Origin of the sequence: Eubacterium sp. An3, from assembly GCF_002159465.1 — a bacterium.
Lineage (GTDB): Bacteria > Bacillota > Clostridia > Lachnospirales > Lachnospiraceae > Anaerobutyricum > Anaerobutyricum stercoris.
The window spans coordinates 1-57,671 of sequence record NZ_NFIR01000011.1 but is presented as its reverse complement, the minus strand read 5'-3'; the positions used below and the strand labels follow the sequence as shown (position 1 = coordinate 57,671).

At 47.0% G+C, this 57,671-nt stretch carries 49 protein-coding genes and 1 pseudogene (1 of these 50 running past the window's edge); 7 read left to right on the top strand and 43 right to left on the bottom strand.

Annotated elements, in window-relative coordinates; translation table 11 throughout:
- The 5 genes from B5F87_RS10590 to B5F87_RS10570 all read right to left on the bottom strand — a co-directional run.
- A protein-coding gene (locus tag B5F87_RS10590) for an FAD-dependent oxidoreductase (protein ID WP_087280830.1) crosses the window boundary here: on the bottom strand, window positions 1-1,007 show its 5' portion. It extends 847 nt beyond the left edge of the window; the window shows 1,007 of its 1,854 coding nt (coding positions 1-1,007); the start codon lies at window positions 1,005-1,007; its stop codon lies off the left edge, out of view.
- Window positions 1,007-1,570 carry an alkyl hydroperoxide reductase subunit C gene (gene ahpC, locus B5F87_RS10585; RefSeq protein ID WP_087280828.1) on the bottom strand — a complete coding sequence of 188 codons (564 nt, stop codon included), beginning with the start codon at window positions 1,568-1,570 and terminating at the stop codon, window positions 1,007-1,009. The genes B5F87_RS10590 and ahpC overlap by 1 nt, the downstream gene beginning before the upstream one ends.
- An 82-nt stretch (window positions 1,571-1,652) precedes the next feature.
- Complete coding sequence (locus B5F87_RS10580) at window positions 1,653-2,321, bottom strand: TatD family nuclease-associated radical SAM protein (protein ID WP_087280826.1); 669 nt, start codon at window positions 2,319-2,321, stop codon at window positions 1,653-1,655.
- Window positions 2,322-2,369: 48 nt separating this feature from the next.
- Window positions 2,370-3,191 carry a pyridoxamine kinase gene (locus B5F87_RS10575; protein WP_087280927.1) on the bottom strand — a complete coding sequence of 274 codons (822 nt, stop codon included), beginning with the start codon at window positions 3,189-3,191 and terminating at the stop codon, window positions 2,370-2,372.
- Between the two features lie 115 nt (window positions 3,192-3,306).
- Complete coding sequence (locus B5F87_RS10570) at window positions 3,307-3,801, bottom strand: metallophosphoesterase (protein ID WP_087280823.1); 495 nt, start codon at window positions 3,799-3,801, stop codon at window positions 3,307-3,309.
- Between the two features lie 270 nt (window positions 3,802-4,071).
- Here B5F87_RS10570 and murI point away from each other — a divergent pair, with 270 nt between their 5' ends.
- Window positions 4,072-4,854: a glutamate racemase gene (murI, locus tag B5F87_RS10565; RefSeq protein WP_087280925.1), complete on the top strand. Its 783-nt coding sequence runs from the start codon at window positions 4,072-4,074 to the stop codon at window positions 4,852-4,854.
- On the opposite strand, the gene B5F87_RS10560 is transcribed toward murI, so the two are convergent.
- Window positions 4,851-5,735 carry an aldose 1-epimerase family protein gene (locus B5F87_RS10560; RefSeq protein WP_087280821.1) on the bottom strand — a complete coding sequence of 295 codons (885 nt, stop codon included), beginning with the start codon at window positions 5,733-5,735 and terminating at the stop codon, window positions 4,851-4,853. The two genes, murI and B5F87_RS10560, sit on opposite strands and share 4 nt — an antisense overlap.
- A gap of 262 nt (window positions 5,736-5,997) precedes the next feature.
- Between B5F87_RS10560 and B5F87_RS10555 the strand changes: the two genes are divergently transcribed.
- The gene (locus tag B5F87_RS10555; protein WP_087280819.1) at window positions 5,998-7,020 is read left to right on the top strand and encodes an ABC transporter substrate-binding protein; all 1,023 of its coding nucleotides are present in this window, start codon (window positions 5,998-6,000) and stop codon (window positions 7,018-7,020) included.
- Between the two features lie 79 nt (window positions 7,021-7,099).
- Here B5F87_RS10555 and B5F87_RS10550 read toward each other — a convergent pair whose 3' ends face one another.
- Both B5F87_RS10550 and B5F87_RS10545 read right to left on the bottom strand, forming a co-directional pair.
- Complete coding sequence (locus tag B5F87_RS10550; protein ID WP_087280817.1) at window positions 7,100-7,294, bottom strand: hypothetical protein; 195 nt, start codon at window positions 7,292-7,294, stop codon at window positions 7,100-7,102.
- Window positions 7,295-7,389: 95 nt separating this feature from the next.
- Complete coding sequence (locus B5F87_RS10545) at window positions 7,390-8,469, bottom strand: RluA family pseudouridine synthase (protein ID WP_158097024.1); 1,080 nt, start codon at window positions 8,467-8,469, stop codon at window positions 7,390-7,392.
- Between the two features lie 175 nt (window positions 8,470-8,644).
- Here B5F87_RS10545 and B5F87_RS10540 point away from each other — a divergent pair, with 175 nt between their 5' ends.
- Window positions 8,645-9,847, top strand: coding sequence for a cation:proton antiporter (locus B5F87_RS10540; protein WP_087280813.1), 1,203 nt, complete (start codon window positions 8,645-8,647; stop codon window positions 9,845-9,847).
- A gap of 145 nt (window positions 9,848-9,992) precedes the next feature.
- Here B5F87_RS10540 and B5F87_RS10535 read toward each other — a convergent pair whose 3' ends face one another.
- The 13 genes from B5F87_RS10535 to B5F87_RS10475 all read right to left on the bottom strand — a co-directional run bounded on the left by B5F87_RS10535 (window position 9,993) and on the right by B5F87_RS10475 (window position 21,915).
- Window positions 9,993-10,466 (bottom strand): MarR family transcriptional regulator, encoded by a 474-nt coding sequence (locus tag B5F87_RS10535; protein WP_087280923.1) that lies wholly within the window; start codon window positions 10,464-10,466, stop codon window positions 9,993-9,995.
- A gap of 184 nt (window positions 10,467-10,650) precedes the next feature.
- Window positions 10,651-11,718, bottom strand: coding sequence for a nitronate monooxygenase (locus B5F87_RS10530; protein ID WP_087280811.1), 1,068 nt, complete (start codon window positions 11,716-11,718; stop codon window positions 10,651-10,653).
- A 17-nt stretch (window positions 11,719-11,735) separates the two neighbouring features.
- On the bottom strand, window positions 11,736-13,475 hold the full coding sequence (locus B5F87_RS10525) for an acetyl-CoA carboxylase carboxyltransferase subunit alpha (RefSeq protein WP_087280809.1): 1,740 nt from the start codon (window positions 13,473-13,475) through the stop codon (window positions 11,736-11,738).
- Complete coding sequence (locus B5F87_RS10520; RefSeq protein WP_087280807.1) at window positions 13,466-14,833, bottom strand: acetyl-CoA carboxylase biotin carboxylase subunit; 1,368 nt, start codon at window positions 14,831-14,833, stop codon at window positions 13,466-13,468. Before B5F87_RS10520 ends, B5F87_RS10525 begins: the two co-directional genes overlap by 10 nt.
- Window positions 14,834-14,845: 12 nt before the next feature.
- Entirely contained in the window at window positions 14,846-15,271 is a 426-nt protein-coding gene (gene fabZ / locus B5F87_RS10515) for a 3-hydroxyacyl-ACP dehydratase FabZ (RefSeq protein ID WP_087280805.1), read from the bottom strand.
- 31 nt (window positions 15,272-15,302) lie between these two features.
- The gene (gene accB, locus B5F87_RS10510; RefSeq protein ID WP_087280803.1) at window positions 15,303-15,779 is read right to left on the bottom strand and encodes an acetyl-CoA carboxylase biotin carboxyl carrier protein; all 477 of its coding nucleotides are present in this window, start codon (window positions 15,777-15,779) and stop codon (window positions 15,303-15,305) included.
- A 5-nt stretch (window positions 15,780-15,784) separates the two neighbouring features.
- Entirely contained in the window at window positions 15,785-17,026 is a 1,242-nt protein-coding gene (fabF, locus tag B5F87_RS10505; protein ID WP_087280801.1) for a beta-ketoacyl-ACP synthase II, read from the bottom strand.
- Window positions 17,027-17,050: 24 nt separating this feature from the next.
- Window positions 17,051-17,791: a 3-oxoacyl-[acyl-carrier-protein] reductase gene (fabG, locus tag B5F87_RS10500; RefSeq protein WP_087280921.1), complete on the bottom strand. Its 741-nt coding sequence runs from the start codon at window positions 17,789-17,791 to the stop codon at window positions 17,051-17,053.
- The gene (fabD, locus tag B5F87_RS10495) at window positions 17,791-18,726 is read right to left on the bottom strand and encodes an ACP S-malonyltransferase (RefSeq protein WP_087280799.1); all 936 of its coding nucleotides are present in this window, start codon (window positions 18,724-18,726) and stop codon (window positions 17,791-17,793) included. Before fabD ends, fabG begins: the two co-directional genes overlap by 1 nt.
- A complete protein-coding gene (fabK, locus tag B5F87_RS10490; RefSeq protein ID WP_087280796.1) occupies window positions 18,719-19,657 on the bottom strand; it encodes an enoyl-[acyl-carrier-protein] reductase FabK in 939 nt (312 codons plus the stop codon). The genes fabD and fabK overlap by 8 nt, the downstream gene beginning before the upstream one ends.
- 127 nt (window positions 19,658-19,784) lie before the next feature.
- The gene (gene acpP, locus B5F87_RS10485; protein ID WP_087280793.1) at window positions 19,785-20,009 is read right to left on the bottom strand and encodes an acyl carrier protein; all 225 of its coding nucleotides are present in this window, start codon (window positions 20,007-20,009) and stop codon (window positions 19,785-19,787) included.
- A gap of 86 nt (window positions 20,010-20,095) precedes the next feature.
- The gene (locus B5F87_RS10480; protein WP_087280791.1) at window positions 20,096-21,055 is read right to left on the bottom strand and encodes a beta-ketoacyl-ACP synthase III; all 960 of its coding nucleotides are present in this window, start codon (window positions 21,053-21,055) and stop codon (window positions 20,096-20,098) included.
- 341 nt (window positions 21,056-21,396) lie between these two features.
- The gene (locus B5F87_RS10475) at window positions 21,397-21,915 is read right to left on the bottom strand and encodes a EutP/PduV family microcompartment system protein (RefSeq protein ID WP_087280788.1); all 519 of its coding nucleotides are present in this window, start codon (window positions 21,913-21,915) and stop codon (window positions 21,397-21,399) included.
- Between the two features lie 215 nt (window positions 21,916-22,130).
- On the opposite strand from B5F87_RS10475, the gene B5F87_RS10470 reads away from it, so the two are divergent.
- On the top strand, window positions 22,131-23,843 hold the full coding sequence (locus tag B5F87_RS10470; RefSeq protein WP_242964399.1) for a CvpA family protein: 1,713 nt from the start codon (window positions 22,131-22,133) through the stop codon (window positions 23,841-23,843).
- A gap of 149 nt (window positions 23,844-23,992) precedes the next feature.
- Here the strand turns inward: B5F87_RS10470 and rpoN are convergent, their stop codons facing one another.
- On the bottom strand, window positions 23,993-25,333 hold the full coding sequence (gene rpoN / locus B5F87_RS10465; RefSeq protein WP_087280786.1) for an RNA polymerase factor sigma-54: 1,341 nt from the start codon (window positions 25,331-25,333) through the stop codon (window positions 23,993-23,995).
- A gap of 222 nt (window positions 25,334-25,555) precedes the next feature.
- Between rpoN and B5F87_RS10455 the strand changes: the two genes are divergently transcribed.
- Window positions 25,556-25,981: an MFS transporter gene (locus B5F87_RS10455; RefSeq protein WP_275532336.1), complete on the top strand. Its 426-nt coding sequence runs from the start codon at window positions 25,556-25,558 to the stop codon at window positions 25,979-25,981.
- A 120-nt stretch (window positions 25,982-26,101) separates the two neighbouring features.
- Here B5F87_RS10455 and B5F87_RS10450 read toward each other — a convergent pair whose 3' ends face one another.
- From B5F87_RS10450 to B5F87_RS10420, 7 genes are all read right to left on the bottom strand, one after another.
- Entirely contained in the window at window positions 26,102-26,434 is a 333-nt protein-coding gene (locus tag B5F87_RS10450) for a nucleotidyltransferase domain-containing protein (protein WP_087280777.1), read from the bottom strand.
- Window positions 26,435-26,512: 78 nt separating this feature from the next.
- Complete coding sequence (locus tag B5F87_RS10445; RefSeq protein ID WP_087280774.1) at window positions 26,513-27,373, bottom strand: 4Fe-4S binding protein; 861 nt, start codon at window positions 27,371-27,373, stop codon at window positions 26,513-26,515.
- 35 nt (window positions 27,374-27,408) lie between these two features.
- Window positions 27,409-28,683, bottom strand: coding sequence for a hypothetical protein (locus tag B5F87_RS10440; RefSeq protein WP_087280771.1), 1,275 nt, complete (start codon window positions 28,681-28,683; stop codon window positions 27,409-27,411).
- Between the two features lie 23 nt (window positions 28,684-28,706).
- Window positions 28,707-29,954 (bottom strand): right-handed parallel beta-helix repeat-containing protein, encoded by a 1,248-nt coding sequence (locus tag B5F87_RS10435; protein ID WP_087280769.1) that lies wholly within the window; start codon window positions 29,952-29,954, stop codon window positions 28,707-28,709.
- A 38-nt stretch (window positions 29,955-29,992) separates the two neighbouring features.
- On the bottom strand, window positions 29,993-30,922 hold the full coding sequence (gene arcC, locus B5F87_RS10430; protein ID WP_087280766.1) for a carbamate kinase: 930 nt from the start codon (window positions 30,920-30,922) through the stop codon (window positions 29,993-29,995).
- Window positions 30,923-31,077: 155 nt separating this feature from the next.
- Entirely contained in the window at window positions 31,078-31,926 is an 849-nt protein-coding gene (locus B5F87_RS10425) for a patatin family protein (protein ID WP_087280763.1), read from the bottom strand.
- A gap of 24 nt (window positions 31,927-31,950) precedes the next feature.
- Window positions 31,951-33,210, bottom strand: a complete 1,260-nt coding sequence (locus B5F87_RS10420; protein WP_158097023.1) for a nucleotidyltransferase family protein — start codon at window positions 33,208-33,210, stop codon at window positions 31,951-31,953.
- Window positions 33,211-33,546: 336 nt separating this feature from the next.
- Between B5F87_RS10420 and B5F87_RS10415 the strand changes: the two genes are divergently transcribed.
- Complete coding sequence (locus B5F87_RS10415) at window positions 33,547-34,782, top strand: acetate kinase (RefSeq protein ID WP_087280758.1); 1,236 nt, start codon at window positions 33,547-33,549, stop codon at window positions 34,780-34,782.
- A gap of 103 nt (window positions 34,783-34,885) precedes the next feature.
- Here the strand turns inward: B5F87_RS10415 and B5F87_RS10410 are convergent, their stop codons facing one another.
- The 6 genes from B5F87_RS10410 to B5F87_RS10380 all read right to left on the bottom strand — a co-directional run bounded on the left by B5F87_RS10410 (window position 34,886) and on the right by B5F87_RS10380 (window position 49,408).
- Window positions 34,886-40,087, bottom strand: a complete 5,202-nt coding sequence (locus B5F87_RS10410) for a leucine-rich repeat protein (protein WP_087280753.1) — start codon at window positions 40,085-40,087, stop codon at window positions 34,886-34,888.
- Window positions 40,088-40,208: 121 nt separating this feature from the next.
- Entirely contained in the window at window positions 40,209-41,993 is a 1,785-nt protein-coding gene (locus tag B5F87_RS10405) for a leucine-rich repeat domain-containing protein (RefSeq protein WP_158097022.1), read from the bottom strand.
- Window positions 41,994-42,072: 79 nt separating this feature from the next.
- Window positions 42,073-44,148: a leucine-rich repeat protein gene (locus tag B5F87_RS10400; protein ID WP_087280747.1), complete on the bottom strand. Its 2,076-nt coding sequence runs from the start codon at window positions 44,146-44,148 to the stop codon at window positions 42,073-42,075.
- A gap of 73 nt (window positions 44,149-44,221) precedes the next feature.
- Entirely contained in the window at window positions 44,222-45,673 is a 1,452-nt protein-coding gene (locus B5F87_RS10395) for a helix-turn-helix transcriptional regulator (protein WP_087280745.1), read from the bottom strand.
- Window positions 45,674-45,906: 233 nt separating this feature from the next.
- Complete coding sequence (locus B5F87_RS10390) at window positions 45,907-48,840, bottom strand: heavy metal translocating P-type ATPase (protein ID WP_087280740.1); 2,934 nt, start codon at window positions 48,838-48,840, stop codon at window positions 45,907-45,909.
- Between the two features lie 208 nt (window positions 48,841-49,048).
- Window positions 49,049-49,408: a metalloregulator ArsR/SmtB family transcription factor gene (locus tag B5F87_RS10380; RefSeq protein ID WP_087280735.1), complete on the bottom strand. Its 360-nt coding sequence runs from the start codon at window positions 49,406-49,408 to the stop codon at window positions 49,049-49,051.
- A gap of 561 nt (window positions 49,409-49,969) precedes the next feature.
- Between B5F87_RS10380 and B5F87_RS10375 the strand changes: the two genes are divergently transcribed.
- Window positions 49,970-51,004 (top strand): pyruvate kinase, encoded by a 1,035-nt coding sequence (locus B5F87_RS10375; RefSeq protein ID WP_204246069.1) that lies wholly within the window; start codon window positions 49,970-49,972, stop codon window positions 51,002-51,004.
- A 182-nt stretch (window positions 51,005-51,186) separates the two neighbouring features.
- Here the strand turns inward: B5F87_RS10375 and B5F87_RS10370 are convergent, their stop codons facing one another.
- The 8 genes and pseudogenes from B5F87_RS10370 to B5F87_RS20985 all read right to left on the bottom strand — a co-directional run.
- Complete coding sequence (locus B5F87_RS10370; RefSeq protein WP_087280731.1) at window positions 51,187-52,842, bottom strand: Ig-like domain-containing protein; 1,656 nt, start codon at window positions 52,840-52,842, stop codon at window positions 51,187-51,189.
- Window positions 52,843-53,000: 158 nt separating this feature from the next.
- Window positions 53,001-53,177: a DUF4250 domain-containing protein gene (locus tag B5F87_RS10365; RefSeq protein WP_087280729.1), complete on the bottom strand. Its 177-nt coding sequence runs from the start codon at window positions 53,175-53,177 to the stop codon at window positions 53,001-53,003.
- A gap of 66 nt (window positions 53,178-53,243) precedes the next feature.
- Entirely contained in the window at window positions 53,244-53,888 is a 645-nt protein-coding gene (locus B5F87_RS10360; protein WP_087280726.1) for an ABC-2 transporter permease, read from the bottom strand.
- Complete coding sequence (locus B5F87_RS10355; protein WP_087280723.1) at window positions 53,885-54,748, bottom strand: ABC transporter ATP-binding protein; 864 nt, start codon at window positions 54,746-54,748, stop codon at window positions 53,885-53,887. The genes B5F87_RS10360 and B5F87_RS10355 overlap by 4 nt, the downstream gene beginning before the upstream one ends.
- Window positions 54,749-55,126 (bottom strand): GntR family transcriptional regulator, encoded by a 378-nt coding sequence (locus tag B5F87_RS10350; RefSeq protein ID WP_087280720.1) that lies wholly within the window; start codon window positions 55,124-55,126, stop codon window positions 54,749-54,751. It abuts the gene before it with no gap.
- A 262-nt stretch (window positions 55,127-55,388) separates the two neighbouring features.
- A complete protein-coding gene (locus B5F87_RS10345; protein WP_087280917.1) occupies window positions 55,389-56,027 on the bottom strand; it encodes a TetR family transcriptional regulator in 639 nt (212 codons plus the stop codon).
- A 168-nt stretch (window positions 56,028-56,195) separates the two neighbouring features.
- Window positions 56,196-57,299 carry an IS200/IS605 family element RNA-guided endonuclease TnpB gene (gene tnpB / locus B5F87_RS10340; RefSeq protein ID WP_087280717.1) on the bottom strand — a complete coding sequence of 368 codons (1,104 nt, stop codon included), beginning with the start codon at window positions 57,297-57,299 and terminating at the stop codon, window positions 56,196-56,198.
- A gap of 186 nt (window positions 57,300-57,485) precedes the next feature.
- Window positions 57,486-57,671, bottom strand: a pseudogene (locus B5F87_RS20985) (ISAs1 family transposase); the annotation flags it as partial.

Genomic DNA, 57,671 nt, shown 5'->3' with positions numbered 1-57,671 from the left:
GCGGCCCGGCTGTCCGCGCCGGTTTTGTTCTGTGGTTTACCGTCTGCGTCCTTCCCGTCTGGTCCGACACATGACGCCAGCTGATCCAGCGGATAATCGGCCACAATGGTCTCCGCCGCCACCGCGCCGTCGGCAACTGCGGTCACCAGCTGGCGAAGCCGTTTCTGACACACATCTCCGGCCCCGTACACGCCTTCCACGTTGGTGCGTTTTCCGTCGTCGGTGAGCAGATAGCCCTGCATGTCACAGATTAATTGTTTTTTTACAATATCCGTCTGCGGCAGATATCCGGCAAAGATAAAGATGCCGATGGTATCTGTATTCTCAAAGTTCCACTCCTTGCCGCTCAGCGCATTTTTAAAGACAATTTTCTTCACCGAAGTATCGCCCTCCACCCGGACAATCTCCGTATTGTACTCAATCTTAATATCCGGGTGCGCCTTCACCGTGTCGGCAAGCTTTTTGGCGCAGGTAAAATCCGGCTCCCGGACAATCATCATCACCGGCTTTGAATAGCGGGTCAGATAAATTGCTTCCTCCGCTGCGGCATAGCCGCCGCCCACCACAAAAATCGGTTTGTCGGTAAATAATTCTCCGTCGCAGGTGGCGCAGTAGGCGATTCCCCGGCCGGCGAACTCGCTCTCGCCCGGGAAATCCAGCTTCCTCGGCACAGAGCCTGCGGCGTAAATGATGACCGGCGCTTCGTAATGATTCCTCTCGGTCTGAATGACCTTCACGCTGTCGGTGAGCGAAGCGCTGATGACATTTTCCCGGCGGATCTGGGCACCGAAATTCACAGCCTGCCGCCGCATGGTCTCCATGAGCGTCTCTCCGTCGGTGCGCTCCACACCGGGATAGTTGACCACTTCCTCGGAGATACGGATCTGCCCGCCTTCCTCCTCTTTTTCCAGCACCAGCACCTCATAGCCCGCCCTCCTCAAATAGATGGCTGCCGTAAGCCCCGCCGGGCCGCCTCCGATAATCACTGTCTGATGTTTTTCTGCCATTACAAAATCCCCACTAAATCAATGCCCGGTTTCAAAGTTTCCTCGCCCGGCTTCCATTTTGCCGGACACACGTCATCTCCGTGCTCCGCCACAAACTGCAGCGCCTGCACCCGGCGGACGATCTCCTCAGCATTTCTTCCCACATTTCCTGCGATGACTTCATAGGCGGTGATCTCACAGTCAGGATTCAGGATAAACGTTCCCCGTTCCGCCATACCGTCCTTCTCGATCATAATGTCCAGATCCCTCACCAGCAGGCCGGTGGGATCCGCAATCAGCGGATAGGTAAGCTTTCCGATACGCTCAGAATGGTCGTGCCACGCCTTATGCACAAAATGGGAATCACAGGAGATGCCGTACACCTCACAGTCCATCTTCTTAAACTCCTCGTATTTGTCCTGCAAGTCCTCCAGCTCCGTCGGACACACAAAGGTGAAATCCGCCGGATAGAAAAAAAGAACAGACCAATGTCCCGTCAGATCATTTCTTGTCAGCGTCTGAAAGCTGTCTTTCGCGTAGGCCTGTAATTCAAATTCACAAACTTTCTTTCCGATATAAGACATAAAAAAAATACCTCCTTACGGAGGTAGTATCTGTGTTTCCGGGGAAACTATGCATATGAAATTATGACTTCGGCTGCGCCGGTCAGTTTGCTTCATACGGACGAACCCGCAGAAACAGCCCGTTGTCGTCGCAGACCTTCCGGCAGGCCGCCACTTCCTCTTCGCCGATGATATCCACGACGGTCATCACCACATTTGGCACGTATTTCTGACAGTCTTTGGCGTAATCAATCATCGCCTGATAGGATTTGAGACCAAATTGATTCCGTGTGACGTCCACATATTTCTGCGCATCGGAAGAATTAAGACTGATGGACACCGTATCCACGATTCCTTTCAGGCACTGCGCAGTAGGTTTTTCAAATACCAGATCCGACAGGCCGTTGGTATTGACCCGAATCGGAATCTCCGGATGCACGCTCTTTAACCAGGCGCCCACTTTCACCATATCGTCAAGGCGCATGGTCGGCTCTCCGAACCCGCAGAAGATGATCTCTGCCACATGGGACCAGTCGTACTTCTCAAACTCCGCCTTCACCTCGTCCACCGTCGGCTCTTCCCGAAGCCACAGGCTGTTGTGCTCGTTAAACTCCTTCAGGCTTCGCAGACAAAATGTACATGCGCAGGAGCAGCGATTGGTCATATTGATATAAATTTTGTTGGGAAATCCGTTTTCTCCCAGATCAGACAGATCCTGGCGGAAATCCTCCAGATTATAATACACGCCGTTTTTTACCGTATATAATATCATTTTCTACAACTCCTTTCGGTATTCTGCAAAACATATGCCGCCGTTGTTTTACAGTTCCTTCAAATATTCTTCAAAACAAATGCCGTAGTTCCACGGCAGATTCTGCCGCACAGTAAATGCAATGGCTTTATCAAGAAATGCAATGGCCCGCCGCACAGCCTTCTCAAAATCGTCTCCCTGCATCAATGCTCCGGTGACGATGGAAGCAAAGACATCTCCCGTTCCGGAACGGTCGCCGCCGATCTTTCTGGTAGCGATAAACTTTGCATTTTTATTTTTCTCATAAACATAATTAAAGATACGTTCTCCCTGCTGCAATCCGGTGATGACCACTCTTCCCGGTCCCTGCTCGCTCAGCGCCCGGCTGATATCATTCAGGGATTCCGGAGACATATCCACATTGTGATAATCCAGATCCAGCATCCGGCAGGCTTCCGTGAGATTCGGTGTTAAAACGTCCGCAAACGGCAGCAATCGCTTCATTTCCTGACACATCTCATCAGTATAAGAAGAATACAGCTTACCGTAATCGCCCATCACCGGATCCACAACCGCCAGCGTATCCTCCTTCTTAAACCGTTCAAAAAAATCAACTACCAGAGAAATCTGCTCTCTGGAACCGATAAATCCGGAACTGATACCGTCAAAGGCAATGCCTGTTTTCTCCCAGCTGTCAATATAGGATTTGAGATACGGCGTAAAATCATGCAGATAGTAATCGGGAAATCCCGTATGCACCGATAAAATTGCTGTTGGTACCACACAGCACTGTATCTTCATGGCGGAAATAATCGGCTGTGCCACCGCCGCGGCACATCGCCCGAAACCGGTCACATCGTTGATGACCGCCACCCGTTTTTGTCTTCTCATAATATTCTCCATTCTGCTTTTCATTGTTCCGCTCTCGTATCATAACATAATCTGGCATTTTCTCAAATGGTCAATTCCATTTATTTTTCAATGCCAGATTGCCGTCCAATCAATATTACAATTTATAAAAATGCGGTTCCACTTCGCCGTTTTCCTTAAACTCCACCACAAGAAAGCTCGGTACAGGCGGCATCTGTCGCGGCTGAGCAATGCTTCCCGGATTAAAGATCGTCACGCCTTCCTCCTCATAGACATGGTAGGCCGGCACGTGGGTATGACCGTAAAACACCAGATCGGCTCCCATCTCAAGCGCCTTATCCAGGAGCTCATCCTCTCCCCAGTTGACGCCGTACTGATTGCCGTGTGTGACAAAGCACACGTGACCTTCCATCTCAAAAATGTCCTCACTGTCCCCGGCAAAATAATAATCGCAGTTTCCCTCTGCCAGATAAACAGGACAGTTCGTCATGCCCCGCAGCATATCCGGCGTAAATTCCGAATCGCCGCAGTGCACCAGAGCGTCTATTTTCCCTTTCATAAAATCCAGCGCCACTTCGAGATTCGCCCGGTTCCCGTGGTTATCGCTGACCACCAAAATCTTTTTTCCCATAATAATCCCCTTCGGTTATATAAAATGCATTTCTTCATCATTAAACGTTCCCGGAGACTTCAGTCAATATCCACTTCGTTTGTGTGCTGTCCCCGTGTTCAAGTACAGATTATACTTGATTTCAGCAGAAAAAGAAACTATACTATTTATGTTTTGGATAAAAAAGAGTTAAAAATTCTGATTTACGGCTATCTTATGCCGTACCTGCAGGACAGACAGCCGGCTGTTCGAGCTGTCGTCCTCAGCGTTTTGTACTTTTTGGAGGATATTATGGCACAGATTACTGACCCGATCGCCGTTTTTGATTCCGGCATGGGCGGCATCAGCGTACTGAAAGAAATGGTCCGGCTGATGCCGGAAGAAGATTTCATATATTTTGGCGACTCCCTGCACGCTCCTTACGGCACAAAGACCACAGAAGAAGTGCGTCGCCTTACCATCGAGCGAATCACCGACTTTATTGAAAATAAACACGCCAAGGCCATTGCTGTGGCATGCAACACCGCCACCAGCGCCGCCGTGGCCATACTGCGCACCATGTACCCGGATGTTCCTCTGGTGGGCGTGGAGCCGGCCATCAAACCTGCTGTTTTTGCTTGTGATAATCCCCGGGTTCTGGTCATGGCAACCCCGGTTACTTTAAAAGAAGAAAAGTTTCACAATCTGGAAGCCCTTTATGACGATCAGGCGGAAATCTACCCGCTGCCTTGTCCGGGACTGATGGAGTTTGTCGAACAGGGGGATCTTGACGGAGATGATCTTGACAGCTATCTCCGTGAAAAAATCACCCCTTATCTCGACAAAAATCTCACCGGCGTGGTTCTGGGATGTACCCATTATCCTTTTGTCAAAAAAGAAATCCGCGCCATCGTAGGACCGTCCGTGGAGATTTTTGACGGAAGCTTCGGCACCGCCAGAGAACTTCGCCGCCGTATCGAGACCGCCGGGCTGCTGCGCGCCGACGGTCACAAAGGACAGGTCACCTTCTTAAACAGCTCGGAAGATCCGGATAAGATCCGGCTGTCAGAGTATCTGTTTAAGCGGAAAATTTAATACACAATAATATCATACGACTTCTCAAATGTCTCCCCCGGTTCCAGCGCGATAATGCCCGGCTTCTCGGAGATGTCTCCTTCGAAGCCCCGGTTGTCACAGCGTCCGCACCATGGTTCCAGACATACATATGGTGCGCCCGGTTTTGACCAGATGCCAAAGTTCGGAAAATCTTTGCTCTCGAGAGCCACATATGGAGAACCATCCGGCAGAGCCAGGGCCGCCCACTGAATCTGCCCGCCGTCAAAAATCAGCGCATCCTTGTCAAACATGTCTTTTCTCAGACGATACCTGTGATCATTGAGCGCCAGCGGCCAGCTCTTGTCAGCGATGGCTGTGCCGCTCTCCGTATCAAGAAGCATATATGACAGTTCATTCACATCCGGCGCAAATTGCAGAAAATAATCTTCCAACTTTGTATCCGGGAGCACTTCCACACGAAAGGCCGGATGGCCGCCGATGGTAAAATACATGGTTTTATCTCCCCGGTTGGTCACCTTCCATTCCACGGTCAGGCGATTTCCATTGAGGCGATGCGTCACATCGAACAAAAATTCAAACGGATATCTTTTTCTTGTCTCTTCGTTGGACACCAGACGATGTCGCACCATGTCTCCGTCGCTTTCCACTCTCTTAAACGCCATGTCTCTTGCAAAGCCGTGCTGTCCTTCCGGATATTCTTTTCCATTATAAGAAAAGCTTCCGCCGTAATATTTGCCCACATTCGGGAACAGCACCGGCGCATGACGATTCCAGAACGTCGGGTCTGCCTGCCAGATCAGTTCTCTCTGATTCTGTTTATCAAAAATGTTGACCAGCTCTGCGCCGTAATCCGCCACGGTCACCGTCATTTTTCCGCTCTCCATTGTATAAATTCCCATGGTAATCCCTCCTGATCATATGTTAATATTTATTCATGAACATAGTATATCACACATTCTCCTGTGTCGGTAGTGTGTTTTATAAGAATTAACCAAAACTTATCTTTTATTTTCATTTTCTTCAGTCAATAATCACAAAGTTTTCTCTTTTTTTAGTCTTTCATATGGCGCCTCCATGGTTTTCCCGAAAGGAATCTGCACGAAATCCACTTTTTTGCATACACTGTTTTAGAATCATAGTTGGAGTTATGAGGGATTATTGATGAAACACAACCTTACTGGCAGAACAAAAACAGGCTGGACAGCCACTTTTCTTCTCGTGGGAGCTGCCGTTCTGGCGGCTGCGGTGAGCCTTTCCGGCTGCGGCAGTCCGAAATCTAATCTGAAAACTCTTCGGTTAAATGAGGTGGCCCATTCCATCTTTTATGCGCCGCAGTATGTGGCCATGGAGCTTGGATATTTTGAGGATGAGGGCATCAATCTGGAAGTCACCACCGGTTTTGGCGCCGACAAGAGCGCCACGGCCGTCATAAGCGGCGACGCAGATATCGCCCTGATGGGTCCGGAGGCAACCATTTATCAGTATAACGAAGGGAATGAAAATTATCTGGTGAACTTCGGACAGCTCACCCAGCGGGCGGGAAATTTTGTGGTCAGCCGTACCAACGACGCCGACTTCCGGTGGGAAGATCTCATCGGTAAAGAGGTGATCGGCGGCAGACCTGGCGGCATGCCGGAGATGGTCTTTGAATATGTCCTGAAAAAACATAACATTGATCCGCAAAAGGACGTCAATCTGGTGCAGAACATCGACTTTGCCAACACTTCCGGAGCCTTTGTCGGCGGCACCGGTGATTACACCGTAGAATTCGAACCGTCCGCCACTCTGATTGAAGAAGAGGGCGCCGGTTATGTGGTGGCTTCCGTAGGAACGGAGAGCGGTTACGTGCCATACACTGCCTACAGCACCACCAAAACATTTCTGTCTAAAAATAAAGAGCTGCTGCAGTCCTTTATCAACGCCATCGAAAAAGGTCAGAAATATGTGGAGGAGCATACTGCGGCAGAAGTTGCCGAGATCATTGCTCCTCAATTTAAAGAAACCGACGAAAAAACCATCGCGAAAATCATTGGTCGCTACGCTGAACAGGACAGCTTCAAAACCAATACCTGTTTTGAGGAAGACAGTTTCACGCTGATCCAGGATATTCTGGAAGAAGCCGGGGAGTTAAGCCAGCGCGTACCGTACCAGGATCTGGTGACGACGGAGTTCTCCTCAAAATAAATTAAATATTCTGCCGAAAAAAGGTCATGACTCTATGCATTTCATAGTCATGACCTTTTTACCTGCATTTTACAAATCCTCACCGGTATCTCCGGGCGATCTCGTAAAATTCCTCTGTTCCTTCGATATAATTCTCGTAGACGATCAGCGGCTCTTTTCCGCCGTACACCTGGCAGATACCGCAGAGCTCGCAGTTATTACGGCAGCGAAATGTCTCGGCAATATAATTTCGCCGCTCTTCTTTTGTGGAATGTTCTATTTCCGGTGGTCTCATTTTATCCTCCTGTGTCTTATGTTTTCCCGGCTCTTTTTTATAACAGCATCATTCTCATGGCACGACCTCTTGGCATCGTCTTTCTCATGAAAACATTATTTTCCCATTGGCTTCAATGTCTCAGCCACGCTTCGCATATCCTCCGGAAGCGCCGCAGTGAGCGTTATCTCCTGCTCGGTAAAGGGATGAATGAAGCTCACCCGATGAGCGTGGAGCGCCGCGCGTGTGATATTCTGCGATGCGGCGCTGCCAGATACTTCATATCCGGCGTACAACATGCCGCCTTCGGATATAGCTTCATCACATGACTCAGCGCCGCCATAGAGCGCATCCCCCACCAGAGGGCAGCCCATGGCCGACATATGAAAGCGGATCTGATGGGTTCGCCCGGTCTCGATGGTTATGAGACAGAGACTCATGTGAGTCTGGGGCTGATGGCCGGGCCGGCCTGGTAAGCCTGGTAAATCTAAGCCTGATAGATTTGCTGCAGATATATCGCTTTTTATAACCGTATAGTGGGTGACCGCAGGCTTTGCGCTTTCTCCGGTTCCCTGCCACATTTTCAGATAACCGCTGCTCCGATCTTCTTCCATGACAATGTCAATAGTGCCGGTTTTCGGCAACGGGCATCCCCACACCAGAGCCAGATATTCTTTCCGGAACTGCCCGCGCAGTCTTTGTGCTGTCATTCGTTCCGCCGTCACCTTATTTTTGGCGATACCGACGATTCCTGACGTATCTTTATCCAGCCGCCCAAAAAGATGGATCCCGGCATTCTGCTCTGTCTTCTTGAAATAACCGCAGATGCCGTTGCAGAGCGTGTCTGTCCGGTGGCCTTTTGAAGGATGGCACACAAGCCCCGGCGGTTTGTTGACAAACAGCAAGTCTTCATCTTCGTATAAGACAGACAGATCCATATCCGTTGGAAGAATTCTTCCGGTGTCCGGAAAAGAACCGTTTTCTGATTCGTTAAGCATCGCCTGCACTTTCTGGCCTTTCTGCGCTTTTGCCCTGACGGTCACCGGGATGCCGTCAAGAAGAATCCCGCAGGATTCCCGTTTCAGCGCGCGGATTTTACGGGTCGTGAGCATCATTTTCTCCCGGAGAAAATAGAGAATCTCTCTGCCGCTCTCTTCTTCTTTCACTATGTAGTTCAAATAATGTATATTTGTCAAATTTTCTCTTGCAGCCTCCATATTTTTGCAGTATACTGATTAACGGAAAAATGAATACCCCATTTTATTTGGTAAAATAGACGACATTCACTGCCTGGCTGTTGTTTATTTTTTTGCGTTTTGGCTATTCTTTTTCTATTTTATCATATTTTATAACGGAAAAGAGGAACTTAAGATGGAGTCTTACAATTTTTTACTTTTTCTCGCCATAATTCTTTTGTCAACCAAATTTCTTGGAATGGTATCCCGAAAAGTCCATATGCCTCAGGTTGTCGGCGCCCTGGTAGCAGGCATTGTCCTTGGCCCGTCGTTTCTGGGAATCATCAGCCTGGAAGGAACCACCGGTACCTTTCTTGAATGTATCGCCGAGGTGGGCGTTATTTTCCTGATGTTTTCTGCCGGACTTGGTACAGATCTTTCAGAGTTAAAGGAAAATTGGCTGGGAGCCTTTATTGTGGCAACTGTGGGCGTTATCGTTCCGGTACTCGGCGGATTTGTCGGGTACGCATTATTCTTTCATGTACCGCTCAACGAATATACAGAATGTCTGAAGGCTGTTTTTGTGGGCGTCGTACTTTCCGCAACCTCCGTCAGCATCACCGTGGAAACACTCCGTGAGCTTGGCCGTCTTAAAGGAAAAGTCGGCACAACGATTCTGGGAGCCGCCGTGATCGACGATATTTTAGGCATCATTGTCCTCACTATCGTTACCAGCCTGCAGGATTCCAGTGTACATATCAGTATTGTTCTGATAAAGATTGTTCTTTATTTTGTAATGATCGCGGCCATCGCTTTTGTGGTCTTCAAATTCCGGTGGTATCTGGAACGCTGGAATCAGCTTCGAAGAGTTGCGATTCTCGCCGTCTCTTTCTGCCTGATTCTTGCTTACATTTCAGAAACTGTATTTGGTATCGCTGATATTACCGGCGCTTATTTTGCCGGACTTATTCTGTGCAGTCTGGAAATCGGTCCATATGTCGGACGTCGTTTGGAGATCGCATCCTATTTATTCTTCTCCCCTGTGTTCTTCGCCGGTATCGGACTGAAAACTTCGCTGTCAGGCTTTAATATGGATATCTTTGCTTTTTCCATCATTTTGCTGCTGATTGCCATTTTCTCCAAAATCATCGGCTGCGGTCTGGGAGCAAGATTTTGTCATTTTACAAATAAACAATCTTTCCAGATTGGCGTGGGCATGATTTCCAGGGGTGAAGTTGCCCTGATCGTGGCACAGAAAGGATACCAGTGCGGACTGCTGGATGACACTCTATTTGCTCCGATCGTTCTCGTTGTCATCGTCACCACTTTGATCACACCAATTCTTCTCAAAATTATCATGAAGGATTCTCTGGAACCGGGTAAGCAGGCGGCGCAGTAATCGCTCTGACAGGTTCACTTTTTCAATTGAAAAAGCACTGTCCGGCAGCCTTTTTTCTCCGATGGGAGTGACTATTCCGCCATCGGAAGATAACAGTCTGCTGCGGCAGTGCTTTTTTAGTCAGTTGTCTTTCTCTTTTTCCCTGTCAACGTGCTGACACGCTGTTCTCATTTGTTTTTTCTCTGTGGGATTGGAAGAATTCCGTTAAAGTGTCAAGGCTCTTCATCCATACGCCAAGCTCCTCCGGGGTCAGACAGTTTACAAGAGCGTCCGTCATCTCCTTATGGAACTGCTTATGATGCTCATAGGCTTCCAAGCCTTTATCACGGAGATATATATTCACAACACGGCGGTCGTTCTCGCTGCGTTTTCTGGACACATATCCTTTATTTACCAGACTGTTCATGGATGTTGTCAGGGAGCCGACAGTAATATTCAGCTTCCTGGCTATATCTGTCATTCTGGCTCCGGAATCTTCTCCGATCGCCTCAATAATATGCATATCATTATTACTGATATCTCTGAACTTATCTGTAATTATTGCTTTTTCTTCCAATTCCAGTATCTCATGAAATGTATTTACTAACATTGTATTGATAGTATTTCTTATTTCATCCATGGATTTACTCCTCTGCATTTTTTCTGCTCTCATCTTCCTTTTGCCGGTATACGACATGTCTTTCTCCAGAAGAATGTCCGATATACCTTTTTACAGTCCAGATTATCTACTTGTTGTCCACAAATGTTATCCTTTTTCAGTTATGCAATGGGGTTATATCCGCCTGACCGCTCTGAACAGCTGATTATTCCTCAAAAAAACGGTAGGAGTCTATCACTTCCTTTACGGTGCCTATATGATCCGCCTCGTATGCTTTCCCTCCACAGAACAAAAGCGCCTCATCAAGCTCGCCTTTTGCAGCGTGAATCAAAGCATCCGTGATACAGTATGGAGTTGTGGCCGGATTGCAGGTATGGATACAGTTTAAGCATTTCACTGCCGGAACACGCTCGCCGCCCGCCACTCTGTCCATAAGTTTATTATGCATTGCTCTTCCAGGCATTCCCACCGGGCTTTTCACAATCTCGATATCCTTTTCCTGCGCCTGAATATAGGCGTTCTTGTATCTGATATCAGCGTCGCATTCCTCCGTAGGAACGAATCGTGACGCTACCTGTATACCGTCCACGCCAAGACTCATGGCATGTACATAATCTTCGTGACTGCGGATGCCTCCGGCAAGAACAACCGGAATCTTATGTCCGTATTTTTCTTCATACTGACGCACGATTCCCAGAATCTTTTTTACTTCCTCATCATAAAGCTCCGGAGTAAATTCCTCCAGCTGTTTGACATGGAAACCGAGGTGTCCGCCAGCCAGCGGCCCCTCGATCACCAGAAGATCGGCAGTTCGCTTATATTTTCTATCCCAGTACTTGAGAATGACCTTGGCAGATTTCTCTGTGGAAACGATCGGTGCGATAGCCACATCGCTGCCTTCGATGTAAGCCGGCAGATCTGCCGGCAGCCCTGCCCCGGACACAATAATATCCGCACCGGCTTTCACTATTTCATGGACATATTCTTCATAATAATTCATGGCAACCATGATATTAAAACCGATGATACCATCCGGCGCGATTTTTCTCGCTTTCTCCATCTCTTTATGGATAGCTCTTTTGTTGGCTTCCACAGTATTCTGATAAAAATCAGGCTCACGATATCCCGGATGAGCGGCGGAAATGATTCCCACAGCTCCTTCTCTTGCAACTGCTCCGGCGAGACCGCCCAGGCTGATCCCTACTCCCATTCCCCCTTGCAACAACGGAACCTTTACTTCTTTTTTTCCAATGGCAAATGTTTTTTTCTCCATAGACTCCCACCCCTGTGCTACATTCTTCGGAAACGAGCGTAACGGGCCTCTATTAATTCCTCTTCCGGAAGATTCATTTTTTCTTTGAGGAAAGCACAAATCATTTCGTCCAGGTGTTCACAGATTTCCAGCATAGTTTCCAGTGTATAGGTCTCCGGCTCCGGAATAATGGTTTCCACAAATCCTGCCTTATAAAGATCATAGGAGGTCAGTTTCATTGCCTTTGCCGCCTTTTCCGCCAGACTGGCATCCTTCCAAAGAATGGAAGCAAATCCCTCCGGAGACAGGATGGAATATATCGCATTCTCCAAAGCCCATACTTCATCGGCCACAGCCATGGCCAGCGCGCCGCCGCTTCCGCCTTCTCCAATTAAAACAGACAAAATCGGCGTTTTTAAATCAGACATGTGGAAGAGATTGGACGCAATTGCTTCGCCCTGGCCTCTCTCTTCTGCTTCCATGCCCGGGAAGGCACCCGGTGTATCCACAAAACAGATAATCGGACGATGGAACTTCTCCGCCTGTTTCATGAGACGCAGGGCTTTTCTGTAGCCCTCCGGCATCGGCATGCCAAAATTTCTTTCCATATTTTCCTGGGTATTTTTCCCCTTCATCTGAGCGATAACAGTGACTGGCTGTCCGTGAAACATAGCGATACCGCCGCAGATGGCGTGATCATCACCGAAATACCGGTCTCCATGGAACTCTACAAAGTTATCAAAAAGTCCGTGAATATAATCTTCTCCAACCGGTCTTCCTTTTGCTCTGGCAAGCCCCACTCTTTCCCATGCCGTCTTGTCTTTGGCATGCTCTGTGGAAACCTTGTACGGCGCTTTATATTTTCCCTGTTTCTTTACCGCATCACTGATCTCCTGCAGTTCTCTTACCGCCGTATCTCCGGAATTTCTGTGCAGGTCGAGCAGATGGCACAACTCTTCTTTCATATTCTGCCGTTCCACGATACGATCCACAAAACCATGATCCAGCAGGAATTCAGAACGCTGGAATCCTTTCGGCAGTTTCTGATGTATCGTCTGTTCAATAACACGCGGTCCGGCAAAACCGATCAGTGCCTTCGGTTCCGCCAGCACGATATCGCCGAGACTTGCGAAACTTGCCGTCACGCCTCCTGTCGTCGGATCAGTGAATACAGAAATGTATAACAGTCCTGCATCGCTGTGCCGTTTCAAAGCTGCAGATGTTTTTGCCATCTGCATGAGCGAAGTCATACCTTCCTGCATTCTGGCGCCGCCGGAGCAGGCAAAAATGACAACCGGAAGTTTTTCCTTCGTTGCCCGCTCGATGCCTCTTGTGATCTTTTCGCCCACAACAGCGCCCATGCTGGCCGTCATGAATCTTCCGTCCATGACCATGAGGACAACTTCGTTCTCCCCGATTCTGGCCTTTCCGGTCACTACCGCCTCATCCAGACCAGTCTTCTCCTGCAGGTGCTTCACTTTATCCGGATATTCCTTCATGCGAAGCGGATTTGTATTGACCAGTCCTCTGTCCCACTCTTCAAAGGAACCTTCCTCTGTGACAAGAGCGATTCTCTCATAGGCAGGCATACGAAGATAACCTCCGCATTTCGGACAGATATACAGATTATTCTTATATTCTTCTGTAAAAATACCTTTCCCGCATTTATTACATTTTTTCAGAAGCCCTTTCGGCGCCTCCGGTCTCTTTCCTTCTTCCACCTGATGGCCGGACGACCTACGGATAGAAGTCTTTTTGAACATCCTATTTAAATCCATTTACTCTCCTCCTGCATTTCTTTCAAAACATTTTCCAAATAGGAAATAGTAATATTTCCTTCCTGATAATCTTCCCGTTCCATAATGTCATACAGGAAGTCAATGTTTGTCGTAATGCCTTCAATGATAACTTCGCCCAGGGCACTGTGCATTTTCGCAATGGCCTCTTTCCGGCTCTTTGCGTATACAATCAGCTTCGCTATCATGGAATCGTAATAAGGAGAGATCGTATAACCGCTGTAAATAGCGCTATCCAGCCGGATACCTTTTCCTCCCGGCAGATACATATCTGTAATAGTTCCCGGACACGGACGGAAATTATGCTTCGGATCCTCCGCGTTGATACGGCATTCAATGGCATGACCGGTAATGTGTACATCATCCTGAGTGTAAGACAAGTGACGTCCGCTGGCAATCCTGATCTGCTCTTTTACAATATCAATACCGGTCACCCACTCAGTTACCGGATGTTCCACCTGAACACGGGTGTTCATTTCCATAAAATAAAAGGTCTCATCTTCCTCCAGAAGGAATTCAATGGTTCCGGCGTTGGTATACCCCGCTGCCTTAGCTGCCTGCACAGCTGCCTGACCCATTTTTTCCCTGAGTTCTTCACTCACTGCAGCGGAAGGCGCTTCCTCAATGACCTTCTGATGATTTCTCTGGATAGAGCAGTCTCTCTCTCCCAGATGAATCACATTGCCGTAACTGTCTGCGAGAATCTGAACTTCAATATGACGGGGATTCTCCACAAAATGTTCCAGGTACATATGATTGTCGCCAAACGCGGAAGCCGCTTCTTTCTGAGCTGTAAGGAATTCTGTGGAAAATTCTTCTTCTGAATAAGCCACGCGCATTCCTTTGCCGCCTCCGCCGAGCACTGCCTTGATAATCACGGGAAAACCGATTTCTCTGGCAATCTCCAGCGCTCTTTTATCATCGGTGAGAGGTTCCTCACATCCCGGAATGACCGGCACGCCGGCACGAATCATTGTTGTTCTCGCCTCGGCTTTATTGCCAAGTTTGGCTATGGTTTTTGAATCCGGGCCAATAAAGGTAATATTGCATGCTTCACAAAGCTCGGCAAACCGGCTGTTTTCTGACAGGAATCCATAACCGGGATGAATCGCGTCTGCACCTGATACGATGGTGGCGCTGATAATCTGTTCCATGTTCAGATAACTGTCCTTTGCCGCTGCCGGCCCAATGCAGACCGCTTCATCTGCAAGCTGTGTATGAAGTGCTTCCCGGTCTGCTTCGGAATACACTGCAACGGTCTCAATCCCCATCTCTCTGCAGGCCCGGATAATTCGAATGGCAATTTCTCCCCGGTTTGCAATTAATATTTTCCGAATCATCTTTCTCTCCTTTTATCCAATCATAAATGTAAGTTCTGCTTTTACAACGACCTTGCCGTCTACGCTGGCTGTAGCCTCTCCGATTCCCATCGGTCCTTTTACCTTGATGATCTTTGTCTCCAGACGAACCTTATCGCCAGGAGAAATCTTGCCGCGGAAACGACATTTGTTGATTCCGCCGAAATAAGCAGTTTTTCCTTTATTCTCCTCCATGGAAAGGATAGCCACCGCGCCCACCTGCGCCAGCGCTTCCACCGTCAATACGCCCGGCATCACCGGTTCCTGCGGAAAATGCCCCCTGAAAAAGTCCTCGTGAAATGTCACGCATTTATAACCGACAGCGCTGACGCCCGGTTCCATATCTTCGATATAATCCACCAGCAGAAACGGATGTCTGTGAGGAATGATCTTCTCAATTTCTTTGATTCCCAGTCTCATTTTATATTCTCCTTCTTATCCTGACGCGGTATTATCCAATCCGGAATAAAGGCTGTCCGTATTCCACAGATTCTTCATTCTGCACATAGATTTCTTTTACCACACCGTCAAACTCGCTCTCAATCTCATTCATCAGCTTCATGGCTTCTACAATACCCAGAGTCTGTCCTTTTTTCACGGTATCGCCCACTTTGACAAATGCTGGCGAATCCTCTGACGGCGCTGCATAGAAAGTACCTACCAGCGGACATTTGACAATATTTCCGCTCTGGTCGTCAGCCGACGGGGCTGCCGGAGCAGGGGCCGGGGCCGGAGCAGGCGCTGCCATCTCAGGAATCTCCACCGGCTGTCCGCCTTCACTCACTGATACTACCGGCGCTGCCACCGGAGCCTGTTTATTCTCCGGACAGCTCATGACAATCCGAATGTTGCCTTCTGTATATTCAAAATTGGTCAGTCCCGCTTCGGAGACACCTTTCACTAATTTAAGAATCTCTTCGTACTGCATTTCTCTCACTCCTCATATTTTTTAACCAGCAGGGTGGCATTGTGTCCGCCAAATCCAAGAGAATTGGAGATGGCCGTTTTAACTTCCTGATGTACCGGTCCGCCAATAACATAATCCAGATCGCATTCCTCGCCCGGCTCTGTTGTTCCCACAGTCGGATGAATATATCCTTCCTCAACAGATTTAACACAGGTAATGAGCTCTACGGCGCCGGCTGCTCCCAGCAGATGTCCGATCATAGACTTGGTGGAGCTGACCTTCAGATGATCCGCCGCATCGCCAAAAGCCCGGCGGATTGCTCTCGTCTCAAACAGATCATTATGATGTGTTCCTGTTCCGTGCGCATTGACATAATCTACCTCTTCCGGTTTCACACCGGCTTCTTCCATGGCAAGTTCCATGGCTTTCGCTGCGCCGCTTCCGTCTTCCGCCGGGGAAGTGATATGGTAAGCGTCGGAGGTTGCGCCGTAACCGGCCAGCTCTGCATATATTCTGGCGCCACGTTTTTTTGCGTGCTCCAGTTCTTCCAGAATCACAACACCTGCTCCCTCGCCGATAACAAAACCACTACGGTCTTTATCGAAAGGAATAGATGCTCTCATCGGGTCTTCCGCTGAAGACAGAGCCGTCAGATTGGTGAAACCAGCCACCGCGATCGGAGTGATGCTGCTCTCGGTTCCTCCTGCGAACATCACATCCGCATCTCCATATTGAATGGCGCGCATGGCGTCACCGATGGAATGTGTACCTGTAGCACAGGCAGTGACTACGTTGGTACATTTGCCCTTGCATCCCAGAGCGATAGATACATTTCCTGCCGCCATATTGCTGATCATCATAGGAATCAGCATCGGACTCACTCTTTTCGGTCCCTTGGTGAGAATCTTCTCATGTTCTTTTTCCATGCTGGACAGACCGCCGATGCCGGAGCCGATGATCACGCCCACACGGTACGGATCTTCCTCTTCCATCTTAAGTCCTGCATCCTCCATGGCTTCTGTGGCCGCCACGATCGCATACTGTGAGAAAGCCTCCATACGTTTGGCAGATTTGAAATCCATTCTCTCTTTTGCCACGAAGTCCTTGACTTCTGCGGCAATCTTTACTTTATAATCTGTGGTATCGAACTTTGTGATCGGGCCGATTCCCACTTTCTGCTCCTTAACTCCGTTCCAGAATTCTTCCACAGTGTTTCCAATTGGTGTAATCGCACCCATTCCGGTAATGACAACTCTTCTTTTCTCCATTTATATAACCCTTTCTTTTTTCCTTTACATCACCATTCCGCCGTCAACCAGCAATACCTGCCCGGTAATATAAGACGCCAGGTCTGACGCCAGGAATACGGCTGCGTTGGCAATATCCTCCGGTTCTGCAAAACGTGCCAGCGGAATCTGTTTCATAGCCGTTTCTTTTACATCATCCGAAAGCACATCCGTCATCTCTGTCTTAACAAAGCCCGGCGCGATGGCGTTGGCTGTGATATTTCTGGACGCCAGCTCTTTTGCGACAGACTTGGTAAGTCCGATCAGTCCTGCTTTTGACGCGCTGTAATTGGCCTGACCCGCATTGCCCGCCACGCCTGACACAGAAGTGATATTGATGATTCTTCCGTATTTCTTACGCATCATCTGGCGGCTGGCGAAACGAATACAGTTAAAACTTCCCTTTAAGTTGGTGTCAAGCACTGCGTCAAAGTCATCCTCGGACATTCCCATGATCAGTCCGTCCCGGGTGATTCCTGCATTATTGACCAGAATATCAATCTTTCCAAACGTTTTTACTACGCTTTTGATAAATTCGCTGCAGGCGTCGAAATCCGCCACATTGCAGCGGAAAATCTCTGCTTTCCCGCCTGCTTCCTCAATCTCCGCCTTCACAGCGGCTGCTTTTGCTTCATTTCCATTGTAATGTACTGCAACAGATGCTCCCGCCTTGCCGAAAGCAACGGCGATAGCTCTCCCGATTCCACCGGAAGCGCCTGTCACAACTGCAACCTTTCCCTCTAACATTAACATTCTGTCAACTCCTTAATCTTTTCTACAACGGTATGCATCTCTTCCATGCTGCCGATCTTAAACATATTTGCTTTTCTGTCAATCTTGCGCATAAAACCGGATAATGTCTTGCCCGGTCCGATCTCCACAAAAATGTCCACGCCCTCTTCCAGCATCCGGCGGACACTCTGCTCCCACATGACGGAACTTGATACCTGCGCCCGGAGCAGATCCTTCGTCTCGCTGATGTCTGTGATAACCTCTGCGTTCACGTTGGTCACATACGGGATGGCAAGAGGTTTCCAATCTACCTTTTCGAGCGTCTCGTAAAGCTCCTCGCCCGCCTCTTTCAGGAACGGAGAATGAAACGGCCCGCTGACATTTAACGGAAGTACTCTCTTGGCTCCGGCTTCTTTGAGGGCCGGTGTCACTGCCTCGATGGCGTCCTTCTTGCCGGTGATAACGATCTGTCCCGGACAGTTGTAGTTGGCCACGGAAACATTTTCTGCGGTGTCGGTCACTGCCTTCACCTGTTCTCCGGAAAGTCCGAGAACCGCTGCCATGCCGCCGGAGCCGTCCGGAACGGCGTTATGCATGAGAGTTCCTCTCTTCCAGATGGTCTTCACGGCGTCTTCATAGCTCATGCCGCCTGCCGCCACGATAGCGCAGTATTCGCCAAGGCTTAATCCCGCCGTCATATCCGGCTTCAGCCCCTGTGCCTCGATCTCCCTTGTCATGGCAAGACAGGTGGTCACCAGGGCTGCCTGTGTATAGTCGGTACGATTCAGTAAATCGTTCTCCTCAAAACAGATGGACTTGATGTCCATATCAAGTATCTTCGCACTCTCTTCATATGCGCTTTTTGCAAGAGCGCTCTGCTCATAAAAATCTTTTCCCATTCCGACAGTCTGTGCGCCCTGTCCCGGATACAGAAATGCAATCTTACTCATAAACCTTTGTCCCCTTTAACAGCTCTTCTGCCTGTGCGTTCAGGCCCTCCACGATATCCTTACAGCTTCTGATCTCTTTTACCAGCCCGGCGATCTGCCCTGCCATAACACTGCCGTTTACCACGTCGCCGTCCACAACAGCCTTTCTTAAACCGCCGAGGGTCAGATGCTCAAGCTCTTCGAGGGTTGCGCCTTCCGCTTCCATGCGGAGGTATTCCTGGGTCTGTTTGTTACGGATGCAGCGAACCGGATGTCCGGTACTTCTTCCGGTAACCTTGGTATCGATATCTTTTGCCTTTACGACTTTGTTCTTGTAATTGTCGCTGACAATGGACTCCTCGGAAGCCACAAAAATGGTTCCCATCTGCACGGCCTTGGCGCCCAGCATAAATGCTGCGGCGATTCCGCGTCCGTCGGCAATACCGCCGGCTGCGATGACCGGAATAGATACGGCGTCAACCACCTGCGGAACGAGAGCCATGGTAGTTGTCTCACCGATATGTCCGCCGGATTCCGTTCCTTCCGCGATCACAGCGTCCGCACCGGTTCTCTCCATACGTTTTGCAAGAGCAACACTTGCAACTACCGGAATAACCTTCACGCCGGCTGCCTTCCACATCTCCATGTATTTCTCCGGATTACCTGCGCCAGTGGTCACAACCGGTACTTTTTCATCCACAATAACCTGAGCAATGGCATCGGCTTCCGGATTCATTAGCATGACATTTACGCCGAAAGGCTTATCTGTCTTCTGTTTTACCTGCTGGATCTGTTCCTTTACCCAGGATGCCGGCGCTCCGCCGGATCCGATGATTCCTAAGCCCCCTGCTTCCGATACGGCGGCTGCCAGCTCGTTGGTGCCGACCCAAGCCATACCGCCCTGAATAATCGGATATTCAATTCCGAGAAGTTTTGTAATTTCCGTTTTCATAATATCTTACTCCCAATCTCTGTTCTTCCTGGCAGGCCTGATGTTTCACATCAGCCCTGCCGTTGTCTTAGTTACTTTTGTAAGTATCTGATCACTACTGATGATTCTCTTTGTAAGTATCTGATTATTACTGGTGATTCTCAATGTAGTTGATGAGATCTCCCACTGTATCAATGTTCTCCAGATCTTCTGACGGAATCTCCACGTCAAATTCCTCTTCCAGTGTCATGACCATCTCGAACAAATCCAGGGAATCGATGTTAAGGTCATTCTTGAAGGACGCATCCATGGTCACCTGCTCTTCATCAACGCCAACTTCTTCTACAATTAAATCTCTAATCTTCTCGAACATAACTTGTCCTCTCTTTCATCCTTTTTCATTCATCATTTATTGCGCTTTTATGTAATCCGGCAATGCCGGTGATTACCATTCCAAAGTTACCATTCCAGATAGAAACCGCCCCAGGTCAGCCCGGCGCCAAATCCGGCAAGTACCAGCTTCGTGCCCGGCTTCAGGATTCCCTTCCGGTTCATATCATCAAGAAGCATCGGGATACAGGCAGAAGAAATATTGCCGTTATCCATGATGTTCATCGGAAACTTGCTCTCGTCCTGCCGCAGTCTCTTGGCAATGGCGTCAATGATTCTTTTATTTGCCTGATGCAAAACAAAAAAGTCAATCTCATCTGCAGTATGACCGCTCATTTTAAGAACTTCGCGGATAACCTCCGGCACTTTTCTTACGGCAAACTTAAAAATAGCCTTGCCGTCCATGCGGTAATACTCGTCAAAAGGCACCTTATGCTTCCCATGCCCCAGACTGCACGTGAGCGCTTCTCCCATACTGCCGTCGGCATGAAGCACACACGGGATCTGAATATCTTCCGGCGCGCAGTCTGCCTTAAGTACAGCTGCACCCGCTCCGTCGCCAAAAAGAATACAGGTACCTCTGTCCGTCCAGTCCACATAGTTGGAAAGACATTCGCTTCCTATGACCAGCGCGGTCTTCACAAGTCCCGCCTTTATCTGCGCCGCGGCAGCCTGATATCCGGTTATGAATCCGCTGCAGGCGGAATTCACATCGAAAGCCGCCGCTCTCTTCGCTCCCAGCGCTTTCTGCACATCACAGGCGATGCACGGCAGACTCTGTTCTGCGGATACCGTGGAAACAATAATCAAATCAATCTCTTCCGGGGAAATACCCGCATTTTCAAGCGCCCGCTCCGCAGCCTTCGCCGCCATGCCGGCTACGGTCTCATCTGTGGCTATATGGCGGGTCCGAATCCCTGTCCGGGTCTGAATCCATTCATCGGAAGTATCTACCTTCCGGGCAATCTCAAAGTTATCGACCACCCTCTCCGGAAGAAAGGATCCCGTACCTGCAATCTTTACAAACATATCTGTTATCCTCTTTCTTTCATAGCTTAACCTGTCCGGAACATCTCTCTGTCTCTGCACAGATCCTGACTGAACCCGGAACAGTTTTTCAACCTTTGTTGCACATTACTCTTTATATTGTTTGAAGTTTGAATATTTTGATTTTCAAACTTTTTGAGTAACAATATATCACAATATTTCTCTAAGTCAAGTATTTTTAGCAGAACATGGAAATTCCAGCAAAAACCTCTATAACTAAAAAACCCTTCTTCCCCCGGCTGATAATCCGGAAGAAAAGGGTTCTTCTGCTGTCTGTGATCGGTTATATTATCTGTGAGCCGCAGGGAAATATCTCAGGATACTCACAGAAGATGATATTCGTTAAGCTTCGCCGGTTTCGCGAAAGTCTCCTCCTGAATCCGGGAGCTCACTACATCCACCGTACAGATCTCATGCTCTACCTTCAAAAAATCATGAATCTCTTCTATGCCCTCTCCCGTATAGGAGCTGGTGAAGAAAATATGCTCGCAGCCTGTCAGGCGCAGCCATTCCGCAGCCTGTTCCGGATCGGCACACCAATGATCGGTTTTGGTCACAATGCCGATGGTCTCACGGTTGCTGACCGCTGCCACATTCGGCGGATACAGAGAATACGGCTCCGTAGCGCTTAATACAATCCCAACTACGTCCGCTTCCGCAATATAGAGAGCAATGGCGTGCGCCAGATCAATATTCTCCGCATACTCTCCCGGCATATCGATCAGACAGTCATACTGGCTGACATACTGTGTCTTATGATAGGTAATCTTTTCTCCTCTGAGCGCCTGTTTCAATGTTGTCTTGCCGCACTCGCTGCGGCCGATCAATACCATTCTTCTCATTATACGTTTCCTCCCTGACCCAATACTGTCCCCGACAAACTTCAGCCTCTTTGCCGGTGCCGTCCGGCTCTTGATATATTTAATAATATAACACTTTTTTTTGAAATTGTAAAACGAAAATGTATCTTAGCCAGATTTTAACTGGACAAATAAAAAGGGAAGTATTATACTTTTTCAATACCATATTTACAGATATGCCACGAGAAAGGAGTACTATGAAAAAAGTCAAACTGAATAAATATTTTCTCATACCGCTTATTGTGATTTTGCTGGGCATTTACTATTATGTAGCACTCCCGGCCATCAATATTCACAATGCTTCTATCTGGAAGTTTATTATTGCGGTTCCGGTGATTCTTCTTATTTTATATGTTTTTCCGAAGATTCGCCTGACCGGCAGCAAAAAGAATCCGGTTAAAGTACAAAATGTGTTTGGAACAGCTGTTTTTAAAATCCTTGCAGGCATCATCCTGCTGCTGCTCATCATATACGGAGCAGGCACGCTGCTTTCTTCACCGATTATCAACGCTTCCCGTTATCAGAAGCTCATGACAGTGGAGACCGGGGAATTTTCCAGGGACATCACCCAGATATCCTATGACCAGATTCCTCTTCTGGACAGGGCATCGGCGGAGCTTCTTGGCGAGAGAAAAATGGGAAGCCTTGTGGATCTGGCATCCCAGTTTGAGGTGGCAAACCTCTATACCCAGAGCAATTATAACGATACGCCGGTCCGGATCACCCCGCTGCGATACGCCGATATCATCAAATGGTTCACAAATCATAAGGATGGTATCCCGGCCTATATTATGATCGACATGGCGACACAGGAGACAAAGCTTGTCCGGCTGGAGGAAGGCATGAAATATACGCCGTACGACCATTTCGGACGCAATCTTTACCGCCATCTCCGCTTTAAATATCCGACCTATATTTTCGACAACATCAGCTTTGAAGTGGATGATAACGGCACGCCGTACTGGATCTGCAGCACGAAGAAGTACAACATCGGCCTTTTCGGCGGACAGACCATAGGGAATGTAGTCATCTGCAACGCCATCACCGGCGAATGTACAGATTATAAAGTAGAAGATGTTCCGACGTGGGTGGACCAGGTATACCGCGCCGATCTTCTTATTGATCTTTACGATTATTACGGCACACTGAAGCATGGTTATATCAACAGCGTCATCAGCCAGAGAGACTGTCTGGTAACCACTAACGGTTACAATTACCTTGCTATCGGCGACGACGTGTGGGTTTATACCGGAGTCACTTCCATCACCAGCGACCAGTCCAACGTGGGATTTGTCCTCATGAACCAGCGTACCATGGAAACCCGCTATTATGAAGTGGAAGGCGCCATTGAAGATTCCGCCATGGCTTCCGCAGAAGGAAAGGTGCAGAACCTTGGTTATAAATCCGCCTTCCCTCTCCTGCTGAATATCGATAATGAGCCGACGTATCTGATGGCACTAAAGGACGCCGCCGGGCTGGTAAAAATGTATGCCATGGTCAACGTACAGAACTATCAGATCGTCGCTACAGGCAATTCTGTGGTAGAATGTGAAGCCGCTTATAAAAACCTTATGGCTGACAACGGCATCGAGACAAGTGAAACAGAGCCGGACAAAGGCGAGCTTAAAACCGTTACCGGCGTGATCAGCAAAATTGCGGAGAGCGTCGTGGAAGGCAACTCTCACTACTATCTGCTTCTCGATCAGTCAGATACCATCTACGATGTCAACGTAGCAGAACACATTTCCATCATCCGGTATAATACCGGGGACAGCATCACTCTGGAATACACGGAAGGCAGCGACCGCTGCAGTGTGGTCAAGATTCCGGAGGATGAAGGCGGCGCTGACACCGCAAGCGTCTCCGGGGAGGAAGACGCAGGAAACGATACCGCCGGCGCTGCCAACTAATCGCAGATTCGCCGCAGCGTAATTCTCGCGAAGCATATTCTTCCAAAGTAAAAATCAGCACCTCCATTTAACGGCGGTGCTGATTTAACGTTAATCATCAAATCTCCTTATCAATTCACCATACTTCACATAATCTACCTTATATATATTCACCGTATCTTCCGGTCAAAGCTGCTCTTGATCCACAGCTCATCCCGGTATTTTGCCACGGCTCTCCGTGAGATGTGAATTCCTTCCATAACCAGCAATTCCACCAGCTTGGCGTCGCTGTACGGTCTCCGTTTATCTTCGCTGTCTACCAGAGAGCGGATTCTCTCCTTGATGTGCTCAGCAGAGAGTTCTTCTCCCTTCTCACATGCCACCGCTCCGGCAAACAGCTTTTTCATCAGAATAGTTCCGGCCGGTGACTTGATGTATTTTCCCCGCACAGCACGGCTCACAGTAGACGGATGTACATGAAGTTCCTCCGCCAGAGCGCACATGGTCATGGGAACCGGATTACTCCTGCCCGCAAAATATTCTTTTTGTTTCTGGAGCAGTGCCCGTGCAATGGACTTCATAGTCTCTCTCCTCTGCTCCACGCTGTTTAAAATAAACCGGCACCGATCCAGATTCTTTTTAAAATATCCGGACAATTCAGCATCCCGGGAACTACGCATCATTTCCACATACTGCTCATTGACATGATAATTCCCTGACCACCGGTCATTGATAGATATCTCCCACTGACCATTTTTCAGGTCATACACAATATCCGGTACAATGTAACTGACCTCAGCTTGCTGAAGTCCGGAGAGTGGTTTAGGATTCAATTTTGCGATTTTTGCGATATATTTGCGAATCTGAGCCGTAGAAAGTCCGGTCTGTCTTGAAATGACACTGATTTTACCTTCGCTGATTTCCGGCAGATATTTATCTACTACCAGTTTAAGCCCCTCATCTTCTTCTCCCATGACTTCCAGCTGTTTTAAGAGACATTCGGAAAGTCCGGAAGCAAATACTCCGAAAGGTTCCAGATCTTTCAGTCTGGCAAGAACTTTCTCCACTGCATCTTCTGTCATTCCGGTCAATTCCGCTGCCTCCCCGGCACTCATGCGGAAAAAGCCATCATCTTCGAGACAGTCAACAAGATAATCTGCCAGTCCCCATTCCTCATTTGTGAAGGCATTCATCTCAATCTGGCTCAGTAAATATCTTTTCAGATAATCCGCATCCGGCGCCGCAAGATTATCCCGGGAATCAAAATCTTCATCCTCATCTCCCCGGCTTCTTCTTTTTCGTTTATCATCATCAAACCACCGGATATCTTCCCCCATGCCGGAAGGCACGCTGCTGTCGAGATTACAATCCAGAAGCGGATTGCTCATATACTCATTCTGGAGAAATTCTTCTAATTCAATGGCGTCCATGGCCAGAATCTCCAGAGATTGAATCTGTGACTGGCACAGGATCTGTTTCGTTTCCAGCGCGACGTGTTGTGATAATTCCATCTTTACCCCACCTTAATCTGCTCATCGGTAGTATTCCTGTTAAAAAACTCATTTCTAACTCTACCACAAGAATGACAAAAATTCAACAAATCCAGCCATTTTATTATTATTTTCTCCATTATTTTATTTATATTTCTAAAAAAATACCGCCATAATTCACAAAAGTCAGAAATTAGAGCAGTCTTTTTTATCATTATTTTATAAGAAGAGCTATATGCAACAATATATACTCCGGTCAGTATGATCGGACGTATCGTCTGGGGAGCTGTCACAGACCACACGGACAAATACGTGACTCTCTGTATCATCTGCGCCATCCCGGTACTCACCATGGGATTCCTGGCGTTCTCTCCTGGCATAATCCCGGCCATCATCTGCATGGCGCTCACAGCGCTCTGCTACGGCGGTTTCGGAGGAACCATTACGCCGATCACCGCCGATCTGTTTGGTTCCAAATATATCACAGAGAATTACGGCGTCATGTACCTGATGTTCGGTATCGCCGGACTGCTCGGCCCGCGTATTGCCGTCACCTTAAACAACAACGGAGATTATTCCCGCGCTTTCTTAGTCGGATGCATTCTGGCAGCAATCTCACTGATCGCGGCATTTATCGTCAGAAAGAAAGTGAAATCCTCCATGAAATAAATGAACTACATGTGAAAGCGCGCCGCCGGGCGCGCAAAAAATGCTCCCTTCCGGGCGACAAGTTTGATTCTCTCGCTTGCCTGCCTGAAAGGGAGCGTTTTGGTTTATGTATGAGATATACTAATATGCCCGATTATTTGCTCCTCGATATTTCTTTAAATCAAGCAAAATGTAAGCCTTGTCCAGGTCTTCCCTGGCAACAGCCAGACGGTGCATAACCAGATCCTCTTTTGTTCCGTTTTCTGCGAAATCATGCTCTGATAATACATCAGATAAAGCTTCCATCTGCTCATCCTGCAAATCAACCAGTATCATTATATCAATATCAGAATTTTTGCGATTATCTCCTCTCGCATATGAACCATACAATATAATTTTCTTTAAATGATTTCCATAAATTTTACATAGATCGTTTGTATAATTTTCCAAAATCATTGAAATATTTTCCGCCATTTACACACATCCTTTCAGGAAATTTCTGTGTACTCTGCCATTCTGTCAAAAGTTCATAATGGAATATACCGGCCCCTCTCACAGGAAAAATGCATTTGCTGCTCTTCTCGTATAATGCTCTCTGAGCATCTCCACATGGGATAAAAAGTCCTCATCTTCAAAATGTTTTGCCTGCGTTGGACAGGCACGGATACAGGCCTGGCACTTGATGCAGATGCCATTTACGACCGACGGGTCCTCCCGGCTGATGCTTCCCATCGGGCAGACCTGCGCGCAGGTACCGCATCGGTTACAGAGGTTCTCATCGGTCACCGGCTTAGCTTTCAGGAACTTCGCCGGCTGTCCGTCCGCGCGCAGCGGCGTATAATACGGCCCCACCGGGTTATGTCCGGTGATCTGCAGCGCCAAAACGCCGCAGGCAGCCTTGTTGCCGCTGACAATCTTTTCTACCCCGGAAAATTCTTTTATTTTCTCCGCCGCCCTTCTGGCAAAGACGCGCAGTTCTTCTTCATCCTGTTTATCGGGCCGTCCGGCGCCGATGTCGTCAGAAAATGCGTGGCGGGCCGCCGCCGCTGCGGCGGCGGCCACACAGAATCCGTGGTTCTCCAGCAGAAGCGCCAGCTCCATGAGTCCGTCGTCATAATTCCTGTTTCCAAATACGCTGACCGCCACAGCCAGCGTCCCGTTTCCCTCAAAACTCCGGTCCACATCGGGGAGGATTTTGTTTGGAATCCGTCCGGCATACACCGGCGTCCCGAGGATCAGCAGATCTTCCTCCGTAAATGTGCAGCTCTTTTTTCTCTCGTCCGGCAGAGTAAAGGAAATCTTATGTACCGGAAGTTTCAGGCATTTTCCCATCTCCTCCGCCAGCAGGCTGACGATGTGCTCCGTACCGCCGGTGGGACTGAACGACGCCGCCCATATTTTTTTTATCATCATATTTTACCTTCTCCTTTTTCTTGCTTTCCCCAACTTTATCTTTTATACATTTTATTATTCGCCTTTTTTACGCTGCGGTTACCGCTGGTCACAATGGCGTTTCCTCTGGATGAAGCATATGCCTTGTTCCCTTTCAGCGACACATTTTTATAGCGTGAGGAAGAACGGGTGACAACCTGAATTCCCTGGCGATAACCATACACTGTGTTATTTGCCACAGTGATTTTTGATTTATTCATCTTCTTTCCGGAAGTCTTCCCCTGAATAGTGATGTTCAATCCCACAGAATAAGATTCATTTTTTCGGGTACTGTGAGTAGTGATCACATTGTTTTTCACAACGGCACTCAGCGTGTTATAGAGAGTACATCCCTCGGCACTGTACCCGGTCAGTTTATTCCCCTTGATAATAATCTTTTCATGAAATTTATTTCTGTATTTTTTTCCGTCGGATGCAGCATAATTAGCACACACGCCCCTGCTGCCCTCAATCGTATTATTCAGTATCTTTATATTCTTGCAGGTCTGCCCGTTGACGAACTTCCTGCCGTACTGTGCCAGAACCGGCGCGGTTTTCGGCGCTGCCACATCAATCTGGAGCGCGTCTTCCACAGAATTCTTATCTTTCTTTCCCTGAACCTTAAGGGTACTGTTTTTCACCGTTGTATTCTTCATGGCAATGAGCTCAATGGCATGAGACTGATAATTAGAGATAATCGTCACATTATCAATGACCACATTGCTGCCATGATTAAATGCCATGACGGAACAGGCAGCCTTTTTATCCGTGATCTGCCAGGTGCCTCCCTGAATCTTAACATTGGTAAGGGAGCGATAATTAACCGCATCCGGTTTATTGGACAAAATCCCTTTATCCTTCGAAGTCATGACGATGGTCGCGCCATCGGCAATAATTGTCGTGTTGCTTCCCAGGTATACCATATTAGTAAGCTCCACCCGTGATCCTGGCGGAATCACGATAGTTTTTTTCTGATCTCCGCTGCACAGCATATTAAGCGTACTCGAGTTGATATAACCTGCGCTTTCTCCGCCTTTCTTTTCCGTGCATACATTCATCACAATCTGTCCCTGCTCGTTAAAAGTACCTGCCAGTTGTTTTTTCCTGCCCAGAATCTCCACTCCAGTCAGATCAGAGCTGGCGGCAGATGCAGGTACCGCCGTCAGAAAAAATGCTGCTAATACAAAAATTGCGACAACTGCCGTCATCATGCCGGAGAAAAGTACATGTGCCTTTTTCTCCGGAACTGATAAAAATGTAACCTTTTGTGTTTTCCTCCCAAAATACTGCATTGTTTCCCCTTTCTTTTGTACAGTTATTGTACACTTTTCCTCTTATACATTTTATTGTTTTTATTTACGATCTTCCTGGCCGCTCTTTTATTCAGCGCAATGGCACTTTTCTTTTTCGGCGCATAACACTGATTACCTGTCACTACAGCCTTTTTATACCGGGATGACGTCATGGAAAACAGCTGTATCCCCTGACGCACACCATAGACGGTGTTTCCTGTCACTGTCAGACGGGCTTTCTTCATTTTTTTCTTTGGCGCTTTTCCCTGTAAAGTAATATTCAGACCTACTGCATATGATTTTGTCTTTCGTTTGCTGTGAGTCGTAATCTTATTATTCTTTACTACCGCATTTAACGTATTATAAATAACACATCCCTCGGCAGTATATCCTGTCATGGTATTCCCGATTATAGTAATTTTGTCATGGAACTTATTAATATATTTCTTATTTCCGCTTCCATCAAAATTAACGCACAGCCCCCGGCTTCCCTCAATGGTATTATTGAGAATCTTGATATTCTTACAGGTCTGCCCTTTTACATACTGAGAACCATACTGCACCAGCGGAGGAGCTGTTTTCGGAGTAGCAACATCAATCTGCAGAGCCTCCTCCACAGAGTTCTTATCCATCCTTCCCTGCACCTTTAATGTACAGTTCTGTACCGTTGTATTTTTCATGGCAATCAATTCGATGGCGTGGGATTCATAATTGGAAATCACCGTCAGGCCATCGATCACAACGTTGCTTCCATGACTGAACCGGATAACAGAACAGCCCTCTTTCTCATCCGTCAGCTTCCATGTTCCACCCTGAAGCCGCACATTCTGTACAGCTTTATAATTGACTGCGTCCGGCCGGGTAGCAAGAATTCCCTTACCGCTTCCATTCATCACAAGCGTCGCGCCATCGGCGATGATCGTTGTATTGCTTCCCGGATGTATCCCGTTCATCAGCTCCACTGTGGCTCCGGACGGAATAACTATGGTTTTTGGCTCATTACCGCTGCACAATGCATCCAGAGCGTTGGAATTCACATGATCATATCGAATTACCTGCCCGCTTCTGGCTGTGTAATCCTCTGTGCAGACATTCATTACAATCTGCCCCTGCGCATTATAGGTTCCTGCCACCCGGTTCCATCCGCCCATTACAGTTTCTCCTGCCTGATGTGCAGAAACCGAAGAAATGCAGAGTCCCCAGCCAAGTACACAGCAAAATACGAAAGCGGTCAAAAAGCTTAACTTCTGCCAGTTTATTTCTTTTTTCATACTTATCTCCTTCTTCGAACAATATTCACATACATTTTTTAACGAATGATAGTTCCTGTCTTGCCCAGATATCCTTCCAGAGCTTTGTCAATGGACGTAATGACCACGCGCCGTCCCGCGCCTTTTTCGATGAAAGACACTCCGGCCTCCACCTTCGGAAGCATGGTATTTGGCTCAAACTGATCCTCACTCATGTACTGTTTCGCCTGCTCCACAGTAATCTCATTGAGAGGAGTCTCAGACGTTGTATGATATCCGATAGACACATGTTCCACACTGGTGAGAATCATCAGTTCATCAGCGTTCAGCAGTTCTGCCAGACGTCCGCTGGCATAATCTTTCTCGATGATAGCGCTGGCTCCTTTCAGCTGCACGCCCTGTGCCAGCACCGGAATCCCGCCTCCGCCGCAGGCAATCACCACATGCCCCGCATCTGATAACGTCCGAATAGAATCGATTTCAATGATGCCCTGTGGTTTCGGAGCCGCCACGATACGGCGATATCCGCCTTCCACCTCGGTAACATAATTCCCGTTACGTTCCTCTTTATCCGCCTCTTCTTTGGTAAGAAGACGTCCGATGATCTTCACCGGCTCTGAAAACGCATCATCGTATGGATCGACCATCACCTGTGTGATAATGGTGCAAACCGGTTTGGAAATTCCTCTTGTCAAAAGTTCTGCCCGGAGCGCATTCTGGAGATCATAGCCGATATATCCCTGGCTCATGGCAGAACACACAGACATCGGCGCCTGCGTATAGTCTTTTCTTTTTGCGCCAAATTCATTCATAGCTGTGTGTATCATGCCAACCTGCGGCGCGTTGCTGTGGGAAATCACGATATCTGCTCCGGCTTCAACCAGATTGGCAAGAATCTTCGCCGTCCTTTTTGTTGCCTCATACTGTTCCGGCAAGGTTGTCCCGAGCGCCCGGTGTCCGAGCGCCACTACTACTTTTTTTCTGCTCATATTACACAAATCCCTTCCTAAAAAATAATCGTAAAAATTATCAGCCCGCCCGCGCGGGCTGCTATACGTAATATATGAATATATCAGTTTTATTTTAACAAAAAGCTCCTAAAACATCTATATATATTCATCTATTTCCAAAATAATATTGTCTTCTACCGTTCCAGGTATTCTTTCATAGCCGCAATGGAGTTCCGTCCGTCTTCCAGCCCGATCTGATATAACGCCTCCAGTTTTGAGCGGTTCTTCTCTACCCGCCCTACATTTACTTTCTCCTTCGGACGAATGAGAAAAACTCTTCCCTCCTCCTCTTCTTTCTCCAGAAAGGCCAGAGTATCATTGTAACGGATATGACGATTTGCCATCTTCTTTACAAAAGCTTTTGACTTCGGATAACGCATCTTCAGCAGACGAATGGCGCGGTTTGGTTCCTTCTGATATCCTTCCTCCCTGGTCAGAATCACTACATTTTTTGTATTGCCGTCTGCCAGAGACTTCCGGATCGGAATACTATCTGCCACGCCGCCGTCCAGATAAGTATGTCCGTTTACTACCAGAGATTTTGATACCAGCGGAAGGGAACTTGACGCCCGAATGGCCCACATCTGTTTATTCAGATCCTTCACCTTCACATAAACCGGTTCTCCGGTATCCACATCAGTAATAACCGCATAGAGCGTACCAGGATATTTTTTGTAAGCTTCAAAATCAAAAGGGTCCAGCACATTGGGAATCCTGGAATACAACATATCCACTCCAAAAATATTGCCGGTACGCAGAAAAGTTCTCGTTCCGCAGTAATCCGGGTCATCGAGATAATCTACCGCCACCCGGAAGGCGCGGCCATATTGTCCCGACATATAACTGCACGCATGGCAGCTACCCGCTGATACACCATATATTTTTTCAAACTTTATATCATTTTCAAGAAATGCGTCGAGAACTCCTGCAGTATACACGCCACGCATTCCGCCGCCCTCTAAAATTAATCCTCCATGATACATAGATAACACCTGCTTTCTTTTATTCTACAATATGATCTGCTGCCGCACCCACTCGGATACAGGAGCCCGCCCGCTCTTTGCCGCCGCCGTCTGCTCATAGAGCTGGGCTGCGCGGATATCCGCCTCAAACAGACGTTCCGCCGCGCTCCCTGATTTAAAACTCTTCCTTCCCTGCGCCGGCTTCTGTATCAACGGAATCTCTGCCTGTGCACGAATACGCTTTAAAAGAGGAGCCGCCCGCTTTGCAAATCCCAGAACCCGCGCGTAAGGAACCGGTACGTCCGCTGCCGTTGACAGGAAGTCTTCTTTTTTTATATGCAGCACCCTGTGCAGCAATGCCCGTCTCCAGGCGGCATCCGTCAGTCTCTTAGTGTGGAGCTGATCCAACAAAAAGGAAAATGAACATCCCGGCTTATGCATTTTCTGTAATCTTGCCGCCATATCCACGTCGAAACCAAAAAACTCTTCCACGTCTTCCTCCTCCATCAATATAGCATAATCAAGACAGCGCATCAAATCATCCCAGCAAACCGTATCATCCTTCTGCCAATGCGACAAAAGCAGATATGCTCCTCCGCCCATGGCTTCTGTCAGAAGATCGCACAGCGCATTTTCTCTTCCGCCGTCCAGAAGCATTTTTCTTATTGCGGAAGCAGAAGGATATTTTTGCCGGATATTTTCATCATGATAACCAGCCCCCTCTCTCCGGACAGTCACCGGAATTATCGGAGAATTCATCCGGTCCAGCGCCTTCAGATACTCCAGTCCCAGGATATGATTCGGCGTCTCCAGGATATCCCACAGAATCTTTTTTTCCGGATATTCCCGCTCTGCGCAAGCCTTCACAGCATCTTTTCTGGCTAATGGGAAATTTTTGCCCATTTTCAGCTCTTCCCGCAGCCGCTGACGGAAAAACGCAGATTCTTCTGATAAAATCTTAACGAGAGGCGCATAGTCGTTCACCTCCGCCCGTTCGCTTCCAAAGGATAAATAATCAACACACCCAAGATTATGCAGCAGCCTCACGCCGGCAGATGCGAAATATTCCGCGCTGGCTGTGGAATAAATGACCGGCAGCTCGATAACCAGATCCGCTCCCCCTTCCAGAGCCAGACGGGTGCGGAGATATTTATCTGCCGCCGCAGGCTCTCCCCGCTGTACATAATCACCGCTCATAACAGCAATGATATAATCTGCTCCCGTCTTTTTCCTCGTCTCTCTGATATGGTACCGATGCCCTCGGTGAAACGGATTATATTCCGCGATGATTCCCGCTGTGATCATAGGTTTGTCCTGCCTTTCCCTTTCATCAGATTTCTTTATCATACCTGAAATCAGATAAAATAGCAACTCTCTCCATGTTGGATTGTATTTTTTTTAGTACAAAAATAATTGTGTTTAGTTTCGAACAAAATCAATTATTGTTAATTTTGAAACAATTCGAAATTTAAAAATGAAATCTGGTTGCCTTAAAATAACAAAAAAAGCCTAGATTTTATACAATATAATACATTTTCAAAACTATCGTTTCGTACTATAATTTCTGTATAGTAGATTTATAATTAGTGAAATTATGGTTTCGCTTTACTAAATAACATTTTTTCAAAAGGAGACACGAACATGAAAGTTTTAGTTATCAATTGTGGAAGCTCTTCTCTCAAATATCAGGTGATTGATTCCGAGTCAGAGCACGTATTGGCTAAAGGCCTTTGTGAACGTATCGGCATCGATGGCCGCATGACCTATCAGCCGGCCGGCAAAGACAAAATAAAATATGACGCTCCGATGCCAGCCCACCGTCAGGCAGTAGAACTCGTATTAAAGCAGCTCACTGACCCGGACAACGGTATCCTCACATCTGTTGACGAGATCGACGCTGTGGGACACCGTATGGTACATGGCGGAGAGAAATTTGCCTGCTCCACACTTCTTACGGACGAGGTTTTAAAAACTGTAGAATCTTTCAACGACCTTGCTCCTCTTCACAATCCTCCGACCCTCGTCGGCGTAGCTGCCTGCAAGGAACTTATGCCTGACACTCCAATGGTCGGCGTATTTGATACCGCTTTTCATCAGACCATGCCTCCGGAAGCATACATTTACGGACTTCCATATGAATATTATGAGAAATACGGCGTTCGCCGTTACGGTTTCCACGGAACATCACACAGATATGTTTCCCTGCGTGCCGCAGAGATTCTCGGCAAGAAGCCGGAAGATCTGAAGATTGTTGTCTGCCATCTGGGCAACGGTTCTTCTCTTTCCGCTGTGGACGGCGGCAAATCCGTTGATACCTCCATGGGACTGACCCCACTGGAAGGTCTGGTTATGGGAACCCGTTCCGGTGATATCGACCCAAGCTGTATTGAATTTATTGCACATAAAGAGAACCTGTCTCTGGAGCAGGTAATGGAAATCGTCAACAAGAAGTCCGGCGTTCTCGGTATCTCCGGTATTTCTTCCGATTTCCGTGATCTCGATGAAGCGGCAAGAAGCGGCAATGCAAGAGCTGCTCTCGCTCTTAAGATCTTCTGCCATTCCGTAGTCAAATATATCGGAAGCTCTATCGCTGTTATGAACGGTGTAGACGCCATCGTATTCACTGCCGGCATCGGAGAAAATGACGATGTTATCCGTTCCGCCATCATGGATCACTTCGGATACCTGAACATCCGTCTGGACGACGAAGCCAACAAGATGCATGGCCAGGAACGTATCATCTCCACTGATGACTCCAGCGTAAAGGTTATCTGTATTCCGACCAACGAAGAGCTGATGATTTGCCGCGATACCGTAGAGATCGTTACCAAGAAAATGGTTGAAGACGCTGTGAAGGAAATTATGGCTAATCAGTAAGCGAAACGACTTGACTATATAACGAACATAAACACATATAAACGTAAACCAGGCGCGTCATATGACGCGCCTGGTTGATTTCATAAAATCTCATCTGTCAGTATCATTTGCTTACCTTCGCCCTGGCTGATAAGCCTTTCTTCCTCAGCATCTTCACATAAGCCGTATATTTCTTCTTCGGCACCTTCACTTTCAGTTTAGAATAATTACTGCTTCCCGCTTTGGCAAATGCCTTGGCTCCCACGGTCTTTGCCGTCAGTTTCTTCGCTTTGATGGCCAGAGACTGTAGTTTCTTACAGTTATAAAAAGCTTTTTTGCCGATCTGTTTCACTTTTGCCGGTATGACAACTTTTTTGAGGGCCGTGCAGTTTCTGAAAGCGGAATTGCCGATGCTGGTAACATTGCTTCCAATGGTAACTTTTTTCAGTTTTTTATTATTCTTAAATGCATTGTCGGCAATAGATGTCACCTTATACGTAATACCGTCGATTTTTACCTCCGACGGCACTGCAACGGCTGTCGCTTTTGTATTCAGATTCTTCGCATAAGCCACAGCAGACCCGGCTGTGGTAACAATGTAAGACGCATTGCCAACTGTCAGGGTTGTGCCTGCCGGTGGCAGCGTGCTGCCGGAGGTGCTGGCCGACGGGGTGGTCTGCGATGAACTTCCGCCGGAACCTGACGGCTCTGACGTATTTTCTCCGGCGCCCGTTGACGGCGTCTGTGTTCCCGTCCCAGGCGTCTCCGTCGACGGCTGCTGCTCTGTGGTATCCCCGGTATCTCCTCCCGGATTATCATCCGGTATCTCCTTATAAAGGACAACATATGCCGTATTGTTATCTTCGTCAAAGTCTCCGCTGTCAACGCTCGCTTTCAGGGTCAGATAAACGGCGTCATTTTCATTATATTGAATGGCATCCTTCTTCACAGACAAGAAAACATTTTCACTGTTGCCCGCCTTCACTGTGATCAGATCAGACTTCGTCAGTTCTGTTGCCATGGTCTCATCCCCAAACAGAGACAGGGAGACTTCCGTGTCCATCGAACTTTCATTGGAAAGCAGTGCTGTAACAATCACATCATCTCCATTCTCCACGCAGGTACCTGTGACAGAAATGTCCGGCAGCCCGACGGTATCTTCCGCCGTACAGTCCGATACATCCGCCTGACCCGCGCCCACAACAGAAATCTGTATATTCTGTTTAGAATCCACTCCTGACAAATCCACATAAGCGGTTCCCGCCACATCTTCTCCCGGTAAAATCGTAACCGGAACTTTCTCCGTGATCTGTTCGCCGTTTTTCAGGGTGATGGTAATCTCCAGCTCATTGATTGTAGTATCGCCGGTGTTTCTCAGGAAATAATCCACACCTGTCTTTCCGTCAACCACATCTTTTTCATCCACGAAGGCTCCTGCCAGTGTAATGCCGGTTTCCGGCGCTTTCCCAATGGATATGAGAGAATGAGAATCGGCCCCGGCGTCTTCCGCGTTGGCCACAAACTGCCAGTTTCCTTCTTCATCCAGAATGGCAGAAATGTATCTCCAGATCACGCCCTCTTTCTCATACAACGTTACCGGCTCCGAATAACCATCCTCTGTCCGCATGGACGCTACGATACTTCCTGTTCCGGTCTCCTCATCGTAGAGGCTCCACACATATCCGCTCTTGCCGCCGCCTGAAACGTACTGAATCTCCGAGCCAAAGGAACTTTCTCCCGCCAGATATGTCTCTACCGCTCCGCCGGACAGATCATAAGAATATAACGTTCCGCCAGATACACAGACAATCTGTCCGTCCACATAATCCAGACTGGAAATATTTCCGTCCTTTGAGAACATCACCAGATCAGAAAGGGCGTCCACAGGCTGACCGTCCGTATCAAGCACAGCCGTCAGACCATCTGACTGGCTGACAAATATAGTCTGGAGCTTCCCGTCACTCTCATACAAAACATAATCATCGACAGTTCCGTCTGTGGTCAGAAGTTCTTCTTCCGCTCCAAAAGATTCGCCATTCCATTTTGCAGTGTAAATGGTATTGGAGCCGGTCTCCTGCATCAGATCCGCCGCATTGTTCCTCACCCAGGAGATAACAATTCCATCATCACTGTCATGACAGATTTCTGGCATCATATCGTAATATTCGTTCTCTGTCACATATGAAGTATGTGTAAATGTATTGTTTTCCTCATCAAAGACCGCAAAACAGATTTCTGAATTCTGTGCATATGCATCCAGAACAGCCTCGCTGTCGTCCTCCACATCACCGGTTATATTATCCCGTTCCTTCTGCCATACAAGAACCAGCTGATCATTTACCACCTGCATATCCGCATACAGATCGGCTGTACCGGTATCCCACACGGCCTGCGGGTCTGACCATGCGCCGTTCTCATAAACAGAATACATAAGTATCGAACTGTCCAGAGTCTCCCTGCCATTGATATAGGACTGGAAGACCATGACACGTTTTCCATTAATCTCCGCCTGCATCGGCAGAGAACCTCCAAGAACATTGTCCAGGACAGTCGTCTCGGAATCCACTGAATCCTGCGCCGCTCTGGCCCGCAGAGAGCTGCTGCCTCCCGTGTTCCATGCGCTGACATCGTTCAGGGAGGAGGTATCAATCTCTGAAAGCGTTCCCTCCGACAACGAGATGCCTCCATTGGCCGCCGCCTTTGTCAGCGCTTTCGAGGAACCTGTGGTATCCCAGAGCGTTCCGCTGCTGGAAAGCAGCTCCTGCTCAAAATCCAGAAGGAAAACCACTTCTATATGAAGAGAAGCGCTCGCTTCCCATTCACCTTTTGTGGCAGGTATGAGCGTAATCGGCGCAGATAATTTTCCATATCCACCGAAGGTCGCCACTTTATAGATCCCATATCCCCCTTCGATTTTAATGGACGGAGTGAATGTCAACTCTCCATCCACCACATTTACCGTTTTTGTATTATAATCATACTCCGGTCCGATGTTCCCGGACAATTCTCCTCCCCCTCTCAGAGTCAGATAAAACGGCCCGATCGGCGTCACGAACTGCCAGTCTACGCTTCCTTCCCATTTGGCATTCGCGGCCAGTTTGCCGGTAGTAGAAATCGGATTCATATTCAGATCATAGACATTTTCAAAATAGCCCATGACCGATACCTTTGGAAGAACATTGAACTTTTCCGTGGAAACAGCCGTCACCGACTTCACACCCCAGGCCTTGCGGAAACTGTCCAGACAGTCCACCCTGCCGGAATATTTGCTGGCATCTTCCACATTTTGCTTATATTTGTTCCACTTTGCATCATTATTGAGCCAGTCGGATTTTCCAATACCGATGGTTCCACGTATTTTGTACGTTCCCTCTTCCTTATCTTCCGTCACAATAATTTCCACCGGAAATACAGAACTCTTCAGCGACCAGTCCGCAGGGAAAAACTGCGATACTCCGCTGTCGCTGCCCGCAGACCCGGAAATATCCTCTCCCAGAGTCAGACTGCCTCCTTCGCTGCTCTCCATATCCTCCGGTTCCGTCACGGTCACTTCACAGGTGACGGATACCCCGTCCGCCTTGCCGGTAATAGTCGCTGTTCCCGGAGACACTCCTGTGAAATTTGTAACGCCCAATGCGCTCCATACATCAACCTTCTCTTCACCTATGGTATATGTTACAGGACTTGTCGCCTTAAAATACCCGACTTTTCCAATTTCCACCACCGACGTGTCGCTGGATGTCCACTGGATTTCTCCTGTCAACTGTTTCAAATCCTCCGAAGAATCCTCAAAAACTTTAGAACTCAACACTCCGGTATCCCCCACCTCCACAGCCGCCGAACTGCTGCACTGCAGGTCTCTTATGGACATGGAAAATTCTGCTGAAATCGTAACATTTGCCGCCGGCATGGTAAATGTGTATGTATCCTCGTCCTGAGCCGCTGCTTCAATTATCTCTCCGTCCTCCGTCGTCACCGTCAGCTGCTGCTGCATATATCCTTCCTCCGGGGTCACAGAAATTGTAATCGTCTCGCCTTCTTTAGCGGAACTTGTGGCAGAAACTTCGCCGTGTTCGATGTCCGGGGAAATCTGGATGGAGTAGAGTCCTTGGTCCGGATCGTAACTATTGTAGTGAATGGTTGCACTGGTCAAATCAGAATTATCAGATCCGATGCTAATAGCATTCCATTCTTCTTCACTACCGCTATAATAAACATCCGTCAAATTAACGCATTCACCAAAAGCGTCGCCTCCAATCGCTGTTACACTATTCGGAATATCAACTCTTTCTAATTGAGTACACCATCGAAATGTGCTAGAAAGAATTTTCGTTACACCATATGGTATAACTATTTCCTGTAAACTTTCACACCGTTGAAACGCATCCATCGCAATACTTGTAACACTATCTGGTATGATTACTTGCTTTAAATTAGTGCAATAATAAAATAAATTATATTCAATAATAGTAACATTCTGAGGAATGACAACGTTAAGCAAACTTTTACAGAAGCTAAAGGCATATTCTCCTATTGATGTAACGCTATCCGGAAGTGCAATTTCCTTCAAACTACTGCATCCGGAAAATGCACGGTCAGCAATCAATGTTAAATTAGTTGGCAAAGTAACTTTTTCCAAACCACTGCAATCATGAAATGTTGAACTCTCGATTATTGTTACCCCCTCCGGAATTGTAATTTCAGATAAGCTAGTACAATAACTAAAAGCTCTTCCACCAATTGACGTTACATTTTCCGGAATCTCAATTTTTTCAAGAGATATACAAGCGTGAAATGTACTACTTTCAATTGTTGTCACTTTTTCCGGAATATTAATTTCAGTTAGCCCATCACAACAATAGAATGCAGCAGCTCCTATTTCGGTAACTGATTCAGGCAATTCAATGGTACTCAGGCTTTCGCAGTTATCAAAAGCATAGTTGCCAATTGATGTGACCGTATCTGGAATTTTAATCTCAGATAAAAAAATACAATCCCGAAATGCCATGTTGCCAACTGACATAACTCCACTTTTTATATCTACTTTAGTAATCTGATATCTATCATCATACCAAGGAGATTTCCTTGTACTTTTCCAATCATCCATCTCCCCCGTCCCGGATAAGGTCAACACCCCGTCTTCCGACAACTCCCATGTCAGATTATCCCCGCAGGTGCCGCTTGCGGAGACAGTCTCCGCCGCCTGCACTTCTATCCATGCGCCCATCTTCTCTGAAACGAATTCCGCGCCATCTGCCGGAACCAGTCCCAGAACAAGAATCATAGACAGTAAAATACTTAATATCTTTTTTCCTTTTTTCATCATACTTTCTCACCTTCTCTGTCTTGAAAAATTTTTTCATCTCATAAATAAATATTATATAGTAAAAATATACAAATAAAGGAATAACCGCCCTGTAACACAGTTATTCCTTTTTTATATTCTGTTATTTAACAATTCTTACGGAACGTACATAGCTCCATGATGAATACGTTTTCTTTCCAGCTACTGTTTTGTAGCTGCGCACACGTATATAATAGGTTTTACCCTTCTTTAACTTTTTGAGCGTGATCTTTCCTTTAGAACTGCTCTTTATTGTTTTTGTCTTTTTATTTTTAAAGCTGCTTTTCTTTGAATACTGAATCTGATATCCGCTGGCAGATCTGTTCTTACTCCATTTCAGTACCACTTTCCTCTTCTTTTTGTTTTTTACTTTTGAAATAAAAGGACGCGAAAGGCTGACACTGCTTCTCGAAGAGTTTTTACCGCTTGTGGAAGAAGTTTTCTTGCTGCCTGACGTTGATGTACCAGAACCAGAAGACGTTGTCGTATTGCCGTTTCCGGAAGAACCTGAATTCCCAGAATTTCCGGATGCCGTTGGCTGAATAGCTCCCACTGATACAAACGGTATCCTATACTCGCTGGCACAGGTTTCTGCCACTGAATTGGTGTAACCGTATATTGTCAAATCAGGGCTGGAAGTAAACATCTTCTCTCCGATGGTCTTTATCCCGGATCCGATCCTGAGAGTCCTCAAATCATAACAGTTATAAAATGCGCCGTCTCCGATTTCCGTCACGCTGTCCGGAATCCTGACATCCGTGATATGGCAGTATACATTCTGCCCTTCATCATATCCCGTGGCAAAAAGATAGGCAGGGACTTTTGTCACGCCGTTTGTGAAGGTGACAGTGAATGTGCCAGCATTTGCTCCCGTGTTATAAAACACAGAATAATCTTCAGAATTATCATATTTCCATATACTATTTGTATTTATGGAACTCTTATTACAATCTGCTAGATTACTTTGTATAGTCACATCATTAAGAAATGTACAGTTTTTAAATGCACCTTTCTCTAATGATTTTAATGATGTTGGTAACACAATCTCTTTCAAAGAACAATTTTGGAAAGCATAGCTGGAAATTGTTGCAAGTGAATTGTTTAATACAAGCGTATCAAGATTGATACAACCAGAAAATGCATACTCTCCAATGGTGTTAACTCTCGTTCCCATTTCAGTTGCTTGTAAATCTGTACAATTTGCAAAACTATATTCATCGATATTGGTTACTCCATCTCCAATTGTGATACCTTCAAGAGCAAAACAATTATAAAATGCATACTCTCCTATTTCTTTTACACTATCTGGAATATTTACTTCCGTTACATAACAGTAATTTCGTTTTCCATTTTCATCAGCTGTTGCAAAAAGATATGACGGAATATATGTTACACCATTCCCAAATGTCACAGTTAATGAAGGTGCATTGCTTCCCGTGTTATAAAACACAGAATTTGTTTTTGAATCCCTTCCATGATACAAACTGGTTGCATTAATAGAATATGAACTACACCCATCCAAATCACTCAAAATTGTCACCTCTCTTAAAGAAGTACAGTTTTTAAATGCACATTTTCCAAGATAGGTAATTTGCTCTGGAATAGTCACCGATTCAATCCCATCACAATCCTCAAAACAGCTATCACCAACAGAACGAATTAAATATGAGCGTCCATTATACGTCATCCTTTCCGGTACCGTAACCTCCGTTTCACTGCCCGTATAATCAGTCACTACCGCCGTACCATCCGTTATGGTATACGTCCATCCGTTTTCCTTATGGGTTACCGTTGCCGCCTTCACATCCAGACTGTCGTTTCCTGCCAGGATAAACAACCCGAAAAAAGCCAGACAAAGAGTCAGGAGTTTCCATTTGTTTTGTTTCATACCCATTCCTCCACAATTTCTGCTTTAATTTTCCCCTCTAACTATGTGACAAAAGACTATTTCCTTTTTTCACATTTTATTATTTAACTATCTCCTTTTTCGCGCCTCTCGCCTTGAATATCTTTCTGTATGCCGCTGCTTTCTTCGCCGGCACCTTGAAGACACATTTCTTTGCGATTCCTTTAAATGCTTTCGCTTTCACAGACGATTTCTTCAGTTTCGTAGTGGATAGAGTCACCTTTTTCAGTTTCTTATCCCCTGCAAAAGCCTGTTTCCCAATGAATGTAAGTTTTTTTGATTTTACAGTAAGACTCTTTAATGATGTACATTTCCGGAAAGCATAATCACCTATGGAAATCAAAGACTTGGAGGTGAGATTCACCTTTTTTAATTTCGCGCAGTTTTCAAATGCTCTTTCATAAATATAAGTCAGGCTCTTTCCTCCGGTAATTTTCTTAAGGTTCGTACATCCGGCGAAGGCTCCGCTTCTTATGGTCTGCACGTTGTTTCCGATGCTCACTTTGGTAATGGTCGTATTTCCGGCGAAAGCATTGGAACCGACGTAAGTGACTTTATAGCTTCTGCCGTTGATAATCACTGTATCCGGAATCACGATTTCCGTTACGCCGGAAGCAACAGCAGGGAAACTGTATTCGGCAGTATCCGATCCGGTTGTCGTGTAGATCGCTCTGGATGCGCCGGAACCAGCTGTTCTGCGGACGTCACCTGTGTAAGAAGAACCGGAGTTTCCTGTTCCTCCTCCCGGTGTTTTTTGGGTGCTGGAACCACTCTGAGTACCTTGTCCGCCATCCAATGCAACAAATCTGATATTATTTTCCTGCGCATAAACCTGGGCTGCAGAACCTGTATAACCATAAATAGTCAAATCTTCACTACTCTCAAAGGCATCTTCACCAATGCTTGTCACATTTTTAGGAATCGTCGCACTCCTCATAGTCGAACTGGTCATGTCAAAAGCACGAGAACCAATTGACTGGAGATTATTTCCAAAAGTTACATTTACTAAATCAGTGAAAAAAAATGCAGTTTCTCCAATCGACTGAAGATTCTCTCCAAATGTCACATTACTCAATTTGTAGCAACTGGCAAACGCACTATCTTCTATACGAATCACGCTGTCCGGAATATTTATTTCAGCTAACAACGAACAGCTAGAAAATGCACTTTCATCAATAGTAATAAGAGAATCCGGCAATGTAATATGAGTCAGGCTGGTACATCTATAAAACTGTCTTTTCCCCAGGTTTGTAAGATTGTTGCTCAAATTGATCGTTGTGAGAGCCGTACATCTTTCAAAAATATTATCTTCCATGGTTGTTACACTATCCGGAATATTCAGAGTTTTCAAAGATTTCCTTGTACCATTTGCACTGCTTACCGCCTGATCAAAAATGTAATTTAAATTATAACTTACCTTTTCTGAGCCTTCTGCTATTGTTATCGTCTGAATATTAAATGTACCGTCAAAGGAAGTACGATTTATTTCCACTTCTCCTGGAAGGGTAATATTAGTAAGGTTTTCACAATAGCTGAAAGCGCCTCCCGCAATTTCTTTCACACCATAAGGTATCACTACATCAGTAAGATTATCGCAGCCACTAAATCCAGCTACAGTTTCTACCCCACTGTCAATTATTACAGTTTTCAGCTTGTCACAAGAACTAAAAGCTCCATTCATCGAAACAATACTTCCCGGGACCTCCACCGATTCCAGACTATCACAACTTTGAAAAGCTGAATTAATTGATTCCACACCATCTTCAATCGTTACTTTTTTTAAATTGCTACTGCCCCCAAATGCATAATCTATCTTTTTTACACTTCCTGGAATTGTAATTTCCGTCAATGTGTCAAGTTTGTCATAAAGCGCACTCGCATTGGACCAGGGATAACGACCAATCTCCGAAACCGGATATCCTCCTAATTCAGTTGGGATCGTTATATTACCGCCTTCTCCCAAATATTCTGAAATGCTTACAGTACCATCATCAAGAAAGCGATATCCCCATTCTCCATCATAAGCATCCGTATCAGATCCCACTTCTACAGCGTATACTTTACTTTCTCCTAAAAATAATCCTGCCATCAAAATTAAAGTCAGACAAAATATACTATTTCTCAGTTTTTCTTTCATACACTCTTTCCCCTTTCAAAAACTTGTTCCCACATTTCCCGCTATCTGATTGATTTTCCTCTAAAATACTCCTTCACCCCAGATACTCCTCCATCCACTCCCGCAGCTGCGCCGCCGACTGTGCGTCGTCCAGTGTGTCTTTGCCGACGGAGATACTTGCAAGATAATCGTAGACCGCCTCCAGGATATCCGCCTCGGTGAACTGAAAGATCTTGAACTGGTTCTGGTGGGCGTACTGAAACAGCATGCTCTCTCCCCGGCTGAGAAGTATCTCCCAGTGGTAGTACAGAGGGAAATTCTCTCCCGGCAGCAGGCGGATGTGATACCATCCCTCGTCCACCGCTTTGAGAATCCGTTCGATCAGGAGCCGGCGGTCGGCCGCCGATATGGCTCCCTTGAAGAAGATGGACGGGTATTCGCGTAAAATACCATCCTGTATAAATCTCTCCACGAAGGAAGCGTTCATAAGCACCGTGGTATGGCGCCGTTTTTTCACCTGATAGAGAACAGACACATAGGCGGAATAATTCTTTATGACGGACTCACAGTCGGGAATACCGGGATTGATATATTTTCTGATGAGTGTCTCGTCCCAGAACTGAACGCTGCACAAACCGGAACAGATTTCAAGAATATTGGAAAGCGCTGTAATCTGCAGATATTGTTGTCCCCACTTTGCCTGGTTGCCGAGAAAACCGTCGATGCTGGTCATAAACGTATGACTCTGCCGGCACATTTTCTCGAAAAAATGTCTGAAATACGTCACGACTGCGGGTTCACTGTGGAGAATCGCCGCCTTCCAGTCTGAGGATATCTGAACGGCGCAGCGGTCCGTGACCACAAGATACGGCATCACATTCATGACGCCATAGTGTTCCGCCGGTCTTCCGTAGTAGTACCTCGGTTCGTAATGACGGATACCGACGCCATACCGGAGAATCCGCCGGATATTTTCCAGATTGCGGCATCCATCTCTTCCTCCGCCCGCTTCCAGACAGATAATCTGCGTGACCTTTGTCTGAATGTTATCGTCGCATAGAAGGAGCAGGGATTCCATCAACAGATCATTGTCTGGCTGGGTAAGGAGTCTCAGTTCTCCACCCCGGATCACATTTTCGTAGATGATGTTGCTGACAAGGCGATTGATTTCCAGTTCTCCCTGAATCAGCCGCTGCCCCTCTGCCGTCCGCAGATACATTTCCTGCTCCAGTTTCGGAACCACAGAAGTCTTCTCCTCAATGGTCAGGAGCGAATTGAGGATTTCCCTGACCTTACAGCGGCGGTTATACTGCACCTGCCCAATCTGCGTGATCTCATAAGCTTCCAGTATCTCCTGACTTTCATCCGGCGTAAGCTGAAGCTCCGCCATCAAAGTCTCCAGATGGACGTGATTTTTCAACGGGCGGCTTCCTTTCAGGTACTGATAAAGAGTCGCTCTCTCAATCCCGCTTCTGCCGGCCAAATCCGCGATACTGTATCCTTTCTGCTCCACAAAATATTTCAGTTTTTCCGATAAAATGGACATGTATTCACCGTTCCTTTGTCATTTATTATTTATTTTATCTTATATATTTTAGTATGGTCAATCTGTGGCACTTTTTGTAGCATTATTTTTTATATGTTCATTAATTGTGTAATAAGTTATTTATTTTATTTTCCGTAAAAAAACGCGCCGCATATGAATACATTTTCCATATACAGCGCGTCCTTGCTTTTGGATACGATTTCTATTTTCAGTTATCGGGTTTCATCCTGCTCTCATTTTCTGAGAATCCGGATGGAATTTAACAGGCAGATGACGGACACTCCTGTGTCGGCAAAAACGGCGATCCACATGTTGGCAAAACCGAACAGCCCCATGATCATGACAATGATCTTGATGGTCAGGGCAAATACCACGTTTTGCCAGGAAATGCTGTTGGTCATTCTGGCAATACGCAGTGCCTGCGGTATCGCATTCATTTCTGAGTTCATGAATACCACGTCGGCAGCCTCGATGGCGGCGTCAGCGCCGCTTCCCATGGCAGCTCCCACATCGGCTCCCGCCAGCACGGGCGCGTCGTTGATTCCGTCGCCCACAAACATGACAGCTCCGTGCTGTTTCCGCACTTTCTGAAGTTCGGAAAGTTTCTCTTCCGGCAGCAGCTTCGCATGTACCTCATCGATTCCTGTGTCTTTTGCAACTTTCTCGGCGCTTTCCTGAGCGTCTCCCGTCAGCATAACCGTGCGGATACCCAGTTTTTTCACTGCCGCAATAGCGGACGGTGCGTCTTCTTTAATCGTATCGGAAATGACGATATTGCCGATAAACGTTCCGTTCAGAGCCACGAGAACTTCTGTTCCGAAATCTTCTTTCCGGTACGCACTCATATCCACATGGTTTGCGTCCATCAGTTTGCGGTTGCCGCAAAGGACTTCGCCCCGGCTGAGCACCGCGCGGATACCATGTCCGGCGATTTCTTCTACCCTGGAAGGCCGCTCGATATCAAGACCTTTCTGTTCCGCTGCTTCCACGATACTGTTTCCTATCGGATGAGTGGAAGACAACTCGCAGCTGGCGCTCACTGTCAGCAGCTCATCGGCGCTCACGGTTCCGGCCACCGGGTTGGCAGACTGAACCACAAAGTTTCCTTTGGTAATGGTTCCGGTTTTATCCATAACGATGGCCTGTACTTTTTTCAACGCTTCGATGGCAACGCCGCCTTTGAAAAGAATACCCTTCTTCGATCCCGCGCCAATGCCGGAGAAAAATGCCAGCGGCACAGACAGCACCAATGCGCACGGACAACTGATAACCAGGAAGGTCAGCGCCGTGTAAATGGATGCAGTTCCGCTGACGCCGTACACTCTGGATACTTCTCCTGCATAGGACGGATCCACAAACAAATGCCAGTTCATGGATTCCGGCAGAAGGAATGGAAGAACCAACGCCACAAACAGTGCGAAAAATACCACAAACGGTGTATACACCCGGGCAAATCTGGTGATAAATTTATCGATATTCGGCTTGCTGGCCGCTGCATTTTCCACGGAATCAAGTATTCTTGTGACCATGGATTCTTCAAGAATCTTCTCCACACGGACTTTCAGCTGCCCCGAGGTATTCACGCAGCCGGACACCACACCGTCACCGACTCTCGCCATCACCGGCACCGGCTCTCCGGTTACCGGAGAGGTATCAATTCGGCTCTCGCCGTCGATAATCACGCCGTCCAGAGGAATCCGGTCGCCCGGCCGTACCAGGACGATATCTCCCACATTTGCCTCTTCCGCGTCTATGACACGGATATCTTCACCAACCACAAGGTTTACCACTTCCGGCCGCAGATCCACAGCCTCCATGATCTGGGAACGGCTCTGCTCGGTCGCACGTTCCTCAAAATATTCCCCGATGCGGTAGAAGAGCATGACGCCCACGGCCTCCGGGAATTCCTGAATCAGGAAAGCGCCGATGGTGGCGATGCTCATCAGGAAATTCTCGTCAAATACCTGTCCTTTGGCAATATTTTTTCCGGCGGTCATCAGTACCTTGCCGCCGAGAATCAGATATGCGATCAGGAACAGTACAAGCAGCGGAATCTGACCTGCTCCCACATGTTCAAGTATCTCGCCCACCACAAACAACGCCGCGCCGACGCCGATGGAAAACAGCGGATTCTTCCAGATTGGCTCCTTCTTTTCTCCGGCCGCCGCGGCCACATTTCTTTCCTTTGGCACCACAGTGACGCCGTCCTCCATGGAATCGATGGTCGCCTGAATGGCCGGGATCATGGCGTCCGGATTCTTTGCGGACAGTTTCATCTGCCTGGTGGCAAATGTGATGGTCACATCGTCCACCCCGTCCATGGTCTTCAGCTTCGCCTCAATCTTGGCGGCGCAATTGGCACAGTCAAGACCTTCCAGAATATAAAGCTTTGTATCAGATACCGACGTAATCTTCTTCCGTTTTCTCGGAACTATAGTGACTCCGTCTTCAATGGAATCCACCACTGCCTGCATCTTCGGCAGCAGTTCATCCTGATTATTGGCAGACACCCGCAACTGTTTGGTGGCAAAGGCCACAGAAGCAAATCCCACCTCCGGCATCTGCCGGATCTTCGCCTCAATCTTTGCCGCACAGTTGGCGCAGTCGATGTCTTCCAGAATGTACACCCTCTTCTCCAGATCCTCATCCGGCATATGACAAGTACATTTTGCTAGACTCTCCCCGCACACATCACAGTACTCCACGAAGGAATGACACTGTTCGCAGTCACAATCCTCCGGATGCCCCTCCACATGATGGAACTCTTCCACAAAATGTGTGTGGGAGCGGGTGGCATGCGGTCCTTCTTTGTGGTCATGGTGATGCTCGTGATCATGATGGTCGTGGCCGCACCCGCAGCTCTCGCCATGATCGTGGTGGTGCTCGTGATCATGGTGATCATGGTCATGATGACTATGCTCGTGAGCCTGCGTCTGTTTTCCTCCCCGGGTTCGTTCCAATACTTCCACATCCGGCTCCATGGATTTCACCACTTCCCGAATCTGCGGAAGAAGCGCATCCGGGTCTTCTGCGAAAAGACGCAGCTGTTTGGTCGCGTAAGTGACCGAAACATCAGAAAGGCCGGGCATTTTACTTAATTTATTTTCTATCTTGGCGGCGCAGTTGGCGCAGTCAAGTCCCTCCAGAATATAAACTTTTCTCTTCATATTTCAGATTCCCTTCTTAAATGATCCTCAATGTTCAGTATTTTTATACACTGTATGATTCCCATTTATCCGGATTCGGTGAAGGAAATGGCGGCTGACGAAAACACTCTGTCCAAGGGCATACCGGCCGGTTACACCTGGTGTGCTGATACGTTTGTAATTCAGCAAATGGTACAGAATAAACGTTTCAGCACACGGAAAAGACAGCTTATGGTTCCGCATGCACCATATGTACCATGGCCTCCTCCAGAATATCCACAATATGTTCATCATCCAGTGAATAAAAAACATTTTTCCCATCCCGTCTGGATTTAATCTGATGCATGTTGCGCATCACTGCCAGCTGGTGGGATACGGCAGATTTTGTCATGTCAAGCAGCACTGCGATATCTCCCGCGCACATTTCCTGTTCTTTGATGGCGTACAGAATCCGAAGCCGGGTTTTGTCAGCCAGAACCTTATAAAAAGAAACTACTTTCTCAATATCGGCATCATCCGGCATATTTCTCTGCACCTGCTCAATACTCTCAGGAAACAGCGCTGTGCTGTCGCTTTTTTTCGTTGCCATAACTACCTCCCTATAGTCAAATGAATGTATATTCAATTGAACATTCATTCAACTAAGCACATTATAGTTGAATGAATATTCAATTGTCAAGTATGTTTTTTCGTTTTTTATCGCTAATATTTCTCAGTGTGAAAGAAAAGTTTTTGTCATCAGAAATCTGAACTTTTTCACGCATGAATATAGTGTATTATTAACCAAAGAAAATGTCAAATTACCGTGAATGTGTTACAATAGAAGCGGCAGATGGGGATTTGTAAATCTCTGCAGTCCTCTGCTCTCCAATAAATGACTGCAATTTTTGCACGTATTATAAAAATTCGGGTGAGAAGCTGATAATTCCCGGCGGGCCAGCCGCTCTGGTATAGATTTGGTCGGTTTGAATCCGGTGACTTTACTATAATACAGGTGATGCAGGCGGCAGGAATTTGCGGCAGGGTTTGGTAATGATAGAAAACCGCAAATTCCGTCTGTCTATCCATACCCGGATGATTTCAAAACTGCGGATTCAAATCGACAAATCCCTATTCCAGAATCACCTCAGTAATTTATAAGGAGTATACTATGAGAAAAACATTGGAATTATATGGAACGCTCGGCCCGTCCGATCACTCCACAGAGATATTAAATGATATGTTTCAGGCAGGTATGACAGGGCTTCGCCTGAATCTTTCCCATACTAACCTGGCGGACTGTGAACCGTGGCTTCATAATCTTTACGCCGTTGCAGAAAAAAGGCACATTGTACCTGACCTGCTGGTGGACCTGCAGGGACCGGAAGTCCGCATCGGAATCCTGAAGGAGCCTCTCCCGCTGTCAGACGGCTGCACTGTGCGGCTTCGCCCAATCTCTGCCATGGCAGAAACTGCCATTCCGGTGCCTGAAGCTGTTTTTTCTTATTTGAAGGAAGGACAGACTCTGCGCCTTGATGATGGAAATATCATTCTTACGGTAACTAAAGTCTTCCAAACGATGCCGGAAGCAGAGGCGGAGGTCAAAACAGGAGGTCTTCTCTCTTCCAGAAAGAGTCTTGCCATCGATGGTGTTTCCGTCGAAATGCCAACCCTGACCGATCAGGATCTGGAAAATCTGAAAGTACTGCGCAAATACCGGGTGACCGGGGTTATGCTGCCCTTTGTGCGTGGCAGTGAAGATCTGTTAAATTTGAAACAGGCATTGATGAACTATCATCTGGCGCACATTCGAATCTTTGCCAAAATCGAAAACCGGCAGGGCGTGGAACAGCTTCCTTCCCTTCTGCCGCACTGCGACCAGATTGTCGTCGCCCGGGGCGATCTGGGAAATGCATACCCACTCTCGAAGCTTCCTGCCGTCCAAAAACAGATTGCCCGCACCTGTCTGACTTTTAAAAAGCCATTTATGGTCGTCACCCAGATGCTGGCGTCCATGACGGAGCATCCCGTACCGACCAGGGCGGAAGTCAGCGATATTTTTAACGCTGTGCTTGACGGCGCGTCTTCTCTGATGCTCACCGGTGAGACCGCGGCAGGCCGCTATCCTGTGGAAGCCATGCAGGTGCTGTCCGATACGTCCTTTGAGGCGCTGCGGTATCGCATGGAATCAAAGTTTTTCTTTTAATTCGGCGTTCCGCTCGCAGAATTTTCTCGCCTGATATGATTCCCACGCGGCGTTTTAACCGCCTGCAAAAGCAATGATCAATACAAAAAACCGAAGGATGCGATTTACCTGCCCGCTTTCCTTCGGTTTTCCTGTTATCTTTATTATAATGTCTTTATTATGTCTTCCGTATACGATCGCCTTTATTGTCTCAGCCACTCTTTCATAGCGTTCAGATCATCAAAAATCTGCGTGTTTTTTCCGGCAACGCCGGTTGACTCCACTGCCAGCTCATTGCCGTAGGCGTCTTCCAGATTGGCGTTTACCAGACCGTAATATCCGTTGTGGCTCCATACACCGTCGCTGCCCCTTCTCAGATAAATGGTATTGATATTGGCGGTCTTTCCACCTTCGTAAATGATCTTACCTTTTCTTGCAAGATATGGCACAAAATATGCGTAGGTAATATTATCGCCGGTGCAGGCCATGGTACGGGAATAGCTGCCGTCCAGATTCTTTCTGACGTACACCGCGCATTTCCTGATAACCGCCTCTTCATTGGTAATCAGACGGATACCGTACTCGTCAATCTTCTTATCCCCGTATTTGGATTTCTGTACATTTACCATGAAATACTGGGAATAGGTCGGATGTTTGATAATTACATTGACGATGCAGGTGGCTTTTTTATTGCCAACTTTAGCAGTAACCTTTACCTGACCCGGGCTGACGCCGGTCACCTTGCCTTTTTTATTGACTTTTGCCACTTTATTATTGGAAGACTTCCATTTTATCTTCTTGTTCTTTCCCTTCACCGTGGCTTTCAGCTTTACTTTCTGCCCCACATAGATGGTGATGTTCGACTGACTCAGCCGGATGGAAGACTTCGATGTCTTTTCCTTTCTGACCGGCTGTGGCTCATTTTTGGTAGTCTTCCGAATCTTATTGGCAATCTTCCGGAACACCCTGTCAATATCCTTCGGCTTTCTCACTATGTAATAGCGGTTCTTTGAAGCCAGATCCCGCATCAGCTTCTTGCCAAACTTCAGATCCTTTCCTTCGGAATTATGGAAAAATCCCAGGGCGTATATGAAATAGTTCTTCGCTTTCATCTTCACATCCGTCTTATAAACGGCGTTGGCGTATTTATAGAACTTATGATTTTTTGCCTTATATCTTCCCTTGGCCGCTTTCGCGCCGTCCTCCGGCAGACCGTCGGAGCAAAGCACCACATTTTTTATGACCTTATCGCCGCCCTTCACGCCGCCAAGAAGCTTGTCGGCCTGCTGAAAAGCCTGATTCATATTGGTGCCGCCCTTTGCCTTCATGCCGTTGATGGCCTTCGCCAACTGGTCGTACTGTTTGGTAAAATCGCAGATAATCTTTGCCTGGGTACTTAAACTGACCAGTGCGAAATAATTATCCCCGTCGGCATTCAGCACTGTCCGGCAGAAACGCTTGGCTGCCTCCTTCTCCCGCTTCAGCGCCTTCCCTCTGACGCTGCCCGAAGCGTCAAGGATCAGGACATTATACCGGGTGGTGGTCTTCACCGTTTTTTCCACCACGGAGACCAGACACTCCACACTGACCCCGTTCATCATACCCGTTATCACCGCAGAACCTTTGCCCTTTGCCGTCACGAGACCTTTCTGATCTACCACGGCCACAGAGGTGTCCGAACTGGCCCACGCCTGCGCATTACTCACAATACTGTCCACCGTGACATACAGCTGATGGGTCTCTCCTACTTCCAGAGTGACGCTGTTTTTGCTGATACTGATTCGCGCCGCGCTGGCCGGAACTGCCGCCACAAACAACAGCACAAAAGCCAGAAACAACGCACCGATTCGTTTCTTCATACCATCCCTCCCCGCATAATCCTGAACACAAAATGTTCACATTTTCTTTATTATAAAAAAATATGCCGGGAGAATCAACTATTTTTTGACTTTTTTTGTATATTTTTTATAATTGCAGACTGTTATCATCCACAATATGCACACACTTTATCCGTCGGCTAAATAAACTTATTCAATTCTTTATTATATTCAAATCCCGCCGCGCGAAGCGTTTCCTCCAGCTCCTGCTGCGAGAGGTTCATGTCCTCGCACATAGCTTCCAGAGAGCTGTAATAATCCCGCAGTTTTGTGTTGACGACACTGTAGAGCATCATCGGGTCTTTTGGCAAATCCATAACTGATTCCTTCCTTTGCTTTATTATCTTATCATACCCTAAAATCGTCTGTCCGTCCAACGAAAGTTATGCATATTTTCTCTCAAAGAAAACCGTCGACACCCCATACGACGCCGCAAATAAAAAAATAACTCCTGCAAATCCTACCACCATACTCAAATCAAAATGATTTACTACAAATCCCATGACTGCATTTCCGGTCAGTCTCGACCAGAGCCCCAATCCGATCAATATGATTATGAGAATGAACATCACGGCAAAACCCGCGTTGACTCCCAGCAGATAATTGGACGGCAGAATAAAGGATTGGAACAGGAGTACAACGCAGAAGGAAACCGCAGATAAAAACAGATAAAATCCAAACCGGTACGACGGAAAACAGAAATACGTCACCGTATTGACCAGCAGCGCCAGGCAGAAACCGGCGGCCGCCGCTGCTGCCGCAAAAGCATACCGGCTTCCCACGATCTGTTTTTTTGATACCGGCAGTGCCACCGCGTATTTTCCCCATTTCCACTGTTCATCGCAGTTGATAACGGTGATGAGCATAGACGCCGCCTCCAGAGGAATCAGAAGCAGACTGATGTACAGGGCTGCCGCTCCCCGGAGAATCAGCATGAGAATGACAACGATTCCCAGATCCATCCACACCCGGAACATACCGTATTTTTTCTTTATGGTCAGAAAATCTTTCATCAATAATCCCTTCACTGCATTTCCCCCTTTACATAAAACAGCATGATCTCCTCGATGGAAGCCGGGCCTACGATAGCGTCCGGATACTGCCTCCCGGCCTTTTGCCGATTCTTCACCAACACCTGATATTGATATTCGCTCCGGCGGTATGCGATAATCTCCGACCGGTCCAGAGCGTCAAACACTGCCGCCCCGCAGGTCAGCACACCGTATTCATCGATCAGCGTATCCTTTTCATGGGTGAACACCATCTTTCCTTTATGAAGAAATGTGATGTAATCCGCCACTTTCTCCAGATCGCTGATGATGTGGGAGGACACCAGCACCGAATGGCTCTCGTCCTGCACAAAATCCATGAGCATATCAAGGACGTCATCCCGGATGACCGGGTCCAGGCCGCTGGTCGCCTCGTCGAGAATCAGCAGTTCCGCTCCATGGGAGAGCGCAGCCGCAAAGGCAAGCTTTACTTTCATTCCTTTTGAAAAATCTTTAATCTTCTTGTTTTTCGGCAGCTCAAACTGTTCGAGAAACTGCCGGTAGCTCTTCCAGTTCCAGCGTGAATAAATACCGGACAGAAATGTACCGATCTCCTCCGGCGTGAAAATGTCCGGAAAATGATTCTCGTCAAAAACAATTCCAATCTTGTCTTTGACGGCAATCTCTTCTGCCGTGTGATCCTTTCCAAAAATCCGTATTTCTCCCGCACTTTTTTCTGTTTCGTTTAATATGCAGTTGATCGTTGTGGACTTCCCGGCCCCGTTTTCCCCAATCAGTCCCATGATCACACCCCGAGGCAGAGAAAAACTGATATCGTCAAGAACAAAATCTCCGTAATCTTTTGATAAATGCTTCACTTCCAAAATGTTTTCAGTCATCTATTCCTCCTCCTGATACATCAGTGTCAACAAATCAATCAGTTTATCAAGAGCAATCCCGCTGGCGCGGGCAATCTCAATCGCTTCCCCAAACCTCTCCTCGATTCTTTTCTGCTGTTCTTCCAGATAAAAATCCTGATTCTGTGCCGATACATAGCAGCCCTTTCCGGCAGTCGTCTCGATAAATCCATCTTCCTGAAGGACCGCATAGGCCTTCTGCACGGTCAATATACTGATATGGAGAGATCTGGCCAGGGAACGCACAGACGGAATCGAATCGCCCGCCTTTAGTTCTCCGCTGATAATCGCCGCCTTTATCTGCGATGCAATCTGTTCATATAAAGGCTTGCTGCTCTTATTGCTCACGACAATCTCCAAAATATCATCACCTCTCACACCGTTTTATACTGTATCATATATACAAGTACAGTTTATAACACCACAGGTCAGTTGTCAATATGGAATTCCAGCAAAATTTCTTATGAAACAAAAAGAGCCTCCCGCTGCGCTTAAACAACGGGAGGACATCTCCTTAACGGAAGAACATCTCCTTTTAATGTGAAAGCAAAATGCTGTGAAGCATTTTCTTTTTTTAATTATTCTCAATTATCTTTTCGTCTGAACTGTCTCTTCTTCCGGATCAGCCCTGCTTCTCGAAGAAAAAGAGCATCTTCATGACAAAAGACTTCGTAATCTCATATACCGAATACTGCGCATAGTCCACATGAGCAATCTCCATAGCCTGTTTCTGTTTCTCCGTGGCCGTAGTATAAGGATAGATTCCGAACAGAAATGGAAAAAATGCATAGAGGAACTCCTGCATATCATTCACGCTCATATGCGGGAAGAACTTCTCCAGGCAGCAGGTAATGGTCCGCATGGCTTTTGCGTACACTGTTTTAAAGGACACCAGATTCTCCAGGCGGCTGTTGCCTTCCATATCATAAAGGTTCATGGACATGAGCTTAAGCATCGTACCCCGTCTCTCCAGCGTGACGGCAAGCTCATGGGCAAACTCTACGGCTGTCAGAGATTCATTCTGATGAATAATCGCCTCCAGATCGGCAATCCACGCTTCATGCTCGCGCTGTAAAAGAGCCAGAAAAATCTCTTCTTTTGTCTGAAAATAATTATAAATGGAGGTACGGGTAAAAGAAGTCTTCTCTCCGATATCCCTGATGGTGATATCTTTAAATCCCATAGTCTCATAAAGTGACGCACAGGCGTTTACAATCTCTTCTTTTCTTGCATTGGTCAATTCTTCTGAACCCTTTGGCATAACTATTTCCTCTTTTCCGGTCATTACTGATATTTATTATAGGGACTTCCCTTCCTCCTGTCAAGTGAACTGCCCATTGTCTAAAACCACTGGGCTTCCTGCTTCATCGACCTCGTAACCTACTATCTCCACAGGCGTTAATTCGGGCAGTCCCTGCCCTATATATGTTTACGCTATCTGCCTTAATCCTTCTGCTAATATATTTTTAGCGGCATTTATATCTCTGTCATGTATCGCTCCACATTGCGGACATATCCATGTTCTTACTGACAAATCTTTTATATCCGGATTCTGATACCCGCAAACGAAACATAATTGACTGCTGGCATAAAATGTATCTATTTTGATATATTCCCTGCCATTCCATTTTGCCTTATACTCTAACTGTCTCGTCAGCTCGTACCACGATACATCACTTATGCCTTTTGCCAGATGATGATCTTTTACCATATTTTTTATCTGCAAATTCTCAGAGACTATCACTTGGTTTTCGCTGATAATCTCATGGGAAATCTTATGCAGATAATCTTTTCTGGTATTTCTTATCTTCTCATGGCATAATGCTATCTTTTTCTTTGTTTTATAATAGTTTTTACTTCCCTTTTCTTTATGGGACAGCTGCCTTTGCAGCTTTGCCAGCTGTCTTTCGTATTTCCTTATGATCCTTGGATTCTCATAGTTCTTCCCATCGGAAGTAATGCATAGATCCTTGATCCCCAGATCTATCCCTATGCTGTCCTTTGTATGTGCCAGTTCCTTATGTTCCGTTTCTACAAGTATGGACACATAATATTTTCCACTGGGAGCCTGCGAGACAGTCGCCGACTTGATCTGTCCTCTGAATTCCCTGTGTAACTTTGCTTTTACCTCTTTTAATTTAGGCAGTTTTACCTTACCATTCTCAAAATCTACCGCTATATTTCCATTTGTATAATTTGTTGTATAGGATCTATGGCTGTCATGTTTACTCCTGAATTTTGGATATCCCGCATGTTCCCTGAAAAATTTCTGATAGGCAGAGTCCATGTTATAAATTGCATTGGTCAGGGCGAATTTATCGACTTCCCTTAGCCATTCATACTGTGACTTTAATTCCCTATTGCAGTAATTATTACAGTCGGTTTTACTCATGGATTTCTTTTCTTTCTCATATAGTTCTTTCCGATATTCCAGTGTACGGTTATAAACAAAACGACAACAGCCAAATGTTTTTGCAATCTGTGTTCTCTGTCCGCTATTCGGATATATCCTGTATTTATATGCTTTCAGCATTGACTGTCATCCCCTTTCTATCCCTGGTTTTCTATATATTTTCGGAGCATCCTTTCTGTTTGATTTCCACGTTCCCATAACGCAAGTTTAGCACAAGCCATCACTTTTGGCTACCCTAACCCATTGTCTAAACACGACAAACGCATGAATGTGTTTCCCAACTAAACCTATCGTTTTTTAAAATTTTTACAAGTTCATAAGTTCATCCAGATATTTTTCCGGATTTGTTCCTATCGCATACCGTTTCTTTTTTATGCTCATTGGACAGCGTCCCACTTCTGATATCTTCAAGATATTCAATGCCAGCTTCCTGATAATATTCAGATTATAAGCTGCCTGCTTCTCTAATGTGTGATTCCCATCTTCCCGAAA

What these genes read in the sequence shown, in the direction of transcription:
- ahpC (WP_087280828.1), bottom strand. Translation starts at nt 1,570, where the DNA reads ATGTCTTATATCGGAAAGAAAGTTTGTGAATTTGAATTACAGGCCTAC.
- B5F87_RS10580 (WP_087280826.1), bottom strand. Translation starts at nt 2,321, where the DNA reads ATGATATTATATACGGTAAAAAACGGCGTGTATTATAATCTGGAGGAT.
- B5F87_RS10575 (WP_087280927.1), bottom strand. Translation starts at nt 3,191, where the DNA reads ATGAGAAGACAAAAACGGGTGGCGGTCATCAACGATGTGACCGGTTTC.
- B5F87_RS10570 (WP_087280823.1), bottom strand. Translation starts at nt 3,801, where the DNA reads ATGGGAAAAAAGATTTTGGTGGTCAGCGATAACCACGGGAACCGGGCG.
- murI (WP_087280925.1), top strand. Translation starts at nt 4,072, where the DNA reads ATGGCACAGATTACTGACCCGATCGCCGTTTTTGATTCCGGCATGGGC.
- B5F87_RS10560 (WP_087280821.1), bottom strand. Translation starts at nt 5,735, where the DNA reads ATGGGAATTTATACAATGGAGAGCGGAAAAATGACGGTGACCGTGGCG.
- B5F87_RS10555 (WP_087280819.1), top strand. Translation starts at nt 5,998, where the DNA reads ATGAAACACAACCTTACTGGCAGAACAAAAACAGGCTGGACAGCCACT.
- B5F87_RS10550 (WP_087280817.1), bottom strand. Translation starts at nt 7,294, where the DNA reads ATGAGACCACCGGAAATAGAACATTCCACAAAAGAAGAGCGGCGAAAT.
- B5F87_RS10540 (WP_087280813.1), top strand. Translation starts at nt 8,645, where the DNA reads ATGGAGTCTTACAATTTTTTACTTTTTCTCGCCATAATTCTTTTGTCA.
- B5F87_RS10535 (WP_087280923.1), bottom strand. Translation starts at nt 10,466, where the DNA reads ATGGATGAAATAAGAAATACTATCAATACAATGTTAGTAAATACATTT.
- B5F87_RS10530 (WP_087280811.1), bottom strand. Translation starts at nt 11,718, where the DNA reads ATGGAGAAAAAAACATTTGCCATTGGAAAAAAAGAAGTAAAGGTTCCG.
- B5F87_RS10525 (WP_087280809.1), bottom strand. Translation starts at nt 13,475, where the DNA reads ATGGATTTAAATAGGATGTTCAAAAAGACTTCTATCCGTAGGTCGTCC.
- B5F87_RS10520 (WP_087280807.1), bottom strand. Translation starts at nt 14,833, where the DNA reads ATGATTCGGAAAATATTAATTGCAAACCGGGGAGAAATTGCCATTCGA.
- fabZ (WP_087280805.1), bottom strand. Translation starts at nt 15,271, where the DNA reads ATGAGACTGGGAATCAAAGAAATTGAGAAGATCATTCCTCACAGACAT.
- accB (WP_087280803.1), bottom strand. Translation starts at nt 15,779, where the DNA reads ATGCAGTACGAAGAGATTCTTAAATTAGTGAAAGGTGTCTCCGAAGCG.
- fabF (WP_087280801.1), bottom strand. Translation starts at nt 17,026, where the DNA reads ATGGAGAAAAGAAGAGTTGTCATTACCGGAATGGGTGCGATTACACCA.
- fabG (WP_087280921.1), bottom strand. Translation starts at nt 17,791, where the DNA reads ATGTTAGAGGGAAAGGTTGCAGTTGTGACAGGCGCTTCCGGTGGAATC.
- fabD (WP_087280799.1), bottom strand. Translation starts at nt 18,726, where the DNA reads ATGAGTAAGATTGCATTTCTGTATCCGGGACAGGGCGCACAGACTGTC.
- fabK (WP_087280796.1), bottom strand. Translation starts at nt 19,657, where the DNA reads ATGAAAACGGAAATTACAAAACTTCTCGGAATTGAATATCCGATTATT.
- acpP (WP_087280793.1), bottom strand. Translation starts at nt 20,009, where the DNA reads ATGTTCGAGAAGATTAGAGATTTAATTGTAGAAGAAGTTGGCGTTGAT.
- B5F87_RS10480 (WP_087280791.1), bottom strand. Translation starts at nt 21,055, where the DNA reads ATGTTTGTAAAGATTGCAGGTACGGGATCCTTTCTTCCGGAGAGGGTG.
- B5F87_RS10475 (WP_087280788.1), bottom strand. Translation starts at nt 21,915, where the DNA reads ATGAGAAGAATGGTATTGATCGGCCGCAGCGAGTGCGGCAAGACAACA.
- B5F87_RS10470 (WP_242964399.1), top strand. Translation starts at nt 22,131, where the DNA reads ATGAAAAAAGTCAAACTGAATAAATATTTTCTCATACCGCTTATTGTG.
- rpoN (WP_087280786.1), bottom strand. Translation starts at nt 25,333, where the DNA reads ATGGAATTATCACAACACGTCGCGCTGGAAACGAAACAGATCCTGTGC.
- B5F87_RS10450 (WP_087280777.1), bottom strand. Translation starts at nt 26,434, where the DNA reads ATGGCGGAAAATATTTCAATGATTTTGGAAAATTATACAAACGATCTA.
- B5F87_RS10445 (WP_087280774.1), bottom strand. Translation starts at nt 27,373, where the DNA reads ATGATGATAAAAAAAATATGGGCGGCGTCGTTCAGTCCCACCGGCGGT.
- B5F87_RS10440 (WP_087280771.1), bottom strand. Translation starts at nt 28,683, where the DNA reads ATGCAGTATTTTGGGAGGAAAACACAAAAGGTTACATTTTTATCAGTT.
- B5F87_RS10435 (WP_087280769.1), bottom strand. Translation starts at nt 29,954, where the DNA reads ATGAAAAAAGAAATAAACTGGCAGAAGTTAAGCTTTTTGACCGCTTTC.
- arcC (WP_087280766.1), bottom strand. Translation starts at nt 30,922, where the DNA reads ATGAGCAGAAAAAAAGTAGTAGTGGCGCTCGGACACCGGGCGCTCGGG.
- B5F87_RS10425 (WP_087280763.1), bottom strand. Translation starts at nt 31,926, where the DNA reads ATGTATCATGGAGGATTAATTTTAGAGGGCGGCGGAATGCGTGGCGTG.
- B5F87_RS10420 (WP_158097023.1), bottom strand. Translation starts at nt 33,210, where the DNA reads ATGATCACAGCGGGAATCATCGCGGAATATAATCCGTTTCACCGAGGG.
- B5F87_RS10415 (WP_087280758.1), top strand. Translation starts at nt 33,547, where the DNA reads ATGAAAGTTTTAGTTATCAATTGTGGAAGCTCTTCTCTCAAATATCAG.
- B5F87_RS10410 (WP_087280753.1), bottom strand. Translation starts at nt 40,087, where the DNA reads ATGATGAAAAAAGGAAAAAAGATATTAAGTATTTTACTGTCTATGATT.
- B5F87_RS10405 (WP_158097022.1), bottom strand. Translation starts at nt 41,993, where the DNA reads ATGAAACAAAACAAATGGAAACTCCTGACTCTTTGTCTGGCTTTTTTC.
- B5F87_RS10400 (WP_087280747.1), bottom strand. Translation starts at nt 44,148, where the DNA reads ATGAAAGAAAAACTGAGAAATAGTATATTTTGTCTGACTTTAATTTTG.
- B5F87_RS10395 (WP_087280745.1), bottom strand. Translation starts at nt 45,673, where the DNA reads ATGTCCATTTTATCGGAAAAACTGAAATATTTTGTGGAGCAGAAAGGA.
- B5F87_RS10390 (WP_087280740.1), bottom strand. Translation starts at nt 48,840, where the DNA reads ATGAAGAGAAAAGTTTATATTCTGGAGGGACTTGACTGCGCCAACTGC.
- B5F87_RS10380 (WP_087280735.1), bottom strand. Translation starts at nt 49,408, where the DNA reads ATGGCAACGAAAAAAAGCGACAGCACAGCGCTGTTTCCTGAGAGTATT.
- B5F87_RS10375 (WP_204246069.1), top strand. Translation starts at nt 49,970, where the DNA reads ATGAGAAAAACATTGGAATTATATGGAACGCTCGGCCCGTCCGATCAC.
- B5F87_RS10370 (WP_087280731.1), bottom strand. Translation starts at nt 52,842, where the DNA reads ATGAAGAAACGAATCGGTGCGTTGTTTCTGGCTTTTGTGCTGTTGTTT.
- B5F87_RS10365 (WP_087280729.1), bottom strand. Translation starts at nt 53,177, where the DNA reads ATGGATTTGCCAAAAGACCCGATGATGCTCTACAGTGTCGTCAACACA.
- B5F87_RS10355 (WP_087280723.1), bottom strand. Translation starts at nt 54,748, where the DNA reads ATGACTGAAAACATTTTGGAAGTGAAGCATTTATCAAAAGATTACGGA.
- B5F87_RS10345 (WP_087280917.1), bottom strand. Translation starts at nt 56,027, where the DNA reads ATGCCAAAGGGTTCAGAAGAATTGACCAATGCAAGAAAAGAAGAGATT.
- tnpB (WP_087280717.1), bottom strand. Translation starts at nt 57,299, where the DNA reads ATGCTGAAAGCATATAAATACAGGATATATCCGAATAGCGGACAGAGA.